This is a genomic window from Methanobrevibacter acididurans (genome assembly GCF_046197875.1).
GTDB classification, from domain to species: Archaea; Methanobacteriota; Methanobacteria; order Methanobacteriales; family Methanobacteriaceae; genus Methanobrevibacter_A; species Methanobrevibacter_A acididurans.
Window position 1 is genome coordinate 1355001 of record NZ_CP166991.1, and the last position, 57671, is coordinate 1412671.

Consider the following 57671-nt stretch of genomic DNA (forward strand, 5'->3'; position numbering starts at 1 on the left):
AAATAAAAAATTAAGAGAATTTACATCTTAGCGATTACTTCTCCTAATAATTTAATAGATTCTTCTTTGTTTTTACCTAATGGGGATCCTGCAACATATTGAGTTACTCCCATTTCACCTAAAGCTTCTATCTTAGGAACGAATTCATCAGGGGTTCCGCATACAGAGAATGCATCTAATGCAGCATCGTCTATTAAACCAATTGCTCCACCGAAGTCTCCTTTTGCTAAGCAGTCACCACATTTATCATTGAATCCTTCAGGTAATCCGTGTCTTGCAATAACCATTGGAGGTGCTCCAGCTGCAATAAATGCAACAACAATTTTTGCTGCTTTTTTAGCTGCTTCAGAGTCAGTTCCAATAGAAGTAGAAGTATAAGCTGCTACATCAAAGTCTGCAATGTTTTTACCTGCAGCATCAATACCTTTTTTGATCATTGGAATAGCTGCTTCGAAATCTTTAGGATTAGAAGCGTTGATTAAACAACCGTCTGCTATTTCTCCAGAAGTTTCGAGCATTTTTGGTCCTTGAGCACCCATATACATAGGGATTGCTTCTTGAACCGCTTTTGCACCTTGTAAAGCTGCTCCACTAGGAGTAGATCCACCAGATGTTAATGTTTTAATTTCTTCAATAGCGTTTTTAACTGTAGTTACAGGTTTTGTCCATTCAATACCTAATGTATCAAATGTAGCTTTATCTCCAGGTCCGATACCAAAGGTAGCTCTTCCGTCAGAGATTTCATCTATAGTTGCAATAGCACTTGCAGATATAGCTGGTCCACGTACATATGGATTAGTTACACCAGGTCCTAACTTAATAGTAGATGTTTCTTTAGCGATTAATGCTAAAGTTTCATATACATTTTTATTGTTGTAATGGTCTGTTACCCATACATATTCGAATCCTGCGTCTTCAGCTAATTTTACGTCTTTTACAATTTCGTCTAATGGTTCATTCGGAACAAATTCTATACCAAATTTCATTTATTATCACCATGTTAAATTATATGCAAGAGCTTATAAAGTATTTGTTATTAGAAAAATATCGAAACATTTATATATAAAAAATTATGTTTCATCTTTTTATATTATTAATTAAAAACATAAAGAATAATTATAATAATAACAATTAAACAAAATGGATTTTAAAACTATGGAAATAAGAGAATTAACAAAAGAAATACGGGATAATGCTATTGAAAGAACAAAACCTAAGGATTTAGAATATCTAGCCACAAGTTGGTACCAAGAAGACTTATTATACTCAGGTAAAGGAAAATCTATATTTTTAATATTACCTACACCTGGTTGTAGTTGGGCGTTAGGTCCAAGTGGTGGATGCACAATGTGTAGTTATATTCATGATTGTTATTTAAAACCTATAGAAACTGATAAAATTATAGAATTGTTCCAAAATCAATTAAATAGACATTTAGAAGAAATTAAAGAAGATTTTGATAATGGTGAAAAGATTGCTATAAAATTATTTGCATCTGGAAGTTTTTTTAATCCTGAAGAACTACCAATAAAAGCACGAGATCAAATTTTAAAAATAATTAGTAATATTGATGAAATAAGTGAAGTTATTGTTGAATCAAGACCTGAATATATTACAAATACACGTATAAATGAAATTTGTGAAATTTTAAATGGAAAACTTTTTGAAATAAGTATAGGATTAGAAACAGTAAATGAAGAAACACGTTTAGAAAAAATAAATAAGGGATTCACTACAGAAACTTTTAAAAAAGCCATAGATTTAATCAAAGAAGCTAAAAATGAGTATAATATAAAAAGTAAAGCGTATATTTTTGTTAAACCTATTCTCGTATCCGAATCTGAAGCTATAAAAGAAGCTATTGATACTGCATATTTTGTTGAAGAAATTGGAGTTGATCGTATTAGTTGTTGTCCTGCTACTATCCATAAAGGAACTGTGATAGAAAGATTATGGAGAAGAGGATCATATCAACCTCCTTGGATTTGGAGTACTGTTAAGATTATTAACACAATAAGAGAAAATGTAAAAATTCCGGCATTAATGGATACCTCAGGATTTGGTTCTAAACGTGGCCCTTACAATTGTAAGAAATGTAATAAAGATTTAAAACATAAAATTATTAGCAGTAATCTTACACAAACACAAATTCATCATGATTGTGCTTGTAAAAAGGAATGGGAAGCAGAAATAAAATTTAATAATTTAAGTCAATCTAAAACAAATAAAAAACATTTACCTTTATATTAAAGAAAAGTTTTTTTAATAATTAATTAAAAATATTATATTAATAACAATTATAAAGGGAGGTTTATTATATTGAAAAAGGAATCAATTAGTATTATTGCCATAATTTTAGGTGTTATAATCATTGCATTTCCTATGCTGGGCGTAATTGGAGCAAGTAGTATTCTTGGATTATCCATATTATTAATGAGTATATTTTTACTTGTTACTGGTGTATCTGAAATTGATTATAGTAAAACTAAATGTATTTTATACCTTATAATAGGTATTGTAATGTTAGTACTTTCATTAGGATTAATTTTCAATCCAAGTTTATTCGCATTCTTAGCAGCATTAACTATTTACCTTGCAGGACTATTCTTAATCGTCATAGGTTTAATAATTCTTATAACAAGTAGAGAAACACGTTACGGATTTTGGATTGGTATAATAGGTATTATTTTAGGTGTAATATATATTATAGTAGGAACTTACATACAAGATCCTACAGTTCTAGGAGCTTTAATCGGAATATGGTTAATTTTAGCAGGTATATTGAATTTATTAGACAGATAAAGTATAATCTGTCTTTAACAAATTTTTTTTAAAATTAAAATTTTTATTTTATTAATGAATAAGCAAACTTTTTTTAAATGAATAATATTTTTTTAAGGAATATATGAAAATGATTGGAATCAGTGCAGATTTTGACCCTGTACATTTAGGGCATGAACAATTAATCCAAAGTGGAAAAAAAATAGCAAATAAAACTGGAGATAAAGTAGTTGTATACTTAAATAAAGGTTACAGTGCAAATCATGCACCTTTTTTCTGTAATTTTAATGCTAGGGCTGAAATGGCTAAAGCATGTGGTGCAGATGTTATTGTACCTGTAGAAGGATTACATCATAGATTAACTTTATCTTATAGTGTACCTATACGTGCATCACAAATGATTGAGGATGGTATAACTGATTATATTAGTGCTGCAGAAGTTAGTCCTGAAAAGATTAAAAAGATGGGTGATCGTTTTGTGCGTGAAAAAAACTTTTTAGGAATGCCTCGTGAAATACCAAATAGGAATGTTGTTAGATGGTATGCAGTTAATGAGTTTTTGAAAACCAAATTTGAACATAATATGAAAGTTCATATTATACCTGAGTTAGAAAAGGATGGGAAGATTAGTGGACGTTTTATTAGGAAATCTATAATTGAGAATGATATGGAAATTACAGATGAAGTGGAAAATTTACTTCCAAAATCAAGTATTAAGATTATTAAAAGGGAAATTGATAATGGAACTATTAATAATCAAAGAAATTATAGAAGTATCACTCATAAAATGAATACTTATTCCCGTGGAGATTTGACTAATATTGCATATTTAAATGCAGATGCTGTAAATGCAATAATTGAAGCTCGCCAATATCAAGATCCTGAAAGTATTTGGGCTGTTTTTAGAAGAGTTGGTTATGGTCCTGTTCTTACAAGATTAGCAACTAGTGCTATTGAAAAAGAGGTTAGTAAAAATGAAGTTGTTAAACTTATGAGGACTTATGAAGCTAAAGGTGTTATTCCTCCAGAACAAATTGTTGATAAAGTTATTCAACGAGCTTTTTATGTTGCTAGTGAAGTTGAAAATGGGGAACTAACACAAGATGCTAATGAACGTTTCAGAAGTGAGAATATTGAGGTAAATAATGTTCCTTTAAGTTTTGAGGGTGGTTTGAATATTACAAAGTTTGAAACTAAAAAGCTTAAAAGAGGGTTAAAGGAACATAGAATCCCTGCTAAAATTTATGTTGATAAGGATAATATGTTATCTTGTGAGATTAAAGAGGGTAAATTTAAGATTAAAACTATATTAAAATTACCTGCATTGCATGTTACTTATTTACGTTATATTATTGATTCACAATTCATACCTGTTAGGGGAGAGGTAGTGGAAAGGGATCGTGGATTGAGAGTTAAAATTTATATTCATGACAATTAAAGTTTTTCGAATTTATTTTTTGTAGCTTCAGTCATGATTAAATTATTTGTAGAAGAGTTTTGGTTTTTTAAGAAATTTAATATTTCATTTAACTCTTCATTTTTACGTTTTTTATTTTTTTTACTATTTTTTATACGGGATGTGCTTGATGATTTGAAATCTGTATTTTCTGTAATTTCTAATATGTCCCATAATTGTGAGCTTAAGTTATTTGCATTTTCAAATGTTTCGATTAATAGGGCACTTACTCCTTTTGTGTAGATACTTCTTAACATTTTTAATTTAGATGCATCTCCAATTTTGTCACTTATGATGTTTGTTTTAATATTGCAGTTTTTGAAAATTGATAATTTTTTTGATTTTGGACCTGATAATATTAAAAGTTTTAAATTTTCAACTTTACCTATTATTGCACCATCAATGAAATTGTTTGAAAATATTTGTTCTATTTTTAGGGTGGTTGTTGGGTTTATATTGTTTAAATCTAGGTATAATCCTTCATAGTTTGAAAATTGTTTTGCTACGTTTAGTGCGTTTTTTGGACTGTTTGCACTTATTATTATGTCACATTTTTCCATTAGTTGTTTATTTGAATCTAATTTTATTGTTTCTGTTTGTTTTATGCGTTTTATTGTTTCTTCGCTTCTGTTTTCTATTGAGACATATGTTTTATATTGTTTTGTTAATTTATTTGCTAATGTTTGATTAACTTTGCCAAAACCTATAAACCCTATATCCATTGTCTCACCATTTTTATAATAAAATTCCATATTGAGCAAGTAGCATGTATACTCCCACTATTAAAATGATTAATCCACAAATTCTATTAATTATATTGGACCATTCATTGATTTTCTTGAAGTTTATTTCTGATACGATAAACCCTATTAAATAAATTGTAAAAGCAAAACCTAAAGTATATGATAATAAGTTCAAACCAGTATAAACAACATTACCTTTAGATATAGTAACACTCATCAAACTTAAAAGATATGAGCCATAACAAGGAGCCCAAGCTAAAGAAGTTACTAAACCCATTAAAAAAGATTTTAACAATCCAGTTTTATTATTTTTAACTCTTAAATTAAAATTGAATAGATTTAAATTAAATAATAGAACTAAACCTAAAAATATTAAAATTAAAGATGCTAAAATTCTTATCCAATGTAAATAATGAGTAATAGCTGCAGTAAAAATCATAGACAAAATGATAATTACAAAGAAAACTGAAAATAATCCCAAAGTAAAAACTAATGTTTCAATTTTATCTCTTTCTAAAAAAGAATATGCAATAATTATAGGAATTACAGGTAATACACAAGGTGAAAGTACTGAAGTTATACCTACTAAAAATGAAATAATAAACATGAAATCCATAAACCAATACCTACACTACTAACTAAATTTTACTTAATAAATCATTTACAGATTGGAATCCTATAATTGTTTTATTCACATCACCATTTGAATTTAAAATTACAAATGTTGGATAACTTACAACTTGGTATTTACTACATAATTCAGGATGATTATCCCCATCAATAATTACTGGAATATAATTACTATTAAGTTTATCTTGAACATTAACATCTGTATATGTTTCAGAATTCATTTGTTGACAATACTGACAAGTGGAAGATTGAAACGCTAAAAATAATGGTTTTTGATCCTTTTGAGCAACACTAAGTGCTGAATCTAAATCAGTATACCATTCAATATTATTACTAATTACAGTTACATTTGAACTATTTTCAACATGATAATTGCTTGAATCACTTACAGAATTGGAATCAGCAGAGGTAGAAACCTCATTAGTTTGAGGATTAATATTAAAATAATTATTAGTTATTGCAAAAGCGGATACCACTATTAAAATAAAAACAATAATTAATATTATCCATGAAGTTTTTTCTTTCATAATTTTATATAATAAATTTTATTGTTTATAAAGATTACCAATTTGTTCATAAATATACGAATAATAAATTTTATTAAAAAAAATTAATTCTTAAATTTTAACAAAACCATATCACCATTAGCAACATCTAAAGATAAAGCATTAGCTTTACATTTAGAACATAATAAATAAAAAACATCCTGAGTTGGAAAATCTAATTCACTTAAACCTTCATAATTACCCATACCTTTAGAAATAATAAAATCTGATTTATCAAAGAAATCCCTAAAATCATCAGATAAACTATTATATACTACACCTACAGTATTAGTCCCAATTGTAATTAAATCTGCAAATTCATCTAAACCAACTTCTAATGCATCTTCCATACATGCATCATTTAAAATTGGATTATCTTTTACTGCAACAGTAATATGAATATCATAATCCTCTTTTATTTTTTCAAGCAAAAGTTTATCAAAAACTATTTCCCCAGTATTATCAACCAAATATAACAATTCATCATGATTTTTCAACGCATAATCTAAACTATTTACATCATTAATAGCCAAATCTTTACCTAAATAATCATTTAATAAACTATTAATATCAGTATCAAAACCAAAAGCACCAAAATCTAAAATATTACCTACAATACTTATTTTAACATAATTTTCTAAACTATCATCTTTTTTAAGTATTTCTTTTACTTGAGGTAATAAATTTTTAGCTATTTCATTACCTAAATGTTTCTTCTCATTATAAGGATCATTACAACCTGTTTCATCCATTATCAATTTATGCATTCCAGATCCTGTTGCATTAGATGATGCTCCCTTTTTAAAATTTTTTGACAAAAACTTAATTACATCTTCCATTATTTTAAGTTTTAAATCATCATCATCACTAGCTAGATTTAATGCTTCCTTAGCTTGACGTAAATAACATGCCCCACATTCATAATATACTTTCATAAAATTAACCTCATAACGATAAAATTCAAATCTTATCCCCCATATATAATTTGAATTAATTTAATAGTATCTCCATCATTTATTTCAGCATCCTCTGATACTATTTGATCATTCTTTTTTGCAACAATAGTTTGTGGAGAAACTTCCAAATCATCTAAAACATTTAATATTGTTGTTTTACCATTTAATTCTTTATCTTCATTAATTTCATTATACTCTAATTTAAATGTCATAAAAATCATCTTATATTTATTTAAAAAAAATTTAATCCCTTAAAAATAATCTAAGTTAGGGCTATGACCTAACTCTTTTAAGAAAGTACAAGCCCGACAAACCTTATTTGATGAAGGTTCACCACAAATTTCACACCTATCAAATTCAAAAGGTTCAGTTAATTCTTCACGAATAACTGGTCGCATTTTATCAAATCCTCTAAGTGTACTATACATTATTGTAGGATGTTCTGGTGTTAAATCTTTTAAAACATTACCTACTTCCATTCTGAAAGATTGTTGAGCATAAGGACAACCATCTAAATGGATTTCTAAACCTTTAGATAAAGCATATAATCCAACTTCTCTTTCAGGAATTTCACGAAGTGGTTTGATCTTAGGAGTAAACAATTCACTTTTAGATTCTGTTATCGGACCAATTTTAACTAAATTTCCAATATTGCCTTCTAAATAATTCATTATTATAGCTTCAGCTTCATCATCCAAATTATGACCAGTTGCAATTTTAGTTGCACCCATATCCCTTGCTGCACGATTTATTAACCATCGTCTAAAAACCCCACAGTAAGTACAAGCTCCTCTATGATCTGGAACATTCATAATCTCATCAAGATCTATATCAAAAGCATCTTTAAATGATAAAATTTGATGTTCTATCCCCAAACGTTTTGCATGTCTCTTAGCTATATCTACTCCTTCTTGACGATACCCCTTAATACCCTCATCAATTGTACATGCACATAACTCAATGAAATGTCTTTCAACATAAGAATTCAAAATTTCAAGTGTAGCTACACTATCTTTACCTCCAGATAACGCAACCATAACTTTATCTCCTTTTTGTAAAAGATTTTCTTTTTTAATTGTTTTAATAACCTTTTTCTCAATACTTTCTATAAAACAATCTTGACACAAGGCTTGTCCAGATGCTTTTCTTTTAATTACAATATTGGGGTTACCACATTTACTACATATATCCATATTAATCATCTATTAAATTTTTACATTTGAACTACAAAATCAGCTAACTGATTAAGAGTGCTAACTTCAAATACTTTAGCACCAACATTTTCATATAAACTAACACAGCTATCAACTACATCCCATTTATTTTTATCCTCAGGATTAAGTATAACAACTTTTTTACTGTCCCTTACTATATCTTGTAATACTTCAACACTTGCAGGTATACCGTCAATTTTTGGACCTGCCCAATCACGACAATCAGATAATAAAACAACATAAGATTTATTATTTAATTTTGCTTGTTTCTTAAATAAATTAAATGCTGAATACATATTACTAGTTCCATGAACCATCGCATTCCTCATACGTAAAGTTCTAACATCAGCAAAAGCATTTAATAAATAATCCTGTTTAAGTGCATCCGTTGTTTCAATAACTTTATTATCAAATTCAAAAACTCTTGAATTCTTAAAAGCTGTTTGACAGGAATACATTAACATGAAAAACCAACTACTAATCCATTCACATGATCCACTTATATCATTTAAAAATAAATGTTCATTCTTATGTCTTTTAGGTTTAGCTTTAATTAACTCAACAGGAACTCCACCATATTTAATATTTTTACGTATAGTTCTTCGAATATCAACTTTATTAGTTTTAGCTAATTTATTACGTCTAGATCTTTTATTAGCAATACGACGACCCAATTGTTGACATAACTCCAACATTCTAGGATCAAATTTATTTAACTTTGTTAAATCTTTATTTAAAAGTTCACCTTCACGTTCTAAATTTTCTCTATCATCTAATACAGGTGTCCCTGAAAGTTGTTTAATTTGTTCCATTCCCATTTTATTTGGTTTTTTATGAACTTTAGCATTCTTTTTCTTAATAACATACTTATTAGATTTTCCACCAGCTTTACCTGCATTCATATTACTATTTTTTTTAACTTTCTTAGATTCATCAGTTAAAGGAGGTTTAATAAAGCATTGATCAAAAATTTCATCAAATTTAATCATATCATATTTATCTTTAACATAAACACTTCTTAGAGCTCTTTTAAGTGAAACTAAATCATTCACACCCATAATTTCACAAGTATCTAATGCAGTTTGTGTACTACGAATACTTACATTTAAACCTTTATCTCTAAGTTGATTAGACAAATATATTATTTTAGCTTTCATAAACATCAAAAAAATTAATTCATTATTTATATAATTATTATTGTTTGAAAATATCTTTCATAACTCTTTTTTTATCAGATTCACTTTTAACTGCTACACCTACACTATCTATAAGTGCTTGATCTACATTTTTAGTGTTTAAATTTTCTACACTATTAACCCAGTCTACAGTTGCTCTCACACTAGGTTTCTTAGTTAAGTTCAAATCACGAATACGATGAACTAAATTAACCACCTTACGAGATAAACCATCATCAACTTCAGGTATTTTTGATTTAACAATTTTCATTTCACGTTCTACACTTGGATATGGAATATATAAAAATAAACATCTATCCTTAGTTTCATCCAGTAACATTCTTTGTGAATTACTTGTTAATATAACAATAAGATCATTATTTAATTGAAAAGTCCCTAAATCATTTACTGTAACTTCTTTTTCACCTAATGCTTGTAATAAAAAACTTTCGACTTCTTCATCTGCTTTATCAATTTCATCTATTAACAATAATGAATCGTTTTCATTCATAAAAGCATTAAGTAATGGTCTTTTAATAAAATATTCATTATTAAAGATACTATTTTCATCTTGATTTTTTCCTTTAGATGATTCTAAGTGTAATAATTGTTTTTGATAATTCCATTCACCAATTATTTGTTCAAATGTTATTCCTTCATAACATTGTATACGGAAAAATTTCCTATTTAATGATTTAGCAATAGCTTTTGCTAATTCAGTTTTACCTACACCTGGAGGTCCTTCAATTAGTATAGGTTTATTTAAAGATAATGCTAAGAACATAGCTGTGGTTATTTCTTTATTACTAACATAACCAATTTCATTTAAATTTTTATCAATATTTTTAATTGTAATCTCATCTTTAACCAATTTAAAAACCTTTCTTATATTTTTTTTATAATTCAATTAATATTATTATTAAAATTATTTTTTTTTAATAATTATAATATTCATTTTCTTTAAATAAATAGATTTGTTTTAAACAATTAAAACTAAAAATGTTTTTTAAAACCAAAAAATAAAATACTAAAAATTATAAAAGATAATTAATAATTAATTTTACGAGCATAATGAAAATGAATAAAAAAATAATAGGATTAATAATATTGTTTATAATAGTTTTAGGCGGATTCGCAATAAGTTCATTTTATTCAACTGACAACACCCAAAACAACACAAACAACCAAGAATTAAATGGAAATAATTCCATAACCAATGAATTAAACTGCATAATACCCTTAATTAATATAGGAGAAAATTTAAACATTCCATACAATAATCCAAATATGAAAATTAATAATAATTCTTAATTTTTAAAATAAATAAATTTAAAAAGAGCATAAGATAAAAAAAAATAATAAAATTTTTTTATCTAGTATTTTTATACCTAATTCTACCTGTTAAAGCTCTTAATATTGGTATTTCATTAAATACTAACATTGTAGCCCAAGTTAATAGTAAAATAAATATTCCAGATAATGGAATCATTAACCAAAAATTATTAATCAGGAATAATGGTGTTAATAATTCATAATATAACATATGCCCTAAATAAATTCCATAAACATTACTACTTAAGGATATTATAGCAAAACTAAAAAAACCTGTTGTGAAAAAATTATTTTTATTACTTAATGTTCTGGAATCATAATTAAAGTTTTTTATAGTTAAGAAAAAACTAACAGCTTGGAAGACTATAAGTATATTATAATATAATGAATTATCACTTGTGCCTGCAGTTAATATATTATTTGAGGGTAAAGTTAACCTAATTATAGTCACAGCAATGAAAACGATTGGCCAAATCCATTTATTTTCTAAAATAAAACTTCTTTTATTGTGTAAATAGTAACCTAAGATAAAATAACCTAATGGTCCCGCAAAGTATCTTAAATCTATATTAATGTATGGAAGATGGAAAGTTGTAAAAATACATGTTATAAACCAAATAATGAGGAAAATACCTACTTCATCGAAAGAAGATTTAGTTATCCATTTATTAATAATAGGAGCAACTAAGTAAATACTTAACATAAGCCAAACAAACCAGAAATGACCTAAGTATTGTGGTTCTCCTAATAACATTTTAAAAATATAAGTTATAAAAGAAACATGATATACAGATGCAGTTCTTACATAATTTCCAGTTACTAATGCTAAAACTATGAATATAATCCACCATGAAAAAAATGGAATTAACATTCGAGGAAATCTAAGTTTTACAAAATTAATAAAATCAGATTTTCTACCTAAAATTAGAACTCCTGAAACCATCATAAAAAGAGGAATACTTACTTTACAAATAATATCATAAAAAGTTGCAACTTCTGAACCATTAATATGTCCAGGAATATAATAATAACAAACATGAGCTATAATAACAAGTAAAATTGAAATAGCTTTTAATTGATCTAAGTAAGCTATTCTATTACGTTTTTGTATCCTATTTCCTCGATAACTCATTAATTAAACCTCAAAAATAATTATAAAAATTTTATTTTTAAAATAGACTTTTTTCATTAAAATTTATATAATATAATATTTATATTATTAAATATAAAATTAACCTTAAAATATAGACTTTAAGAGATGAAAAAAAATGAAAACACTAATTACATATTATTCAAGAACAAATAATACTAAAAAAGTTGCTGAAGGAATACAAAATAAACTTTCATGCGATATTGAAGAAAAAATACCAAAAACTAATTATTCTGGAAAAATTGGTTATATGAAAGGGGCTAAAGATTCTGCAATTGGAAAAAAGATTAAAATAGAAAAAACTAATTATAATCCTGAAGATTATGATTGTATTATTTTAGCAACACCAATATGGGCAGGAACTATGTCTTCACCAATATTAGCTTACATCAATGAAAATGCAAATAAATTTAAAAATGTAATATATGTTGCAACAAGTAAATCCGATGATGGTAAAAAAACTTTTAATAAAATGAGTGAGATTATTGGAAAAGAACCTTTAGAAACTTTAATGGTTAAAGAATCTGAATTAAATAACCTTGATTCAAAAATATCCCCAATTATTGATAAAATATAAAAATAATTAAAAAGATTAATTTAATTTTAATGGATGGTTAAATAAAGGAAAATCTTGAATATAATCTTTACCAGTAATCATAGCAATTTCAGCTTTTTCTAATTCACTTCCCAAATAAGCAGCATGCTCCAATCTGGTTACTAATCCTTTTTTAACTAGTTCATCATAAATTTCTTTAGCATAAGATCCTGAAATAGAAATATCTGGCTTTGTTTTAGTAAAATGTGTTACAATAATTTTACTATCCTCAACATTTTTACCATAACTTACACGAATCTTAAAACTACCTTTAGGATCCCTTTTAAATTTTTTACATTCACTAGCTTCTTCTAAAGGAACATTATATTGTTCTGATAAATTATTATGTTTTCTTTTATCTTTAAAAACCAATAAGTCAATACCTAAATCTTTAGGTATAGAATGTCTTTTTTTAGCTAAAAACATCATTTTACTAGCAACTGCTAATTCATGAACGCTACCTGCAGTTTTAGCACTTTCTTCAGGAGTAAAAAGTATACTTGCTCCTAATTCCATGGCTAAACCTGAAAGTACTGCATTAGCTCCTACAGAATCTGTATCCATTAATTCTATAACATTCCCAATACCAAAAAACATTGGTCTTTTACATTGCTTATGGAAATCATTATAAGCAGTTATAGAATCAACAAGACTATTACTATTAATTGGATCTAAAACCATATCCGCAATAATATCCAAGCCTTCAGTCTTTTTAATAAGCTTTTTCATAGAGTCGATACGTTCTTTAGGAGTATGAGGTACAAATCCATCATTATAATTTGTTGGAAGCAATACTGCAGGAACATTATGTTCTTTTAATAAAGGTAATAATTCTTCACAATTCCCATGATCTAAGCTTAATACCATATCAATTCCACAATCAACAGCAATTTTTATTTCCTTGGGATTTAAAGTATCAATACTTAAAGGTTTATCCCCAACAATCGGCCTTAATGAATCAATTAAAGAAGGTATATCTTCAGAACGATCTTCACCAGCTAGCATACCAATATCTATCATATCTGAACCGGAAGCAATAAAGTATTCTGCTTTTTTAATTAAATCTTCTTTAGATAAAGCCGGAGCATTTGCAATTTCAGATAATACTCGCATTGGAAAGTCTTCACCTACAGGTAAATTTTTAACAAGAATATTTTCTGATTTTTTAAGTAAATTATTTACATTAATTTTATCATTTTCATAATTATTAATTAATTCAAATGCTTGTTTGCGCTTTTCTTCTTCAATCAATCTATCTGCAGCTTTAACTTCAGATAATTCTAAATCTTCCATTAAATCTAGAACCATTTGTAAATCTGCTGCATCAGTAGATCCTTTAAAAGTAGGTATGTTAAATGCTTCTTTAATTTCAGTTGTAGATTTTCTCATCAAACCTGGAGCAATAATAAAATCAACAGTATCCAATTGATTAGCAAAATTATTTTTGATTTCTTTAATAATTTTATTAGGAGTTAAAAATGCTGCTACTTGAGTATTATCTGCAATATGAACAATTGTATCAACTTTACTCTTGTCTGCTTTTTCTTTTACTAAAGGATAAGCAAGTTTTCCTGTAATTATAAGAACTTTCAATTTAGTTACTTCCTAAAAATTTAATTAAATTTATTCATTAAATAAACGAGTTGTAGCATGTCTATGAGCCCAACATTGGATAACTACCCCAATAGGTAATCCTGCTGTATGTGTACTTGCAGTTAATATTTTAACATCCAAAGCAGTTGTGCGTCCACCCATTCCCATTGGTCCTTTACCTTTTTTATTAATTTCACTTAAAATTTCTGATTCAATTTTAGCTATTTCTTCATTAGGATTATGTTCACCAATATTATTTAATAAAGCTTTTTTACCTAATTTCATAGCCATATCACTAGTTCCACCAACTCCAACTCCAACAATCATTGGAGGGCAAGGTTTTCCACCTGCAGCTAAAGCAGATTCTATTACAAAATTTTTAATTCCTTCAATACCTTCAGCAGGTAATGCCATTTTTAATTTATTATTGTTTTCTGAACCAAAACCTTTAGGTAAAACTGTGAATTCCACATAGGGTTCATCTATTAAATCAATATTTATTTGAGGAATATCATCCCCAATATTAGTACCCGTATTTTCTCTAGTTAATGGGTCTACAACATTAGGTCGTAAAGGCACATCTTTAGTAGCTTTTTTAACCCCATTTTGGATAGCTTTAACTAAATTTTCACATTTGACATTTCCAAGTTTAACAAAAATTATTGGTAAGCCAGTATCTTGACACATAGGTATTTGATTCTTAGAGGCTAATTCTACATTTTTTAGAATATTATTAATGTTTAGTTTTCCTAAATCATTGTCCTCTTGTTCTAGTGCATTTTCAAGTGCATTTTTTACATCATCTCTAACTTCTATAGCTGCTTTTTTATAAAGTTGGAAAATTGTATCTTCAATAAGTTTTTCTGTAATCATAAAAATATTCCCTTAAAAAAATAAAATTTTTAATAGTTTTTCTATTAAATATTATACAAACAAATTTAAATAATTTATTAAAAAATAGTAAAAAAAATTTGAAAAAAAGAAAAAATAATCTAAAAAAATCTTAAATATAAATTTTTTATTTCATTATGCTTTGAATTTTAACTAATCCTTCAGAAACTTTTTCTTGACGTTCTTGAATAATTTCTTCTATGTCATTAGTTAATGCTTTAGTTGGACAAGAATCTACACATGCTTGAGATTCTTTATCAAAGCATAAATCACATTTTTTTGCGGTTCCAACCTCATCAATGTTTATGGCACCAATAGGACAAACAGTTGTACATGTTCCACATCCTATACATTTATCTTCATTGATAATTATAGCTCCACCTAACTCTTCAATAGCGCCCTCTGGACATGAATGAAGACAAGGAGCTCGATTAGGATCACAGTGCATACAGAATAATGGTATTCCTTCATTAACATGAATTGCATTATTTGGACAATTTCTTTCACATTTTCCACAATCTACGCATAATTCTGGAGTTAAATTCAATTCACGCATACTCATTCACTCTCCTTATCCATAGCAGCACTATTTTTAGTTGCACTTGTTACAAGAGATAAAACACCTTTACGTTTAGGTTTTTTACCTAAACTTTGAATTTTAGCAACATGTGCACTCTGTTTTTTATCTTTAAGATTTTCAATATCAACAAGAGCAATAGCTCGTTTACTACATGCTTGAATACAAGCTGGACCATCTTCACGATCTTTACAAAGATTACATTTATGAGAACTTCCATAAGCTATTGAAATACTACCGAATGGACAAACCATGGAACAAAAACCACAAGCTATACATTTAGTTGCATCAACACCTTCACTGGTCATAGCACCAGTAGGACATATAGTTTCACAAGGAGCATCTTCACATTGTTGACAACGTATTGGATAATAACTGTCACCTACATCATGAATAGTGATATTTTTAACACCATGAATACCTTCACAAGCTTTTTCACAATCTAAACAACCATCACATAATTCACTTTGTACTAATAATTTTTCCAAAAGAGTTACCTCCTTCTATTATTTATATTCCTAATTCTTCACAATTTGAATCAACATAAGATTGTATTTGATCAATTTGTTCTTGTTTAAGATGTCTGAATCTTTTTTGAGTACTTAAATAATCCATAACAGGAATTCTGTTTTGAGGTTTATAAGTTACTTTAAATTCCCCTTGATCAATCTCATATAAAGACCATGCACCAGATTCAACAGCTTTACGACCAATTTCAATAGTTTTACTTGGATCAAATCCCCAACCAGTAGTACATGGTTGATGTAAATGTATATATGACGGTCCATCTATTTCAGATGCTTTTTTAACTTTCTTCATATAATCTTCAGGATAAGCAATACTTGCTGTTGCAACATAAGGTATTCCATGAGCTGCCATAATAAGAGGCATGTTCTTCTTTGTTTCTGTTTTACCAAAACTAACATTACCTGCAGGAGAAGTAGTTGTACTTGCACCATAAGGTGTTGCTCCACTTCTTTGAATACCAGTGTTCATATAAGCTTCATTATCATAACAAATATATAACATATTATGACCTCTTTCCATTGCCCCAGATAATGCTTGGAGACCTATATCTACAGTTCCCCCATCACCACCGAAAGCTACTACATTAACATCTTCTTTACCTTGAGCTTTAAGTGCTGCTTCTACACCAGAAGCAACAGATGCGGCATTTTCAAAAGCAACATGAATAAAAGGAACTTCCCATGCAGATTCAGGGAAAGGAGTTGTCATAACTTCTAAACATCCTGTAGCAGCTATAGCTACAGTATTTCTACCTAACATTTTAAGAGCAAGTCTTACTCCAATACTAGCTCCACAACCAGCACAACCTCTGTGACCTGGTGCTAATAATTCTATTTCAGGTACTTCCATTTTAATAGTCCTCCTTAAGATCTATCCAATTAACATCTTTAACAGGATTTTTGGTTTGTTCAACAACTTTTAAAATTGTTTCACGAGTAATATCTCTTCCACCTAAACCAGCTATAAAATCATAAGCTTCTTTACCAACACGAGCTTTGATATCATTATATAATGCTCCTCCAACACCGAAACATACATTTTTATCAATTATAGCTAATTTACTTGCATTTTTAGTTGCTTCTTCAATTTCTTCATATGGGAAAGGTCTGTAAGATCTAACTCTTAATGATCCTATTTTTTCACCTTTATCACGTAAATCATCTACAACAGTCTTAATAGTACCACAAAGACTTCCCATTGAAACAATTATAATATCAGCATCTTCTGTTTTATAAGTTTCAATAAGACCATATTCTCTACCGAATTTTTCACCAAATTCTTTACCAACATCAGTAATTACATCTTTAGAATAATCTAAAGCTTTTTGAATATCATGTCTTAATTCAGTATAAGATTTAGTATCTGCAAAATTACCTAAACTCATTGGTTTTTCTGGATCTAAGAATTGATGTACCGGTTCATAAGGTGGTAAAAATTCATCTACATCACTTTGTTCTGGAATTTCTACAGGTTCTACAGTATGTGTTAAAATAAATCCATCTAAACAAACCATTACAGGTAAAGATACATTTTCGTTTTCAGCTATTTTATAAGCCATTAAAGTTGTATCTAATGCTTCTTGAGCATCTTCTACAAAGATTTGTATCCATCCAGAATCTCTTTCTGCTATTGCATCTTGATGATCATTCCAAATATTCAATGGTGCAGAAATTGCTCTATTAGCATCAGCCATAACAATAGGTGCTCTCATTCCAGCAGCCGCATATACTACTTCATGCATAAACATTAATCCTTGAGAAGATGTAGCAGTAAATACTCTTACTCCAGCTTCAGAAGCCCCTAAAGTTGCACTCATTGCACTATGTTCAGATTCAACTCTAATATATTCAGCATCAAGATCTCCATCAGCTACATATTGTGCTAATGTTTCAGATATTGTTGTTTGTGGAGTTATAGGATAAACAGGAATTACTTTAGGTTTAGCTAACTTTACAGCAGTAGCTACACTTTCATTTGATGTCATAACTTTTTTTGTCATAAATAATCTCCTTTTTATTCTTCTCTCGCTAATTCAATAGCTTTTACTGGACATTCATTTTTACAAATTCCACAGCCTTTACAATAATCGTAATCTATATCATGATCTTTATTTATACATCCTTCTGGACAGAACAGAATACAGTTATCACAATCAACACATTCATCTTTATTAAGTGTTGGTTTAAAGGTTCTCCAACTACCTGTTTTATTAATACGGGTATTTCCGGGATTGGCTATTGCTCCTCCAATAGTATCCATTTATATCACCTTTTTATAATTTTTTTGATAATACGTTAAAATAAATTTTAATTTTAATAAAAAAATTTTAAAAATTTTTTAAGCTAAGTCATATGCAATCTTACAAGCAGTTGCATTCTTTTCCCCTATTTTTCCAGGGAATGTTTCTTTAATTACTTTTATAATAGATTCAATGGTTACTTCACCAGTTCTTTTAGCAAAGCATCCTAAAATAATGGTATTTACTATGTTTCTACCTAAGTTATCTAATGCAATACCAGTTGCATCAATATCAAATACTTCCACATCTTTAGAATCTAATTCTTTAGTAGTATTTATAATTACTTCACCATCTTTGTTTATTCCAGAATAAATGTCTACAACATTGAGTAATCCATCATCTAGAACCATTACATAATCAGGATTGTATACTTGATATCTGATTTTTATAGGTTTTGAGTCAATTCTAGTAAAAGCCATGACCGGTGCCCCTCTTCTTTCTACTCCGAAGAATGGGAACGCTTGAGAAAATTTTCCATCTTCAAATGCTGCTTTTGCTAAAATTTCAGCTGCAGTTACAGCACCTTGTCCTCCACGACCATGAAAGCGAATTTCAATCATAATATTTTCCTCCATTTTGTCATAATTAATCATTTAAATTAAATAATATATATACTTTTATAGTAAATATAAAATTCTGAAAAAACAGAACTAATAAAGGAACATTAAAAGAAAAAAGTAATAAAATTAGTATTTTTATTATAAAATTTTTAAAAAATTAGTAAAAAAAATAAAAAATATTCAAAAATAGAAAAAACATCTTAAATTAAATAAAACAAGCCATAAAAAGCAAAACAAAAATAAAATAAAGAATAACAAATCAAAAATCATTTAAATAAGCAATATATAGTATAAAATGAATAAAAGAAGAAAATAAAATATAAGAACATTTAATAAAAATTGAAAAAAATAAAAACATAGTCATGATTAATCATTATAATTAAAAAAAATAATTAAAAAAAAGAAATAAAACAAGATAAAAAGTTTAAAAAATAAAATAATAAAAATTATTATTTATCTTATAAATCTTCATCATTTTCATTATCTAAAGGTTTAATATCAGGTCTTTTAAGAGTTAACATGAAAATAGTACGATTAGAAATATTAACAGCTCTATCAGCAGAACGTTCTAAAAATCTTGCAATAAAAATTAATTGAACAAAATTTTCAATACCCTCAGTACTTTCACTCATTAAATTAGTAGATCTAGTAAGTACATTATCAAAAAGTTCATCTACCTTATCATCATCAGTACTTAATTCTCTAGCTTTTTCTAAATCATGATTATGAAAGGCCTTAATAGATTTAATTAACATTAAATGAACATAATCACTCATAAAAGCTAATTCTTTAACAAGTTTCTCAGGAACTAAATCAAAATTAATTTTACTAATAGAATCTGCAATATTCAAAGATAAATGACCAACACGTTTAATATGACTAATATTACGTATTAAAGATTCAATATACATTAAATCACTAGCATAAGGTTGTTCACTAGCAATAAACCTAATACATTTACGTTCTAATTCAATAGTAAAAACATCGATTTCATCAGTTTTTCTCTTTAAATCATTAAATTTATTTTCATCATAACTTTCAAGCAAATCTATACATTCACTCTGAGAATCAATCACAAGCTGTCCTAATTTTTCAGAATCTTTATTTATATTCTTCATTTGATTTTTAAATGAAATACTAGGAAAAATTTTATTCATCATCACATCTCCACAATTATAATATTATATATATTTAGTAAATAATTCAAACTTAACTGTTTAACCAAATCTTCCAGTAATATATTCCTCAGTTTTTTCTTCACGAGGATTAATGAAAAGTTCAGAAGTTAAATTATTTTCAATAATTTCACCATTTAAGAAAAAAGAAGTATATTTACTAACACGTGTAGCTTGTTGCATATTATGTGTAACAATTAAAATAGTATACTCTTTTTTAAGACGATTAATCAAATCTTCAATTTTAATAGTTGATATTGGATCTAAAGCAGAACATGGTTCATCCATAAGAATAACTTCAGGTTTATTAGCAATTGTACGGGCAATACAAACACGTTGTTGTTGTCCACCAGATAAACTCATAGCAGAATCATAAAGTTTAGATTCAACTTCATCCCATATAGCTGCAGATTTTAAACTTTCTTCAACTCTTTGTGCAATAAAATCTTCATCTTCTATTCCATGGATTCTAAGACCATACGCTACATTATCAAATATTGATTTAGGAAATGGATTAGCTTTTTGAAAAACCATCCCTACTCTTTTTCTTAAATTCACAACATCAATATTTTTACCATAAATTTCAGTGTCATCTAAATAAATTTCACCTGTATGATTAAATGAAGGAATCAAATCATTCATACGATTTAAAGTTCTCAAAAAAGTAGATTTACCACAACCAGAAGGACCAATAAGTGCAGTGACTGTATTTTCTGGAACTTGCATATTGATATTTTTTAATATGTGATTATCTCCAAATTTTGTGTTCAAATTTTTTACTGTAATTCTATTCATTTACAAAACCTTCCTTAAATTTTAAAATTTCCCCATCATTTTTTCTTGATATCTATTAACTAAGTAATTAGTAGCAAATGTTAGTATAAGAACAATTATTACTAGAACTGCAGCTGTACCAAATGCATTATCCATTGAAATTCCTTCAGTAGCTAAAATATATAAATGAAGAGGTAAAGGACGCCCTGGATCAAATATGGATATAGGGACTGAAAGTGCTGAACCAACAGCATACATAACAGCAGCAGCTTCAGATATAGCTCTTGTCATAGCAAGTATTACACCAGTCACAATTCCCGGAATTGAAGCTGGAATAACAACATTAGCTATAGTTTGCCATTTAGTAGCACCTAAACCTAAAGATGCTTGACGATAAGTATTAGGAACAGAAGCTATAGCAACTTCAGAAACTTGGAATACAGTTGGAACCGCCATAATAGCAAGGACTAACCCTCCTGATAGAATAGACCATCCTAAATTTAGAAATACCACGAAAAATGCTAAACCAAATAAACCAAATACAATTGAAGGAATACTTGATAAGGTTTCTGCACCAAAACGAATTAAATTAACAATTTTACTTTCACCTGCATATTCAACCATATACACAGCAGCTCCAACACCCAGAGGAGTTGCAATCACAGCTGCAATTAAAGTCACATATACGGAAGATATAATCATAGGTAATATTCCACCAGATTTACCAGAATCTATAGGACTACCTAATAAAAATTCCAAATTAACTACAGGTAACCCTTTTATTAGAATATAACCTAAAATAATAAGTAGAATACCTAATGTCACTATACCAGATAAAATAAAAATTTTATTCATTATTTTATCTGAAGATTTTGAACTACAAATTTTAAATGACATTTAATATTCCTCCTTAATATAGTTTTTAATATTTTTTGAATACATTATATTATAATAATCACAAGAATCTATTTCTTCTAAAATTTTTTTTGTTCCAATAACACGACGTGGGACTCTAATATTTTTTTGAATATTGATTTTCTCATAAATCATAAATCCCCACCCCCAATGTCCATTTTATATTTACGTTGAATCCAATTAGTAAACAATAATAAAATCATTATGATTATGAATAATACTACTGCTGTTGCAAATAATGCATTATAATGTAAACCTGTTGCATAACCCATTTCTAATGCTATATTAGAAGTTAAAGTTCTAACTGGTTCAAAAATAGATCCTGGAATTTGAGTAACATTACCTGCAACCATTATAACTGCTAGGGTTTCACCTATTGCACGACCCATACCTAAAATTACTGCAGTTACAATACCTGGAAGCGCCGCAGGTAAAATAATGTGACGAATTGTTTGCCAATTTGTAGCACCCAAACCTAATGAAGCTTCTTTAAACTGTTTAGGAACACTACGAAGTGCATCTTGAGATACACTAATAATTGTAGGTAAAATCATTATCGCCAATATAATTGCAGCGGTTAAAATACTAAACCCAGTTCCCCCAAAATTATTTCTAATTATAGGCACTAAAACAATTAAACCAAAAAATCCATATACTACACTTGGAATTCCAGCTAATGTTTGAATTACTGGTTGTAAAAATTTTCTTACATTATCGCGAGCAACTTCCGCCATGAATATTGAACATAAGATTGATAATGGCACAGCCATAACCAATGCAAGCAATGTAACTTCTAATGAACCAACAATCATAGTGAAAACACCATATTGATTGGAATCAGGAGCCCAATTCATTCCAAAAATAAAATTTAAAAATCCATAATCTTGAAATGCAGGAAATCCTTGAATTAATATGAATGCTACTATTACAAGAATTATTAAAATAGAAAAACAAGCTGTTAATAACAAGCCTTTCTCTATAAACAATTCTGAAAAAGTTTTTTCTCCCATTTCATACCCCATAACTTTTTTTATTAAAATATATTAATAACATGATAATTTTTTAATTTCATCTATTTTTCTATAAAAAGTACCAATTCTTCATGATACTGGAATAATCTTATTTTCTTCAATTATTTTTGTTCCTTCAGGAGATTTAACCCATTCTAAAAATTTATTTACTTCACCAGTAGGTTTTCCTTTAATAAGGAACAAGAAAGGTCTTTGAAGTTCATAATCCCCATTAGATATAGTTTCTTCAGAGGGTTGAACACCATCAACTGAAAGAGATTTAACATCATTAGACATATGAGCAAAAGACATGTACCCTATAGCTCCTGGATCTGTTGAAACTGCTTGTTTAACTGATTCAGTAGAACTTTGAACTATAGCTGAAGACATTATATCCGATTTATCCATGATAAGACTTGTGAAAGCATCTCTTGTACCAGAGCCTTCTTCACGAGTTATAACATGAATTTCCTGATCTGGACCTCCAACTTCTTTCCAATTTGTTATATTTCCATTAAAAATACCTTTAATTTGTGAACTTGAAAGATCTGAAATGTTATTACCATTATTCACACCAATGACTATTCCTTCTTTACCTAATTCCACTTCAGTTATATTTTGTTTATCTGAAGAATCCAATTCTTTAGAACTCATCCCAATATCTGCGATTCCCTGATGAGTACTTCTTATACCCATTCCAGAACCTCCTCCTTGAACACTAATTTTAATATCAGAATGGTTTGTATCATAAGCATCTGCTAATTCTTCAGCTAAAGGTTGTACACTTGTTGAACCTACAATGTCCATCCTTTGAACATTCATACCTGGTATGACAAGTAACAAAGCAATTATTATTACTATGATTATTCCAATTATCCATTTATACTTTGATTTCATAAAAAAATCCACTTTTAGTTTTTTAAAATTTAATTAATAAGAAATAAGTATTAAACCATGTATCTTTTTTGTGAAGAAAATAATTTTATTTTAAAAAAATAAAAGGAAAAAAGAGAAGAAATTCTTTAAAATTTCATAATATTTTTTTTAGTGATATAATTCTATTAATATTAAACTTTTAAATTTATGCAGTAGATTGCACAATTTTTTCTTGTTGTAACACTTTTTTACCTTCATCACTCATGACCCAATCAAGGAACTTTTTAGTTTCTCCTGTAGGTTCACCTTTAGTTAAAAATATGAAAGGTCTTTGTAATTTATAAGATCCATCACTTATTGTACTGTCTGATGGAGATACTCCATCAACACTTACGGATTTTACATCATCACTCATATGAGCATATGATATAAATCCAATTGCATTTGGATCTTGTGCTACGGATTGTTTTACTGCTTCTGTAGAACTTTGTACTACTGCATCTTTTTTCATTGAATCATTTCCTAAGACTAATTTTTGGAATGCATCTAAGGTTCCTGATCCTTCTTCTCTAGTAATTAAATTAATTTCCCCATCATTTCCCCCAACTTGGTTCCAATTTGTAATATTACCTGAGTAAATACCTTTTAATTGGTCTGTAGTTAAGTCAGAAATACTATTTTCATTATTTACAGCAATGACTATACCATCTTTACCTAATTCATATTGTTTTAATCCACTTGCATCTGAACCTTTTACTTCTTTAGAACTAGATCCTATATCTGCAGTACCATCTTGGGCACTTTTTATCCCTACACTAGATCCTCCACCTTGGACGTTGATTTCTACTCCAGAGTGGGTTTGGTTGTATTCAGATACAAGTTTTTCAGCTACTGGTTGTACACTAGTTGAGCCCACAATATCTATTTTTTGAGCACTTGATGTTGTAACAATCAATAAAGCTGCAGCTATTATAATTATAATAGCAAGTATTGCTATTTTTTTATTTTTTTTCATATATCATTCTCACCCATTTAAAAGGTTGATTTTTATATATATAAAGGTTTCCATAATGTGAATGAAAATACACAAAATAGGAACTAAATGTAAAAAAGAAGTGATATAAAAATACACAAAATTCACAAAATAGGAATAAAAATAAGCTTAAAGCAAAAGCTTATTCACGAAAAGACCGTGGAGTAATAGGGCGAGGAATATCTTTATGAAATTCAGCTGCAGTATCCATAATTTCAACACTAATATCCCCAATACGTTCAAAAGCTTTAACAACACGAGACAAGTACAAATAATAATTAGAATGTTGAGTATCATCAAAACTAGTATCTGCCATTTGAAAAGCAATACAATTCATTGCATCTTTCTGTAAAGTATGAATCTTTTCTTCATTATCCATAAGATCACCTTTAACACTTAATTTACCATCAATAAAAGCTTCCATAGAAATATCTATAGATTTTTGAGCAGCTTTATGCATCTTTTTTAAAAATTTCAAAACATCTTCATCCACAGCTAAATCATCATTAACAGTAAATTTAGCAAGATGGGCAGAATAATCACCAATACGTTCCAAATCATAAGCAACTTCATTATAAACAGAAACTTTAGAAACTTTAGAATGAGGATCAATATTAACAATAGTTTCAACAGAATAACGAACCTTTTCAAAGAGATTATTTGTAGTATAATCCATTTCAAGAGCATCTTCAGCTATTTTCTTATCATTTTCAACAATAGAATTAAAAGCAACCTCTACTTCCTGTTTAACGTGATCGCTCATATTTTGTAACATATTTTTAATCAATAAATTACTAGAATACTCTGGGGAATTCATATTATTCCCATATAACTCTTCATATTTTTTTAAATCAATAATATAAGCCCTTTTAACAATTTCCTTTTTAACAAGAGGTTGTAATAATTGAGTAACATAACGACGAGTAATACCTAACTTATCAGCAATTTCATCTTGAGTAGATGGATTTTCATATAAAATTACGTCCAAAATATCTTTTAAAGTACTATTTCCTTTATTCACCATAAAAATCAGCAAAAATTAGATTTAACTAAAATTATTTTAATAAATTCAAATTAATAAACATTACTAAAAAAAATAAAAAATTAAAGGTTTACAATTATACTTGTATTATTAAAAGAAGAAGTATAATCAGTAGAACCATAATAAAAACATTTTACAATATAATCGCCAGAATATAAATTAATAGGCAATTGATATTCCCCTTTATCATCAGTTGTAGCCCAATAAACCTTACTTAAACCATTGTGAGGATTAGTTAAATTTAAAGCAATATGTTGACCTGCTAATTTATCCCCAGAAACTGTTTGCAATACTCCAGTTAAATTTTTCAATTCTCCATAAGTACTTACAAATTTATTAACACTTAAAAGTGTAGATACTTTATCAACATTATTTACAACAATAGAATTATTACAAGTACTAGCTAAGTAACCTTCAATATCAGAAAAAGATGCTTGAACAGTATACTGTCCAGGGAAAAGATTAATTTCTAAAAATAGTTTACCTTCAGTATCTGTTGTAGCCCAATAAACTTTACTTAAACCATTAAGAGGATTGGTTAAATTTAAAGCAACATGATAACCGATTAAAGGATTTCCATTAATATCTAATAATTTAGCAGTGTAATTTAACCCTTGACCATAATTTTCTGTTAAATTTTCACCTATTAAAACTGTTTTTAATGAAGTATTGGTGTTTAAAATAGCAGTTTTTAATATAGTATTTTGTGCTTGTGAATAATTACCTTCAATTAATGATTCACCTAATTTATTAACTGTATAATTACAGTAAACTAAACCTTCATTAACTGTTAAATTATTTATAGAAATACCGTTAACCAAAATATTAACAATTCCTGCAGTTATTTCATTACCATTATCATCAGTGAGTGAAGCTGTAATATTTACAATTTCACCTTTTTCTACTTTAATAGTTTGATTATTTAGTAAAGTGAGATAAGCATTACTTAAAATTCCGTCATTATAAATCTTGTTACCACTTTCTAAAGCTGTACAATTTTTAATAGTGTTATTTTTTAAGGTTAATACAGAATATTGATTATAACAAGCTCCCCCGTACTTAGCAGTGTTATTTGAAAACATACAATTTTCTACAGTCATTAAACTATAGTACCAGTAATTAAAAATAGCACCTCCATAGAAATTAGCTTTATTACTATCGAATATACAGTTATAAATTAAACAAGACCCAATCATACCATTAAGAGCATTTGCAGAGTATATGGCTCCTGCTTGAGAAGCAGAATTCCCTTTAAAAATACAGTTAGTTATATTAGAATAAGATCTATCGTTTAAGTACAAAGCTCCACCTATACCAATACCTGTACCTTGATTATTTATAAAAGTAGAATTGTACAAATTTAAATATCCCTTATTTTGATATATAGCTCCCCCATTTTGCTTATAAGCAATATTATCTATAAATAATGTATTATAAATATTTCCAGTACCATATAAATCATAAATAGCTGCACCCCCATCACAACCACTATTAATAATTGAATTATTAATAAATTTAGAGTTATTTACTGTTAATTCCCCTATAAGATTATATATAGCTCCTCCATATTGAGCGGAATTATTTTCAAAAATACAATTATTAATAGTTAAAGTACCTGTATTTTTTTGAATGGCTCCACCAACTTCTTGAGATGAAATCGTATTTCCATTAATAAAGGTTAAATTATTTAAATTAATTGTAACTTGATTATTTATAATGAAAATATGAGTAGCATTATCTCCACTAATTACAGTATTTGAATAATTTTCTCCGATTAATTTCACATTTTTAGTTAATTCATAATTACTTATATTATACATTCCTTTAGAAACATAAATTGATTGACCTCCAGTATTAGCATTTAATGCTTCTTGAACTGTTTTAAATGGATTAGATTTTGATCCATTACCTGAGGTATTGACATCAGAAGAAACATACAAATCATAATTAGAACTTAAATAATTACTATTAGAATCAATAGCAATATTATTATTATTATTAAAACTTGAATTATTATTTTCTACATTTTCAGCAGCAACAAATGGTATTACACAAAATACCATTAAGAACAACATTAATAATAGAATAATTTTATGAAAAAATTTTGTCATAAAATTTATCCTCCCATAATTAATTTTTTTTAAATATTAAATAAAAAAAACAGATAATTAAATTAATAATATTTATTTAAATCGAATAATGATATAATAATTAAATTAATAATTAAATGTTTTACATTAAATAGTTTAAATTATATTAAATATAAAATTTTTCAATGTGAATAAAATTTAATATCGGTAATAAAATTATATATAAATAAAATTGTGATGAAAATGGTAGATTATGAAAGCAAAGAATATAAAAAAGCAGAACAACGTGTAGAGAGCAAAATTAGATTTTACAAGCATCTTTCAATATATATCATAGTAAATATTTTATTATTAGCAATAAATTATTTTACAAGCCCCGGAACTTGGTGGTTCTATTGGGTAAGTATAATTTGGGGAATTTTTGTAGTAATTGAATTTATAAAAGTTATTTTATTCCCTAAAAAAGGTAGTGAATGGAAAGAAAAAGAAATTGAAAAAGAATTAAAAAAATAAAATTTAAAATTTTTATCTTTTTTTATCATTGAATTTATTATTAAAAAATTTTTTAGTTTTATCAGAAGCATTCATAGACTTATTTGAATAATTTGAAGATGAATTTTTAGGATTATGATAATTTTGATAATCCTCTTCATTTACCACTCGTTTATTAGGAATATACTCCCGATTATAATCATTCTCATAATTTCTGTTTCTTCTAGATTTTTGAATTCTTGACATTTCTAATTCATCAAAATCTAATGGGTCATAATCTCTTGGATTTCTTGAAGACCTATACTGATTTCGGTATTCATTATCATAAACATTATCTTTATTTTCATTACGTGCATTAAATATACTGCTTATTACACCAACTATAATGATTAATAGTAATAATAATATTATTAATGTAGCGAAAAAATCAAATTTATCAAATACTTTACCCACTAAAGAGAAGAAGACATTGTTAACATCTACTAATCCTCTAAGTAGTATAATTCCACCAGTGAAAAATACTAACACTCCATTTTTTTTCGGAATGTTATTAGAACGGAAGAATGGGTAGAAACTTAAAACTATCATACCTAAACCCATAACACGGAAAAGATTTTGATTTGTTGCGGTTTCAAGTAAATTGAAGATTTCAACAAAATTATAATGGAATGTAGTTAATAAATAGACTAATTCAATTAATGTTATAACAACTATAGGGAGTAAATAAACAACTTCTCCACCAATATTTGTTTCTAACTTCTTAACTTTTATACCATCTCTTGAATATGTGTCAATTTTTTCTTCAGAATAAGTTGATAGTAATTGATAAATTATTGAACTTAATACAGATCCTATGACAGTCCCAGTTAGTCCTAAAGTTGCGGTGGTTATTGCGACTATACCAGAAATTACTCCTGCCATTAAAATATTAAAATGTTTTGTTTTTTTAGACATTTTACCCTCCAATAAAGTCTATTATACTTTTTTTAATAAAATAATCATAATTCTCTTATGATTTTTTTGGTGTTTAAATGTAAAATTTTATATTCTTTTATATATTTGTTTTATAAATTAATAAAATTATCTATTTTTAAAATAAATTAAGAAATTATTTGATTAATATAAAATTAGTACTGTAAAAAATAGTTATTAAAATATGAAATAAGTAAATTCTCCAAAAATTAAGAGCCTTAGGGGGGATTCGAACCCCCGACTTCCACCTTACCAAGGTGGCGCTCTACCGGCTGAGCCACTAAGGCAATAAATTGGTACATGTGTTAAAAATAGAATAAATCATCCTTTTAGTAATAAACTTGATAAAAAAATGATTTTGATTAATATAAAAGTGCAGGGGAAGGGATTCGAACCCTCGAAGGCCTATACCAGAGGATCTTAAGTCCTCCCCCTTTGGCCACTCGGGCACCCCTGCATACTACAACATACTAATTTAAGATTTATCTCATATATAAAGGTAACGTTTTTTAAAAAATTTTAAAAACTAAATCAATTCTAAACTTATTTATTAATTAAAAATAAAATAGTATCAATAATTAAAATAATTTGGTGACACAATTTGATAATAGATAATGAAGCTTGTGGTATTTGTGAAAAATGTATAGACTTATGCCCATTAAATATAATAAAAAGAAATGTATTTTCAGTAGTTATCTTAGAAGGATGTAACAACTGTGGGAAATGCTTAGAAATATGTCCTTGTGGTGCCATTCATGAAGAAGTATAATATATAACTAAAAGGTTTTGAAAAAAATGAAATTACCTGGATTTTTAAAAAAATTAACTATTATTGATTGGATTATAATCCTATGTATTATTTTAGCAGTTTGTTTTGCATTTATTTACATAGCAACAGATGATAATGGAACTGAATCTACATCAATTGATAGTACAACAATGAGTAAAGTTGGACAAAAATATTCTGAATATTATTTAGAAGGAGACATTATAACTACTACTATTGAAGGATATAATGCAAGTAATGGGAAAAATATTAATATAAATGGTACTGTACTGTGGGAAGATGATGATTCCGGAGCAAATACAAAATTGTTAATTGACTCTGGAGGACACAAATATTTAGCTGCAGTATATAATGATGTTAAAAATGCAGATATTTATATTGATGAATTAACACTTGAAAAAAATGGTTCAAAGTATAATAATACTGTAGAATGCACAATAAGTCCAATGAATATTAATACTTTAAATGAATTGATAAAAGGAATACCTAATGGTACAAATTATGAGATTTCAACAACAGTTGCATCTTCAACTAAAGATACTCAAACTTACCAAGAAATTACAAATCAATTATATGAAAATCATTGCAGAATATGTATTAAACCTGAAAATGCTGCATTACAAGACCAAATAGAAATTATTAGAGCAACAGGAAAAGAAATTAACATTGCAAGCAATATTCTAAACCAACTTGATGGTAAAACTGACTCAATAAAGTTACGTATTTATAATTGTAATAACACTACTTTAGAAAATATTGAAAGTAATTATAACGTGACAAATGTTGGATATATTTCATAAGAATTTCTAAAAATATGTGAAAAATATGAGCACCATTTATAATATATTAACCCATATTACAGAAAGTATTACAAGTAAAGTAAAAGAATCATTCTTATTCATTACTATATTTAATATTTTAAAATATTTTGAAGATGCATGGATCAACAGTTTTTTTAAAAGTTTTTATCCTAAAGAAAACTTTTTATCTTTCTTTAAAAAAAGTAAAATATTGAATAAATATCTATTTAGTCCATTGATTGTAATCGTTGTATTTACCATATTTTTACTTCTTTCTTTTACCCCTGTAAGTTGGAGTTTAGAAATAAATCTTTTAATAGCATTTTTAACCTTTTTTATAGGTGCAAAATTAATACCAAAATACTTGTTAAACAAAGATATTGAATTATTTAATTTTAAAAGAAAAGAAATATATTCAATAGGATTCTGCCTGATATTACTCGGATTAATATTCTTTATTCTTTGTATAGGTAAAGCTGGAGGATTACCTATAATCCATTCAAGTTTAAGATATAAACTTTCTCCTGCATTAACAATGCCTATATTTTTAATGATACCTGGAATTGGAATGATAGCAAGCTGTTATTTAATGGATTATAAAAAAAATATTATTTCAAGAACTCAAGTTAGATTCAGATTTTTAATTCTGTTTATGATTAGTGCAGTCATATTTTTAACTTTAGCTTATAGAACCCCACTACTTGCAGTTTTATTACTCCTTATAATCATGGGATATTATGGAGAAATACTTTCTCTATGGGAAGTTGTAATAGCTGCATTAATTGGTATAGGTGCAATTGTAGGAATTGGTTATTATCGTGTAATTGAAGAAGGAACTATAACAAAAGGAGCAAGCCCAATATCAACATTACAATCAAGAGCAGATTTCACATTACATGTATTAAATCTAATAAATAGTGTATCCGGAGATTATGGATTATTACATGGAAAACTAATAGCTAGCTCACTACCAGGTAGTGCTCTTGGACCCAGAATGATGATTGGAAAACTAATAGCTTGGAGAAGTGAAGTTACAGTAACACCTACAATAATAGGACCAATGATTGTAGATTTTGGAAGAATAGGTGTTGCAATCGGAATGGGATTAATAGGTTTTATATTAGGAATAGGATTTAAAATAGTGGAAAAAACTAAAAATTCATTTTACTTATTCATATATGCATTATTATTAACTTACACAATACTTGGAGTAGAAACAGGAATATTAGACATCCAAGTTATATTATATTTCATAATAGGATTATTCATATACTTAGTAATTTTAATAAAAAATAGAAAGTTTAAGATATGAAAAAATATTTAAACTACTTTTCTAAGTAATACACTTGTATTGTTAGTATTTCCTATAGGTAAAAGCATAACCTCTTTATGAAATCCTCTTATATCTTTATCAGTTAATGGAGCATAAAGAATAGCTCGCATACCACTATAAGTTCTAACAAGAACTGGAGTATTTATATCAACAGTTTCCCAAACATTAGCAAAAACTTTATCTTTAGGAATAGCAAATGCTGCAACCATCACAATATCATAATCAAGATCTTTTAATTTAGTCTCATCACCAACAACAATTTTAATACCATCAGATAATCCTAATTTAGCTATAACCTCACGAGATAATTCAGCAACATCTTCTTGAATTTCAATACCAATGCAATTACAACCAAATGCTTGTCTAAATAATATTAATGTAAGAGGTAATGGCCCACTACCAATAAACACAAAGGTTTTATCTTTACTAAACTTAGCTAATTTAGATTCATTAATTAATAAACCTTCATATCTTTCATAAAAATGAAAAGTATCTAAAGTTTGATTAGGGTCTTTAGATTGAATAATATCCATAGCATTTTCAGTTTCTAATCTTGCACCAATATATAAATAAAATTTTCTGATAAGTTTTAATGCTTTATTCATCCGAACATTATCTAATATATGTTTTGCTGAATCAAAATCAATTTCTTCATCATGAGCAATAACTTCAATTTCATCCAATAAAAGGGTGATTTCATTTAAATTCACATCATCTAAAGTATTTAAATCATTTAAAGAATCAACACCATATTCTTCAAGTTTTTCAGCAATTTCCTCAATTTTTGGCCAATATTTCCAACAACTCATATAATAACAACTCCATAAAAATTTAATTAATGATTGCTTAATTTAGCTTTAATAATTTCATCACAGGCTTCTTGAGTAGTTAATTTATTAGGTTGGACATTTAACCCCTCTTTTTGCAACTTATGTAATATTTCACTAGCTTTTGGAGGTCTTAAATGTGCTTTTTTTAAAATTTCATGATTAGAAAATACATCATTAGTAGATCCTTCATTAATAATTTCACCATCATGAACAATAAAAATTTTATTTGCAAATTCTGTTATAAGTTCAACATTATGAGAAGAAACAAGCAAAGTCATGCCCTTTTCATTTAAGTGATTAAGGATTGTTAAAACTTGATCAACACCCTGAGGATCTAAACCTGCTGTTGGTTCATCAATAATCATTAATTCAGGATCCATTGCAATAATTCCTGCAATAGACACTCTTTTTTGTTGACCTCCACTTAAATGATGAGGAGGTTTTTCCTCAAAACCTTCCATTCCTACCATTTTTAAAGATTTTTCAACTCTTTTATCCACTTCATTTAAGTCTAAACCTAAATTCATTGGACCAAATGCTACATCTTCTTGAACTGTAGGGGCAAACAATTGGTCATCAGGGTTTTGAAATACTACCCCTACTTTTTGCCTAATTTTAAGCAAACTCTTTTTATCATATTTCATTTCTTCCCCATTAATTTTAACAATCCCACTTGTTGGTTGGGATAATCCATTAAAATGGGAGAATAAAGTTGATTTACCTGCACCATTAGCTCCCATAACTGCTACTTTCTCTCCCTTATTAATACTCATATTTATATTTTTTAATGCCCGTGTACCATCAGGGTATGTGAATGTTAAATCTTGAGTTTCTAAAATAGGTTCTGACATAATAATTTCCTCCCAATAATTATTTCTTTATGTTGCTGTAAAATGTAAACCAAAATATCCTAATTGTGGTGCATAAAATATAACTAAAATTTCTATAAATAAAATTAATAATACAATAGATATTATGAAAACATAATTTGATTTTGTCATTTTTTTTCTACTTACATAAAATTGAGAATCATTAGAAAATCCTCTACTTACCATACTTGAATATGTTGTTTCTCCTTTTTCATAAGATTTTAAAAACATCATGGCTACTGTATAACCTACTTGTTTTATTCTCCATTTATAAGGAGTTAATTTACTATGAATATCAAAGTTTCTAGATTTTTGTGATTTTCTTATTTGTGCTAATTCATCAATAAACATAAATAAAAAACGTACCATAATACTTAAAATCATGGCTAAATCTCGAGGCATTCCTAATTTTCTAAATGATTCAACAACTTCTTGCATTGGACTTGTAGATGATAATATGACTATTGCAGTTAAACAAACAATTAATCTAGACATTAAAATAATTCCCCAGTTAAGTCCAGCATCGGTAATATGAATCCATGAAATAGAACTAACCCATATTATATTTCCAGGATGAATAAATGGTTGAAATAGTATAATTGCCCCACCAAATGGGATCAATAATAAAATACGTGTAAATGAAGCTTTAAATGATAATTTTGCAAGACCCATTACAATTAACAAGAATATTTCTAAAATTATAGGGACAAATAATTGATTAGAAAAAACTGAATATATTATTATAAAAAGTACAGATATTAATTTTACTCTTCCGTCCAAATTATGAATAACACTATTTTGTGCACTTACAACATCCAAATCGAGTGCATCATTTATATTCACCATTAACTTACCCCATTTCATATTACAAATAATCAATTTATTACTTAAGTTAATAAATTCATTATTTATTAATAATTATTTATTAAAAATAAGTTTTCAATATTATTTTTTTAATTTTATTTAAGAATTAAAAGAATATTAAATTTTTTAAAAAATAAATATAAATTAGTTAAAACTAATTAATAACTAACTTATTATCTATTTTATTTAAGTTCTTCCTATTTAAATTTAATTCCGTCTTTTAACAATTTCCCCAACACCATATCCTAGTGCTAAAACTATTAATGTACCAATTATTAAAACACCAATTTCACCTAATTTTCCTAATGGTTCAAAAGTATAATCTGGAAATGGTGATTGTAAAAATGCACTTGCTTCACCAACACCAGAATCTTCTGCGGATTTTTCTAATCCATCAGGATTTCCAGATGCAATGAAAGGAGAAAGACATGCTAAGACAACACAAACTATAATAGCAATTACAATTAAAATTTTGTCTTTTTGTTTCATTTAATTAACCTCCACATTTTTACTTGTGGATTTATCATTCCAAGCTAATAGGTCAGGTCTGTATTTTTCAAGAGCAGCAATAACAATAATTGTTAAAATAGCTTCTATTACTCCTATGAATGCATGGTAAAGACCCATAGAAGCTAAACCTATATTTAAAGGGAAAGTTCCAGCAAGTGCCATTTCTACCGCACAAGCTTCTGCAGCTATAAAAGTCGCAAGCCATGCTCCCACTCCAATTGCAGGATATTTTCCAATAAATTTACGTAAACCTTTAAAAGTAAATAAACCAACTGCACCCCCTATAATACCCATATTAAGTACATTAGCTCCCAAAGTAGTGATACCCCCATCACCAAAGAATAAAGCTTGTACAAGTAAAACCACTGTAAATACAAGTACTGTTGCTTCTGGAGCCATAAATACTAATGCTACTAATGTTCCACCTACCATATGTCCACTTGTACCAAATGGAATAGGCATGTTCATTGACATTATAGCAAATATACCTGCTGCTAATACAGCCAATAAAGGAATACGTTTCTCATTAAGGTTATTACGCGCCCACTTAGATGCAAAGTAAAGTGCAATTATTAAAATTACATAGTAAATAGCACATTGCCAAAGTGGAATAAAACCGTCAGGTATATGCATATTTTTAATCCTCCCAAATTATTTTTTTCCGTTTTAAAATACAAGTAATACTTTTTATAATTTTATTTATATATGGAGTATTACAAATATTTTATTTAAATGATTAATATTAAAAATCAAGCCCATAAATAAATTTTTAAGTTAAAAATTACTTGACAATTAAGTTATTTATTAAAATATCATTTATAAAGATTTTGTTAGTAATAACTTAAATATAAATTTAGATAAAATAGTAATACTTCAAATTTAGATAATAATTATTTAAAAGATTTTAATAATCGGTTATATTTTTTAAAAATTAATAAAATAATAATAAAAAAATAAAATAAAACTAAAATAAGAATATTTTATCATTCAATAATAAATCAATGAAAATTTAATAAATTAAAAGAATATTCTCTTATAACAAAGCTAAAATAATAATAAAAAACTTAAAATTTAAAATAATTAATCCAAAAATGATATCTACTAAATTAAATAGTACAAAATTAAATTTTAAATAAAAAAAGAAAAAATCATGAATATTTAATGATAATATTAATAAAATAAATTATTTAGCTTGAATTGAAGTTAATGAGATATCATAAAGTTTTAAAGGCACCCTATAAATATTTTTAGACATATGCACAGTATCTAACTTATCATTTACTCTAAATATGATATTGAAATTCATTTTATTCCAAAAAAACAAAGCCCCATCAACAATATTTTGAGTATGTAAATATATTTCATTATATCCCTGATTATAACAAAATTTTTCTGCTTTTTTAACTAAAGCAGAAGCTATTCCATTTCTTCGATATTTTTCATCAACAAAAACTTTATAAAAACTAGCAGTTGATTTTCTTGAAAAATTATTTTCAAAACATTCAGATTTTCGATCATATTCTCTTATACCAATGGAACCAATAATTTCATTAGTTTTTGTATTTATAGCTAAAAAGAATGTATTTCTTACAGGAGTAATATAAAAATTTTTTAACAATCCAATATCTTTATGAAACTTAGGAATATAATTTAAGCCATACTCTTTTTTAATTAAATTTAATAAAAATTTTGGCTTTGTAGAAACCCTATTTTTTTGGTAGTTGTGTTGATCTGTGGATGTTGTAGATTAGGTTTTTGAGTTTTGTTTCTTTGTTTGATAGTTTTAGTGTTCGGCTTCGGTTTGTTCCGTTAAATAGTCTTTTGATTACGCTGAATACTCCTTCTACATTGCTTCTTAGACTGTATATTTTGGGTCTGAAGATGGATATGCTGTTAAGTCTGTAGTGTCCTTTTTTGGCTCTAGTTTTAATTGGTATTATGGTTGAAAGCTCCTGTGTATTCGTTTATACATTTTCTTATGGGGTTCTGTGTCGTATGCTCATGTCTGCTAATATGTAATGAGGGGGTGATATTTTTTTGTTTGTCTTATGGAATTGATTGCGAACTTGGTGTCACTTCTAGGTCCTCTTTGAGTTGCATAATTGAGGATTAAACGAGTTTTTATGTCTATTGCGATATGGTTTTTAACATAGCTTTTTCGTTTCTTTGGCTCGTATTATTGCATAATATTTGTCAGCATAATCGTTGGTGAATCCTGATCCATCTAGGGCTATTATTTCTCCACTTATATCATGTTGGGATAATATTAATTTGGTTGATTTTTCTTAAAGTACCAGATGGTAGTTTTTGGAAGAATTTTTGGATTGTGGTGTAGTGTGGGACCTTTTTTATCCGTAAATATTTAATTATATTGGTCATGATAATTGTAAAAATTGAGTTATATTCACGATATGTGCTTTTTGTATAAATTTTAAGTGCTAAAATAGTGAATAAAACATGGTTGTGTGTATAAAATGATTGCTAAAATAATTAGAATAAGTATTTAAACTTATTTTTGCATAGTATAAATGTGGTTTCAATGATATTTTAACAGTTGATTATTTGTTAAATCTTCATTATGATTTTTTAAATGTCTTTTTATAAAATTTTTTGCAGGTTTTTCAAAGTTAAAATCCGAAAGATTTAATTGCTTAGAAAACAAATAATTACTTGGAGAATGGATGTTTTTATTTGTCATATTAATATTTATTCTCCATTTTAATATTAATACTTATTCTTTACTTATTTTAAATATCATAGGTACTATTTCAAGTGTAAAGACTTGAAACCTTCTTAAAACTTCTTAAAACTAAATTAAAAGAAATCGAAAAAACAAAAACATCAAGGTACAATTTCAATTGAAAAAAAATTAGAAAAAAAATAAAGGGTTTCTACAAAACCAAAATTTTTGAACTTTATATAATGAAAATTTTAGTTCAGATAATTCAATAATTTTATAATTAATCAAGTTCATCACTCCTAATCTTAATACCGTACTACATAATTTATTTATAAATCTCCATTTTCATGAAAATTTTAATATTAAAAAAACATTTATTATAAATAAGTAATAATAATATTCAAAATATTATTAATTATGTATGATAAAAAAATAAATACCTTGAAAAATTTATGAAAAAATTTTTTAATTTATTTTAAGTTTTTAATATAATCCCATGGAACACCAGGATCTATCACTTCAATAGGAATACCAATTGAAGATATTAAATCTGCTAAAGCATATAATCCAGGTATTTCACTATAATAATGAGATAAATCAATTAATGTTAAGTTTAATTTTTCAGCTAAAATACTTGATTGATGATTTAAATCTCCAGATATAAAAACATCAACATTTCTTTCTTTTGCTAACTTTATGTAATTTAAGTTGCTTAATCCATTTCCTGCTAAAATAGCAATTTTTTTTACAATTTTATTAGGATTTCTACCATTAATCACTCTTGTATTTTCTTCATTAAATCTTTGAGAAACTGTGTTTAAAATTTCTTCAAGTGTCCGGTAACATGAGCATATACGTCCTAAACCTGTTGTAATATCAAATGTTGACATTACCTTTAAGTTTAAGCTTTTAGCTAATGCATCACTAGATCCTCCTTTATAAACATCCCAGTTTGTGTGGACTGTATATGTTGGTGTTCTTGGTGTGAAAATTGGAGGATGATGTGTTATAACTAAATCTCCTTTATTGAAAGAGTCATCATTTTTGGGTAATATATCCATCATGATTTTGATGTTTTTTATTTCGGAATTTTGGTAATTTATTCCAAAATATCCTATTTTATCTTCTTTTAAAGCTAATTCTTTAGGAATCATTTCATCAATAGCTTTGAAAATATTTATAGTTAACATAATATTTTTCACTTTTTTCTTATTATTAATAAGGATTATATTTTTATTATTTAAATAGTTTTTATAAAAATAAAAAGTAAATAATACTATTTTTAAAAAATGATTAAAAAAGTATTACAAATTAGTAAAAAAGTATTTATACACAAGATCAGAATATAAAAATGTTTAAAAGAAAATAACTTTTTAAAAAATTATAGGAGTAAAAAAATGAATATTAAAACATTGTACCATGAAAGTTACAAAAGAGGAAGAAAAAAAGCAAAAATGTGGCAATGGTACGATAATTTATTTTTAGGTGCTTTAATAATAATATTTTTAATAAGCTTAATAATAAATGATTGGAATGTTGCATTCTTATCTATTGTATTAACATTAATCATTTTATTAAATTATTGGAAAATGATACTAATAAAAATAGCAGAAAACAACTGCAAAAAAGAAAATTATGATAATGCACATAAATATACTAATTATATTTTAAAAAAAGATAAAAATAATTTATCAGCAATAATTAAAGAAGCAGAAATTTATAAAAAACAAGAGAAATTTCAAGAAGCATTAAATACCTGCAATAAAGGATTAAAAGTTAATCCAAATAATCTAGAAATTTTAACTTTAAAAGTAAAAATTTTAAATGAAATGAAAGATTATGCAAAATCATTGAATATATGTGAAATTATTTTAAATATAAATCCATATAACCCTAAAATTGAAGAAATTAAGAATTTAATAAAAAGTAAAACTTAACTTTTTTCATGATTAAGTTTATTTTTCATTTAACATTTTTAAAATATCATCATTTTGTTTTTTTAAAATTTCAATTTGCTTAACTAAAATTTGATTTTGATAATTTAAATTATCTAATTCTTTTTTAATTTGTTTAATTGAAATATCTTCATTTTCAATATTATGTTCTTCAACATTTTGATTTTCAATCTTTTCTAATACTGCTTTTTTAATATAAAAATTTAAAAGATCCTCTACCTGATTTTCAGGTAAACCATTATTAACATCTTGTTTTAGCAATAATTGAATTTTAGGACCATATTCCACATCTAAACCATTTGACTCTAATTTATTTTTAAAGTCTTGACTTAATGAAAATCCTCCAGTCAATTCTTTAACTTTTTCTTTTGCAGAGTCTTTATTAAATAATGACATAATATAATATTTAATTAATTATCTATAAAAAAAGCTATGTTAATTTTTATACTAAAATAGTATAATAAAAAATTTAAAAAAAGTTAAGTTTAACGTAAAAACTATAAAATTTTTACATTAATCTTCTAACATCAGTTACTTGAATACTTTCAACATCTTTAAGATTACTTAAAGCTGCTTCAGTAGATTCAGATCCACCTTCACCATCATCAACAACAACCATAGTATTTAAAGCTACTAAACCAAAAGCTATAGGTTCTTCTTCAATTTGGTAAAATTCTGCATCATCAGGTATGTTAGATTTAATATCTGATTTTAATTGTTCTAAATCAGTTTCTGGGCTTACAGGCATTACTTTAATAGTTGCTACAACATCTCCCATAATCATTCCTCCAATTAAATAGTAAAAAATAAGATTAAAAATTAAATTTTAATCTTATGGTCCTTCAAATCCACAGTCACATTTATAAGAGTGACCGAAAGTTCGACATTTTTCACATCTAGCGATGAGTTTACCACATTGTGGACATTTAAATTGAACATAAGGTTCAATTTGTGGTATTTCTTGTTTACAAGATTGGCAAATTATTTTTTCCATTTTTTATCACCTTTAATATATGTATATGGGAACGCATTAAAGTTCCCTTGATTTGTAATTATTGATAAAACTCTCTTAGGAAAGTTTCCATTAACAATGTAACAATCAGACTCGAATCGTATTAAAGTAGAGGGCAACATTAAGTCAATTGATGATTCTTCAAAAGTTAGTAGTTTTTTTACATCAATTTCTTTAATAAATTTGGACCCCTCTAGTGTAGGTTGTCGAGTATATATACCATTTACATTTGTTGCTATTAAAAGTTTTGCATTTATGAGGTGTGAAATATATGCTGCAATAGAATCCGAAGTCACATCCCAAGTATGTTCAAAAGGATCTTCAATCAGTAATAACTCAGAACATAACAAAATGGGTATTTGACCATCATTTGATATTTTTACTGCTTGATTAATTGTTTTAGCTAATTTTGTAAAATTAAATTTATCATTTAATAGTTTAGCCAATATATCCATTGAATTTATAGCAGTTTCATGAGTAACATCATTAGAAAATCCTATTTCCATATCATATTTTCTTATTAAGTTTGCAAAATCTCCCCCACCAATAACAAGTAATGTATTAGTTCCTTCTAATTCATTTATAAGAGATATTGCACTTTCTGGAAATAAACTTCCTCCAATTTTTATAACCCAATCAATAATTTTTATCACCAAAACTAATTTTTCAAAAACAATATTCTTAATAAAAATTAAGTATCATTTAAATAAAGAAGTTTATAATTAAATTGATAGTTAACTCATAACAACTTTAAATCTTGAGTGACCTTATCAATAATTTCATCTTCATCAGGCCCAATACCCAAACATGTAATAGTTGATGTAGGTAACTGGGTTCTTCCAGCATCAGTTACTAAAAAATTAGGAATATTATTTTTCTTAGCCATTTCTTTAATAACAAAAAGATCATCTAAAGAAGAAACCTTAAGAACAACCTTAGCTGAACCCTCAGACTCCCATCGACGAATCACACTAGAATTAACTTTTTCATAAGATCCAAGACAAGCATGACAACATTGAGCAGCTAATTTACCTTTACCCATCTTAAGATCATTACGAACAACAATAACTTGTTTCATTTAAAAATCATCTCAAATTTAATTAACATATACAAATATTTAAACATAATCTTTAATAAATATATAACTCATAATACTAAAAATTAATAAAAAATTATTTTTTTCAAAATAACAATAAAATCACAAAAATATAAAGGGAAAAGAGATTAAAAATGAGTAGAATTTCTATATTAGACCAAGATAGATGCCAACCCAAAAAATGTAACTATGTTTGTATAGAGTACTGTCCAGGAGTCCGAATGGATGAAGACACAATAGTAATAAATGAAAGCAATAAAAAACCATTAATATCCGAAGAGCTATGTTCTGGATGTGGAATCTGCACAAATAGATGCCCATTTGAAGCAATAAAAGTAATAAATTTACCAGAAGCATTAGAAGACCCAATACACCGATTTGGACAAAATCAATTTGAATTATTCGGATTACCAACACTAAAACAAGGAAAAGTAGTTGGTTTACTGGGGCAAAATGGAATAGGAAAATCCACAATAATGAACATACTTTCCGGAGAAATAATACCAAATTTAGGAAACTTTGAAAAACCAGGAAATTGGGACGAAGTAATAGAATATTACAAAGGTTCTTCATTACAAAATTACTTCAAAAGTTTACAAAAAGGAGAAATAAAAACAATACACAAACCACAAATGGTAGATCAACTACCTAAAGTAGTTAAAGGTAATGTAAAAACATTACTAACCAATGTAGATGAAAGAAACCAATTTGATTACATAGTGGAAAATTTAGACTTAGAAAGTGTGTTAGAAAGAGATATGAAAAACCTTAGTGGAGGAGAACTTCAAAAAGTGGCCATAGCAGCAACTGTACTACGAGAAGGTGATTTTTATTACTTTGATGAACCCACATCATGGTTAGATGTAAGACAAAGAATTAATGCAACTAAAGTAATAAGATCACTAGCAGAAGATAATAAAACAGTACTAATCATAGAACACGATCTTGCAACATTAGATGCATTAAGTGATAACATTCATGTATTATACGGTCAACCTGGAGCATACGGTGTAGTTTCAAGTATGAAAGGAGTAAGAGTAGGAATAAATGCTTACATTAATGGATTCCTAAAAGAAGAAAATGTAAGAATACGAAATAAACCAATAGAATTCGATATAAGACCACCAACCCCAGAAGATGAAGGAAATATATTAACCAACTATTCTGATATTAATAAAAAATTTAAAGGATTTGAATTAAATGCAGAAGCTGGAGAAATTTATCATGATGAAATAGTAACCGCATTTGGATCCAATGGAATGGGAAAAACAACATTTGCAAAAATATTAGCTGGTGAAGAAGAAGCAAACAAAGGTAGAGTAGAACAAAAAGTTAAAATAGCTTACAAACCTCAATATATTGTTTCAGACTTTGAAGGCACAGTAGAAAGCTTTTTATATATGAATGCACCAACTTATGGTTCAAATATATTTAAAAGTGAAATAGGAAAACCATTTGCACTTGATGAATTATTAGATAAAAATATTAAAGATTTAAGTGGTGGGGAACTACAAAGAGTTGCAGTAGCAACAACTTTAGCAAAAGATGCTGATATATACCTATTTGATGAACCAACAGCATTTTTAGATGTAGAACAAAGATTAACCGCTGGAAGAACAATAAGCAAAATTGTAGAAAGTAAAAATGCTGCTTCATTAATTATAGATCATGATATAGTATTTATTGATTATGTATCCGACAGAGCAATGGTATTCCAAGGTGAACCCGGATTAAATGGTAATGCAACAGCACCCTCAGATCTTAGAACTTCCATGAATATATTTTTAAAAGATTTAAACATAACATTTAGACGAGATAAAGAAACAAAACGTCCAAGAGTTAATAAATTAGATAGTTACCTTGATAGAGAACAAAAAGAACAAGGTGAATATTACTATTTAAAAGTAGAATAAAATAACATACTTTATAAATAATACAATAAAATTTTAAAAAAAAGTATTTATTAAAAAAATTTGGGTTTTTAAAAAACCCAAAAAATTCTTCATTAAATTAAAAAAAATATAAAAAATTATTTTCGTAAAACTTTTACTGCTTTTTTAAATTCATCAGCAAAAACCTTTACATCTTCAGGTGGAACAGAAAAACTAACACGTAAATATTTATCACCAAATTTTTTACTAGTATACTGTCCTTCACGAGTAAATACATTACGTTCTAATAAGTATTTTGACATATCTTTAGGATTAATATTCGCACCTGAAAGGTCAATAGCCAACATATTAGCATCAGATGGATATCTAACTATAAAGACACCATCACACTCATCCACTGCATCTTTAATAATTTTTTGATTATTAAATGTTGTATCTTTCACATAATCTATCCAATCTGGTTTAGATTTAAGTGCTTCAATAGCACCATATTGTGCTATAACATTTGTTCCTAAATCATCAATTAAAACTTGTCTAACTGAATTCATAACTTCATGAGTTGAAACTAAAGCACCTACTCTAATTCCAGCCATACCAAAAATTTTAGAAAAACTATAAACAGTTATGGTGTTTTCTGGGGCATAATTTGCCGCAAGATAATGTTTTCTAGAAAAATCTCTATAAGTAATATCATGTAATAAAAATAAATCATTATCTTTAGCGATTTTTGCAAATTCTTTAATTTCATCCTCAGTATATGCACCACCTAATGGGTTTAAAGGATCAATTAAAATAATAAGACCAGTATTCTCATCCATATTTTCTTTTACTAAATCAGGAGTTAATTTATAACCACATTCTTCATTATAAATAGGTATAGATTTAACTTCTTTAGCAAAACGACTAGCAAAATTATCAATAATCAAATAACCTGGATCTGGAGAAATAACATTATCATTTGGACTTAATAAATCACTCATACAATAATAAAGAGCGGTTGTTGCTCCTGCAGTAATAACTAAATCCATATCTTCAAGATCCAAATCTTTTAAGACTAATTCTTTTAATTCACTGAGACCTTCGGGTGGAGGATATTTACAATAATCTTTACTTTCCACAGCTTTAATCATAGCATCTCTTACAAAGTTTTCATCATGTAAGTGGTTAGTATTTTGACCCATCCATATTAAATCTTTATCAAGGAAAAGTTCTTCAAAGAAATCATTAGCTGTTTTAAATCCTTTAGGAGCTTTTCTTAGTTTTTTCCCATGTTCTTTTTTTGGAATCATAACTATCACTAAATATATAAAAACATTTTCATTAAAAATAATAAAAAATTTTTTATAAATTAAATATTCATAGAAGTATATCTTTTAACTTGTTAATAAAATTTTTTATAAAAACAAAGAAAATTTAACAAAAAATAAAAAAATGGTTAAAATTAATCTATACCATCATCAGTAATTTTAAATTCTATAGTTTTACCCTCAACAGAAGTTTTACTACGTCTAAGTATTGCAATACGTTTACCTATAACTAATGAACGTTTTAATTCAATAATAGCTTTACTCCAGTATTGAAGTATAGTTCCACCAACAGGTACAACATTATTTGAATCATCATCATCAAAAGAAGCATATATTTGATTTGTAACAACTACAGCCACATTAAATTTACGAGATAAACGTGAAAGTTGCCCCATTTGTCTCCCTAAATCTTTATTAGATTTTGAATTTTTAACTTCAATTAAACGATAAAGTGCTACTGCAGAATCAATAATTAATAAATCTACATCATCTTTATTAGAAGATATCCAAGATTCAATAATTTTTAAATCATCTTCTTGCTCTTCAAAAGTATTAGGTTCAAAAACAACAATATTTCCTGCAACTTTTTGAAAATCAGACTTAGATAATTGTTTAATACGATCTACAGACATTCCACCTTCAGTATCAACATAAGCAACTTTCTTATCATTTTTTGCAACTTGCACTGCTAAATTTAAGACAACATTAGTTTTACCTGAACCTGGAGGACCATAAAATTGAGTTATACTTCTTCTTTCAATCCCACCATCCAAAATTAAATCTAAAGGAGAATTAGTAGGTATTTTATCTTTACCCTTAACATTTGATAATACTTTCATAAGATTCACATATTTTATATATATTATTTATATTATAATAATTTTTAAATAAATAAAAAATTTTAATCTCTAATTATAACTGGATCAATTTTAGTTAAATCAATAATCTTAGAAGGCTTTGAATTATTTAAAGTTCCAACATCCAAAACTAAATCAACATCAACATTTAACTGCTTAAGAATATCCTTAGGATTATTTAAAGTTTTTAAATTAGACACATTTGCACTTGTAGTAATAATAGGGAAATTACAACTTAACATTCTAGAAATTTTAGAATCTGGAATTCTTATTCCAACAGTATATGTGTTTGGTGTGACGAAATTCGGAACTATTGGTTTTTTATTTAAAATAAAAGTATAAGGTCCTGGAAGATAATTTTTAATTAATTCTTCTTGATTTTGAGATAAGTTTGAGATTATAGATATATCTTTAATGTTAGATACACTTATAGACATAGGTTTATCATGTGGACGCTTTTTAATATTATAAATTCTTTTAACTGCAAATTTATCAAAAATATTAGCACCTAACCCATAAACTGTATCAGTTGGATATAATATAACTCCACCAATTGATAAAATATTGATAGCTTCATTAATCAAGTCCATATCTGGATTATTAGGGTTTAACTTAAACACTTTCATAAAAATCTAACCAAAAAAATAGTTTTTAATTTCCACTAAAATATATATTATTAAATCTATATAATAAAAATTATGCTTGAAAATTTAAGACCATTACTAACAAAAATATTAGAACCCTTTGCAAAAAGAATGAATATTAATCCAAATATTTTAACATTAATATCTCCTTTTATAGCATTAGCTGCAGCATATTCTTTCAGCAAACATTTATTAATATTGGCAACAATTTTTATATTACTTAGTGGTTTTTTAGATGTTGCTGATGGAGCTGTTGCAAGATATCATAATAGAGCTTCCAAATTTGGAGCTTTTTTTGATTCTACAATGGATAGAATTTCAGATGCTATTCTTATTATAGGTATAATATTTGGAGGTTATTGTAATTGGTTACTTGGAATATTACTTATACACTCCGCAATTATGGTTAGTTATGTTAAAGCACGTTCAGAATCACAAGGCATCGAATGTAATACTGGAATAGCTGAAAGAGCTGTTAGATTAATAATAATAATGATTGGTTCAATTGTAAGTGCAATATGCAATAATCCTATAATATTCAATTATTTCTTAATTGTATTAATGATATTATCTTATTTCACAGTTGCACAAAGATTTTACCACAGTTATAAACAATTTAAAATAGAAGGAAACAATAAAAATGGAAACTGAAGAAAAGATAGCTATTGATATTGAAAAATTAGAAAATAGTTTAAAACAAGTCGAAAAAATTAAAGTTAACACTAAAGAAGAAGAAGTTATTGCACGAGCAATTGATTATAAAAATGATTCAAAATATTATTTAGATAAAAAAGATATGAGAACATCTTTTGGATGTATTGAATATAGTCATGGTCTTTTAGATGCTATAAGAATGATACATGATTTAATTTAATTTTTTAAAAACCATGCCTAAAATTTTAGAAAGTATCATTCCAAAAAATTTTTTAAAAGGATTTAGCGGAATATTTGGTGCAAAATAATAATTTTTTAAATTTGTTAAGTTCCAATAATCTTTATCTAATTTTGTGCTCATATCATGAATCGCCATATTTTTCCATAAGTTATAATAAAAAATCGCTTTAAATGAAGGATTATTGAGTTTATGAACTTGTAAATCATTAAACCAATTATTAGATATTTTATGAACTTTATTTAGATCTTTTTCATTTAATTTTTGATTATGAATCTTAAGATTTAATTTATAAGTTTTATTAAATCCATAATTTCTTAATGTTTCAGATAAGTAATTAGTAACTTTTTTTAAACCATCACCTGCAGTTGTTACAACAACCAATGCAGTTTTATCAAAAAATAGGGTCTATGGTAAAAGTAGGAGGTATGATCTATGAAGTTTTTCATTAATGCTGAAACATTTAAAGCATATACTGGACTAGTTAAAATCAAACCGTCACATGATTTAATTTTATCAACAATTCAGCATATTCTCTGAAATGAGGGCAGTAATTTTCTCCTTTCTCAAAACAATTATAACATCCTTTACAAAAAGGGAGATTATTATCTTTTAAATGTATTTCTTCAAATTGAATAGAAGATTCTTTAGTATTTAGAAAGGATTTTATTTCTTTTACAACTTCCCAAGTATTGCCTTTTCTAGGGCTTCCATTAATAATTAAAATATTAATTAAAAAAACCTTCTTTTATAAAATTTTAAAAAAAAGAATATATTTGGATGATAAAATATATTTATTCATCCATTTTTGTGAATCTTGGTTCTAATTTTTTCATTACACCAGGTAATGAGGTATATTCCATTTCTTCACTAGGTAATCGGTGTGGTTCGAAAGGACCATGTCTTCTGATATAATTTGCAACTTGTGAAGATTGTTTTCTTGCTTCATCAAATGCAGGGTCATCAAATAAGTCTACTGGACCAATTAATTGTGCATCAGCTACTTGGAAACCTAAACCAATTATCCGTGGAGGTCCATCAAATCTGATAGGATTTGCATTTTCTTGACTAACAGGCATAATAGGTCCATTATGAGAACCTCTCATCCATCCACTAACCATATGAGGGAATGAAAATGGTTCTACTACTTCACCATTAGCTGGGAATCCGGATTGTGCTCTTACAATTGCTGCAGGATCATCTTTTCCAACATATTCTCCAGCCATAAGGTTTAATCTTTCAGTACTTATTGCTGCTGCGATTTCACCATTCTTTTTCCATACTCTTTTAATTACATATCTTCCAGTTGAACCGATTAATGCAAGTAAATCATACATTTCTTCAGGACAATCAAGAATAACTTTTGTATGTTCCATTACATCATATACTTCAAATTTGAATCCATCATGTAAACTAGGATCAATAACTAATCCTGCTGTATTGAATGGATCTGCAAACATTTTAAATATTGGTAAATTAAAAGCACCTGGTTCTGTTTTATCACAACAATAGACAATAACAGGATCACTTGGTCTTTCTTTAAATTCCATTTCTGCTACTCCTGGACCCATACCTTTAATGTTTCCAGAGAAAGTATCAGATAATAAATCTTGACCTGCACCATAAAGTTTTAATTCTCTTGCAATTTCAGTTGCTTTCATAAATGCATCATATGCAGTTCTATGAACTTCTTCATTTAATTCCCCATTTTTATGAGTCATAATAAGATCAATATCATCACCACAACGGGTTATATAGAAATCTTCTATAATTGAACTTTCCATTGCATCTGTTAAAACTTCTTCACATTTATCTATTAATGCTGGGTGAGCTACACAATGTCCTGAGACACTTCCAATATCTGCTTTAATTACACTAACTGTTGTTTTCAATTTACATCACCTCAAAAATTAAGAGTATTACATAATTTAACTAAATATTTTTTAGTTAATTTATTATAATAAATTTTTATTATATTTTTTTTAAGTTATGATTGAATTCATAATTTTTTAGTCAAAAAATTTTATTAACTTAAATTATAAGTATTCAATTAACAATATTACATTTAAAAATTATCTTATTTAATCATTATTATTACAATTCAAAAAAAAAAAAGTAGAGTTTATAAAATTAAAAATCTAAAAAAATAAAAATTAAAATTTAATAGTTTTAAAAGCATTTAAAATTTCTGTTTTCTGACCCATATTTTCTCTTGCTTCATGAACTTGATTAATATTGGCATTAGTTTCAGGGTATCTAGGAACAGCTTTACAACCACCATCATCAAGTTTAGAAATATCAAATGTACCTATTTTCTCTGCAATACGAGAAATTTCAACTTTATCCATACCAATAAGTGGACTAAATATTGGAACATCAACATCTTCACGTGTAGCTAAAATATTAGGTAAAGTTTGACTTGCCACTTGCCCTAAACTATTACCATCAACAATTGCTAAAGCATGCATATCTTTAGCTAACATAGCTGCTAGTTGATACATTCCAGATTTACATAAAATACAAGTCATTCTACTAGGAGCATCATTTTGACATTTACTTAAATAATCACCATATTTAACAATACGTCTTTTAATTGGAGCACCGGAAGCATAAGTTTGTAATTGATTAATAATATCCTCATTCTTCTTTAAAGCCTTAGAACTTGTATAAGGAGCATTATCACAGTATAATGCTATAACTTGGCAACCTCTTTTCATCATTAAATAAGCCGCAACTGGAGAATCAATCCCACTAGATAGAAGAACTACAACTTTACCTTGTGTTCCCAAAGGTAAACCTCCCGGACCTGGAATTTTTTCATGATAAATATAAGTATCATTATCCCTTACTTCAATAAAGATTTCTAAATCTGGATTTGATAAATCAACAGGACAACCAAGCTTTTTCACTACAACACTTCCAGCAAATGCAGCAAATTCTTGAGAAGTAAAATCATGAGTTCCTACTCTGCGACATCTGATAGCAAACTTTGTATTCGGATTTATCAGATTATTCTTTTCAAGTTCATCAACATATTTTAATAAAGTATCTTCTACTTCATCAAATGTAGTGTGAGTAGCTACAGCTGGAGAATATGAAACTACCCCAAAAATTTTGGATAATTTATTTATAGCATCATCAAAATTTTGAGGAAATATAAAAATTCTTGCTTGATCAATATCAATTTCAGCTTCAATACTTGATTCCATATTTCTTATTAAACGTTTTTCAAATCTACTTCGAACTTTATGACTTTTAAGGCCTACTTCACCATAACGTGCTATTATCAAATCATAATTCATAAACTTTACTATCCTTTAACTCAATAAATCTAAAGCTTTATCTAAAGCTTCATTCATCTTTTCATTATTTTTTCCTGCTCCTTGTGCAAGGTTTGGACGACCACCGCCCCCACCACCAAGAATAATTGCTGATTCCCGAATTATATCATTGATTTTAATACCATTATCAATAGCTTTAGTAGAAGCAGCACCTACAATTTTACCATTATTATTACCTAAAAATACTATATCTGCTTTATTATTATCAGTGAAATCAGTTGCAATATTTTGTAATTCTTTAATATCCCCATCAATGATTTGTTTGAGTACAGATAAATCATTAACTTCTATTAAATTATCTGTTAAATTATTAATTTTTAAAGATGCAATTTCATTTTGAAGTTTTTTGATTTCATTTTTTTGAACTTTCCACTCTGTGAAAAATCTTTCACAAGTTTTAGATAACTGATCATTATTTACTTTAAAAATATTTGAACTATTTTTTAAGTAAGTTTTATCAGATTGAATAGAATCTACTGCAGCAAGACCTGCTGAAAAATCAATTCTTTCAACCCCATCTTGAACTCTTTCTGTTTTATTAATTTTTATAGGACCCACATCACCAGTTCTTAATACATGAGTACCAGCACAAGCTTGCACATCTATTCCAGGTATTTTCACTACACGTATATTTTCACCAGGGACAATACCCCCTTGATAAAGAACAAACCCATAAGTTTTTTCTGCTTCATTACGTGTCATCCAGTTAATATCAAGTTCAATATTTTCCATTACTAATTCATTAGCAATTTTTTCAATTTGGTAAAGTTCTTCTTGTGAAATACGTTTATAATGAGATAAATCTATACGGGAATGAGTTAAACCTTTTTGTGCCCCTGCTTGCCATATATGATCACCTAATACTTTTTTTGCAGCTGCAACAACTAAATGAGTAGCTGTATGATGTCTAGCTAAAGTAATACGTCTAGTCCAATCGATTTGTTCTTTAATTTCTTTTCCAATTAAATCGTTAAGAGTGTTTTCTATAACATCAAATTCTTCATCCTCACTAATATCAATTTGATGTAAAACTATATTATTCATTTTTGAAGCATAACTAACCTTAAATTCTTTATCATCAATAGAAATAATACCTTTATCTGAAGGTTGACCTCCACCTTCTGGGTAGAAAACAGTCCTATCTACTATTACATTTAATTTACCATCTTTATTAACAACATTTAATATTTTTGCAGTTGCTTCTTTTTGATGGAAATCTTTATAGAATAATAAATCTGTTTCAGGAGCATCGATTTTAAAATCTTCTTTTTCTTTAACTTCTTCAGATTCATGCATTGCTGCAACTTGAGTAAAGAAATTGTCAGGAATATTAACTTCAAAATCTTTTGTTGCAAACTCTTGCACTGTTTCAGGAGGCATTCCATGAGCATCATATAAGTCAATTAAAGTTTCAAGAGGCATGCTAGATATTCCATCTTTTTTAAGTTTTTTGATTGTTCTTTTTACAACTTTACGTCCTTTTTTAATAGTTTTTTCATATCTATCTTCTTCAAGGTTTATAATGTTCATGATATGTTCTTGAGATTCTTTGATTTCAGGATAAAAATCATTTAAGAAATCTAATTGAATTTTCATTATATCAGATAAAGATTCTTTCATGTTTAACTCTTTCATAAAACGTATTGTTCTACGTAAAACTAATCTTGCAAGGTATCCTTCTTTAACATTTGAAGGTATTATACCGTCAGTTAACATAAATGCTAAACATCTTGTATGATCTGCTATTATGTAAATTGCTTCCATTGGTAAAGCAGATTCTAAATATTCTTCCATAGATATTTCTAATTTTTTTGCTACTTTTTCACGTAGTTGACGAATATCAGCATAACTTTCTATATCCATCATTCCAGCAATTTGAGCATTTTCAGCTAAAATTTCCTCATTAACTTTAACATTGGTTAATTCTTTAAGTTTATCTATGACTGGCCCAAAACACGCATCATAAGCTGTTGGTGTACCTTGTGAAATCCATGCAAATCTTTCTAATCCATAACCAGTATCAACTACTTTTAATGGGATTTCTTCTTTTTCCCCATTTGGTAATGTTTTATATTGTATGAAAACAAGAGTAGCTAATTCTACCCCTCGAACCATTACTTCATAACATGGACCCTCGTTTCCTCCTCCTTGCCACCAAGATTCTATGAAAGTTATATCTTCTGTATTTATTCCAATTGATTTAATAAAATCATGACAATATTGAACTGTTTGATCTTTCCAATAAATATCATTTCCAGGAGAATTAAATGCATGATGTGCTCCCATTGTAAAACAAGTCATATGTCTACCTGTTCGACCCACATTATCCACATCATTTAAACGTATAGAAGGTTGTGCAATAGTTAAAGGATTTGCTGGAGGGTCAACTAAACCTGAAGTTACCCAAGGTTGGAAAAGAAATATTGTAGCTCCAACTAAAAATACATCATCTCTCCATCTTTTTGCAAGTATGGGATATCGAGATATTGGTGTGTGACCACGTTCTTCAAAGAATTCTTTGAAAGTTTTTTGAATTTCATATAAATTATAACCTTTAGTTGTAGCAGGATTTCCTATAAATTCATATTCATCACAAGGAGCATCCCCACAAGTATCCCGATTAATTTGTGACCAAAAAACTTTTCCACAAGTTTTACATTTCTGTTTTGTGTATCCTAAATCTTTTAATATATTAGACATAATTATCAGCTATTTTTTTATAAAATTAATAATTTTTAATAAAATTAAAATTGATTGGTAAAAAATCAATACTATTATAATATATAGTTTAATAATTTAAAAAGATTTTCTCTAAAAAATAGGTTTCTTGTAAAATTAGTATTAAATAATTATTTAAAATTTTTAAAGTAAAAAAAGTGAGATATAAACAAAATCCAATAAATTTGAGTTAAAAAAAGTAAAAAAAGAAAAAATAAAAAGAAATAGAAAAAATCTATCCGAAGAGAGCACCTAATCCAGCTGCTGCTTCTTCTTCAGCTTCTTCTTCTGATTCTTCTTCTTCCTCTTCCTCAGCTTCTTCTTCAGCAGGAGCTGCTGCTGCAGGAGCTGCTGCAGGAGCTGCAGCCATAGCTGCAGTTTCCATAGCTTCGTCTATGTCAACATCTTCTAAAGCTGCAATTAAAGCTTTAATTCTAGCATCATCAGCTTCTGCTCCAGCTGCTTCTATAATGTTTTTTACGTTTTCTTCATTAATTTCTTTATCAGTGGTGTGCAAAATCATTGCCGCATATATATATTCCATGTTATCACCATTTATTTTTATTATGTATAATTTTGTTTTTTTTATAAATTAGATGTGTTTTAAAACAATAAAAGTTTAAATTAAATATGATCAGCCAAACAAGGCACCTAACCCTGCCGCTGCTTCTTCTTCAGCTTCTTCTTCTGATTCTTCTTCATCTTCAGTTTCATCATCAGGAGTTTCTTCTACAACAGTTTCAACAACTGCTACAGGACGATTAGCTAATTTATCAACCAATTCATCACTAAGAGCTCCATCAACATCAGATACTTCACTAGCTAAAGCTAACATTTTAGCTTGAGCTAATCCTAATAAAATGTCAGTAGTTTCAGAAGTTAAAATTCCTGCTTCAACTGCAACATTAGTTGATTTAGTGAAAGCAGATCCTATAATTGCTGAAATAGTTTCTTTTGTAGGTATTGCTGCAAATACAGATAAATTGAAAGCTTGTTTATAAGCATTTTGAACATCTGCAAGAGTTTTTTCTTCATCAATAGCTAATACATCAGAAGGATAAACAGATTCTTCTTCATATACAGCTTGTAAATCAATTCCCACTTCCATAGGATTAATTCCTAATCGAGATAAAGTTGAAGCTGCTTGTTTAGAAACCGCTTCCCCTTCAGGGACCAATACACAATCTTTAGAAACTACGATTTTTCCCTTATCAATTTTAGCTTGAACTCCTACTTGTTGCAATTCCCCAAGGAATGGGCCTGGTTCAAAACCAGTGTCCCCAGCAGGAACAATAATATCTTCAGAAGCAATACTTCCCACTTTTGCAGGTGCAGAAGTTTTATTATCTTCCAATATTTTATATAACTTGAAAGGATTCATATCAGTTGCTACAATAGCAGGTTGACCTTCCATATATTCTGAAAGACCATTAATATTAACCTTTTCGTTGTTACAATCTTCAAAAGCTAAATTCATAAGATTTATTTTAGATAATCTAATAACAGCATGGTTGCCTAAAGATTTTCTCATTTCTTGAAGTTGTTTTGCAGGAATATTTAATAAATTAACAATTCCAATAACTTCATGAGAACTTATCATATCTTTTAGTTCTTTAACTTCTTGTTTCTTCCATTCAGCAACATGAGCCATTTAAATCACCCGCACTACTGAACCCATAGTTGTTTTAATAAACATGGATTTTATTTGGTTTCTTCCTTTCTCTAAGTTGCGGTCTAGAACTGCAAGAACAGTTTCAATATTTTCAGCTATTGCTTGGTCATTCATATCTTGTGTTCCAACTAAAACTTGAATAGAAGGTTGAGCTTTAACTCCGACTTTAATAGTACTTTGTAATCTTTCAAGTAAAGGATCAAGTTTGACACTTGCCGGTACTGGTTTAGGCATTTTCTTACGAGGCCCAAGTATAGGACCTAAGAATCTACCAACCACAGGCATCATATCAGCTTGAGCTACAAAAGAATCAGTAATATTTGCCATTTTTTTAGCAGCTTTTCTGTCTTTACCTAACTCTTCTAAGTCTTCTTTGGATAAAACAAGATCTATACCAGCGTTTTTAGCTTGAACTGCCAATTCCCCATCACCGATGACTCCGATATTAATATCTTTGCCTCGGCCATTAGGAAGAGCAACTTCCTCATCAAACCGATTTTCAGGTTTTTTGACATCCAAGTCTTTGATATTAATAATAATATCAATAGACTGTGTGAAGTTTCTCGGCTTTGACTGTTCTTTAGCCTCCTTCACCGCTTCTAATATTTCTTGTGTCATATCAAATCCTCCATGAACTTTAATAAGTTCATTGGATATATTTTTTTAATTTGGTTTCATGAGTAATCGAGAATTAGAAAACCATAAGCTATGATAATAAGAATTATTCATACTATGAGTTTTTTGTAATATAAACGATTACATGAATATAATTTAAATAAATTCTATATCAATTACAATAATTCACTACAAAAGTTTATTATTGTAACATCATATACAAAATATATTTTTTTTAACTAAATTTTTTAATTAATATGAGTATGTATAATAGAAGATTATTCTCCTAATATATCATCATACTCTCCAGCATCTACAGCTTTTTGAGCTTCTCTAGGATCTTTACCATCAACAGTAAGACCCATACTTACACAAGTACCCATAACTTCCTTAGCACCATGCTTATAATTATTAGCTAATAATGAATCATATTTCATTCTAGCAATTTTTAAAGCTTGTTCAACTGATAAATCAGCTGCAACTTCAGTACCAGGTTCATGAGAACCTTTTTCAATATTGAGCTCATCCATTATAAGAGCAGTAGTAGGAGGAGTACCAATTGCAATTTCAAAATCTTTTGTATCACTATCAATAGTGACTATAACAGGAACTTTCATTCCTTTGAAATCTGCACTTTTTTCGTTGATTTCTTCAACTACTTGCATCATATTAATACCGAAAGGGCCAATAGCAGGACCTAATGGTGGTCCCGGAGTGGCACTTCCACCTTCAATAAGGATTTCAACGGTATCTTTAGCCATTATTCAGCCTCCTTTTGAATAATTCTAATTTGATCAGCTTTGACAGTTACCGGAATCGGAACTGCTGCTTCTATTAGCTCGAGAACTACCTCTTCACGAGATTCATCTATACGAACCACTTTAGCTCTTTCACCTTTAAAAGGACCAGAAACAAGTTCAACAATACTTCCTTTTTGTATGGAAGATATAATCGGTTCTGGATTAAGGAATCTTTTTACTTCCTCAAAAGTGATACTGTGTTTTCCTTCAACAATTCCTCTCAAATGAGGAATTTTCATTACAGGATTACGCATATCAATTTTTGTGTATGATTCCACTATAATATAACCTTTTAATGATTCAGGAACAAGAATAGAAGTAATACCAATACCAGAATCTTGAGTCTTACGAGCTAACATTCTAGCAACATTTCTTTCTTGACCTGCTGAGGTTTTTAGAGCAAATATGGAATTTTGAATATCTTCCATGTAAAATTCACCTATATATAATTAACATTCTATTAATTAATAGAACAATAGATTAAATTATTTCATTATATAATCCAATTCAATTCTATTATATAATTAAAAAATAAAAGCTTAATATTGAATTAAACCACATTTAACTAATTTTCATTAATAAAGAAATATAATAAAATTAGATTTATATAATAATAATATATTTTAATAAACAAGTATTTAAACCTTTCAAATTTCAGATAAAAAAAAGAAGAAAAATTAATTTTTAAAATTTTTACTTAATAATCAAAGTAAATAGTTAATTAAAAGAGTAAACATGAAAAAGAATAACTTAGTATTAAATCAAATTACTATAAATTTAGTAATTGACCAAT

At 27.5% G+C, this 57671-nt stretch carries 69 protein-coding genes and 2 tRNA genes (1 of these 71 only partly in view); 13 read left to right on the forward strand and 58 right to left on the reverse strand.

From position 1 onward, the window contains the following. Positions 1 to 20: 20 nt before the first annotated feature. Positions 21 to 986, reverse strand: a complete 966-nt coding sequence (gene mer / locus ACA135_RS06665; RefSeq protein WP_409197975.1) for a 5,10-methylenetetrahydromethanopterin reductase — start codon at positions 984 to 986, stop codon at positions 21 to 23. Positions 987 to 1155: 169 nt separating this feature from the next. Between mer and ACA135_RS06670 the strand changes: the two genes are divergently transcribed. The 3 genes from ACA135_RS06670 (at position 1156) to ACA135_RS06680 (ending at position 4219) form a co-directional block, all read left to right on the forward strand. Further along, positions 1156 to 2250, forward strand: a complete 1095-nt coding sequence (locus ACA135_RS06670) for an archaeosine biosynthesis radical SAM protein RaSEA (RefSeq protein ID WP_409197976.1) — start codon at positions 1156 to 1158, stop codon at positions 2248 to 2250. 69 nt (positions 2251 to 2319) lie between these two features. Continuing rightward, complete coding sequence (locus ACA135_RS06675) at positions 2320 to 2802, forward strand: DUF308 domain-containing protein (protein ID WP_409197977.1); 483 nt, start codon at positions 2320 to 2322, stop codon at positions 2800 to 2802. 109 nt (positions 2803 to 2911) lie between these two features. Next, a complete protein-coding gene (locus tag ACA135_RS06680) occupies positions 2912 to 4219 on the forward strand; it encodes a cytidyltransferase (RefSeq protein WP_409197978.1) in 1308 nt (435 codons plus the stop codon). Here the strand turns inward: ACA135_RS06680 and ACA135_RS06685 are convergent. The 8 genes from ACA135_RS06685 to ACA135_RS06720 form a co-directional block, all read right to left on the reverse strand. Next, positions 4216 to 4959, reverse strand: a complete 744-nt coding sequence (locus tag ACA135_RS06685; protein ID WP_409197979.1) for an NAD(P)-binding domain-containing protein — start codon at positions 4957 to 4959, stop codon at positions 4216 to 4218. The two genes, ACA135_RS06680 and ACA135_RS06685, sit on opposite strands and share 4 nt — an antisense overlap. A gap of 13 nt (positions 4960 to 4972) precedes the next feature. Further along, positions 4973 to 5596 carry a cytochrome c biogenesis CcdA family protein gene (locus ACA135_RS06690; protein WP_409197980.1) on the reverse strand — a complete coding sequence of 208 codons (624 nt, stop codon included), beginning with the start codon at positions 5594 to 5596 and terminating at the stop codon, positions 4973 to 4975. Positions 5597 to 5618: 22 nt separating this feature from the next. Continuing rightward, positions 5619 to 6137 carry a thioredoxin family protein gene (locus ACA135_RS06695; RefSeq protein ID WP_409197981.1) on the reverse strand — a complete coding sequence of 173 codons (519 nt, stop codon included), beginning with the start codon at positions 6135 to 6137 and terminating at the stop codon, positions 5619 to 5621. 83 nt (positions 6138 to 6220) lie between these two features. Beyond that, positions 6221 to 7090 carry a damage-control phosphatase ARMT1 family protein gene (locus tag ACA135_RS06700; protein WP_409197982.1) on the reverse strand — a complete coding sequence of 290 codons (870 nt, stop codon included), beginning with the start codon at positions 7088 to 7090 and terminating at the stop codon, positions 6221 to 6223. A gap of 32 nt (positions 7091 to 7122) precedes the next feature. Beyond that, positions 7123 to 7323, reverse strand: a complete 201-nt coding sequence (locus ACA135_RS06705; RefSeq protein ID WP_409197983.1) for a MoaD/ThiS family protein — start codon at positions 7321 to 7323, stop codon at positions 7123 to 7125. 39 nt (positions 7324 to 7362) lie between these two features. Continuing rightward, a complete protein-coding gene (locus ACA135_RS06710) occupies positions 7363 to 8304 on the reverse strand; it encodes a TIGR00269 family protein (RefSeq protein ID WP_409197984.1) in 942 nt (313 codons plus the stop codon). Between the two features lie 20 nt (positions 8305 to 8324). Continuing rightward, on the reverse strand, positions 8325 to 9482 hold the full coding sequence (locus ACA135_RS06715; RefSeq protein ID WP_409197985.1) for a VWA domain-containing protein: 1158 nt from the start codon (positions 9480 to 9482) through the stop codon (positions 8325 to 8327). Between the two features lie 37 nt (positions 9483 to 9519). Then, entirely contained in the window at positions 9520 to 10371 is an 852-nt protein-coding gene (locus ACA135_RS06720; RefSeq protein WP_409197986.1) for an AAA family ATPase, read from the reverse strand. 206 nt (positions 10372 to 10577) lie between these two features. Between ACA135_RS06720 and ACA135_RS06725 the strand changes: the two genes are divergently transcribed. Next, complete coding sequence (locus tag ACA135_RS06725) at positions 10578 to 10811, forward strand: hypothetical protein (RefSeq protein WP_409197987.1); 234 nt, start codon at positions 10578 to 10580, stop codon at positions 10809 to 10811. Positions 10812 to 10869: 58 nt separating this feature from the next. On the opposite strand, the gene ACA135_RS06730 is transcribed toward ACA135_RS06725, so the two are convergent. Beyond that, positions 10870 to 11964 (reverse strand): acyltransferase, encoded by a 1095-nt coding sequence (locus tag ACA135_RS06730; protein ID WP_409197988.1) that lies wholly within the window; start codon positions 11962 to 11964, stop codon positions 10870 to 10872. Between the two features lie 136 nt (positions 11965 to 12100). Here ACA135_RS06730 and ACA135_RS06735 point away from each other — a divergent pair, with 136 nt between their 5' ends. Next, positions 12101 to 12559, forward strand: a complete 459-nt coding sequence (locus ACA135_RS06735) for a flavodoxin family protein (RefSeq protein ID WP_409197989.1) — start codon at positions 12101 to 12103, stop codon at positions 12557 to 12559. Positions 12560 to 12574: 15 nt separating this feature from the next. Here the strand turns inward: ACA135_RS06735 and ACA135_RS06740 are convergent, their stop codons facing one another. The 17 genes from ACA135_RS06740 to ACA135_RS06820 all read right to left on the reverse strand — a co-directional run bounded on the left by ACA135_RS06740 (position 12575) and on the right by ACA135_RS06820 (position 27961). Beyond that, the gene (locus tag ACA135_RS06740; RefSeq protein WP_409197990.1) at positions 12575 to 14170 is read right to left on the reverse strand and encodes a dihydropteroate synthase-like protein; all 1596 of its coding nucleotides are present in this window, start codon (positions 14168 to 14170) and stop codon (positions 12575 to 12577) included. A gap of 30 nt (positions 14171 to 14200) precedes the next feature. After that, the gene (locus ACA135_RS06745) at positions 14201 to 15043 is read right to left on the reverse strand and encodes a fumarate hydratase (RefSeq protein ID WP_409197991.1); all 843 of its coding nucleotides are present in this window, start codon (positions 15041 to 15043) and stop codon (positions 14201 to 14203) included. Between the two features lie 145 nt (positions 15044 to 15188). After that, positions 15189 to 15617 carry a 4Fe-4S dicluster domain-containing protein gene (locus tag ACA135_RS06750; RefSeq protein ID WP_409197992.1) on the reverse strand — a complete coding sequence of 143 codons (429 nt, stop codon included), beginning with the start codon at positions 15615 to 15617 and terminating at the stop codon, positions 15189 to 15191. A 2-nt stretch (positions 15618 to 15619) separates the two neighbouring features. Further along, a complete protein-coding gene (locus tag ACA135_RS06755; RefSeq protein WP_409197993.1) occupies positions 15620 to 16126 on the reverse strand; it encodes a 4Fe-4S dicluster domain-containing protein in 507 nt (168 codons plus the stop codon). Positions 16127 to 16148: 22 nt separating this feature from the next. Continuing rightward, positions 16149 to 17015: a pyruvate synthase subunit PorB gene (porB, locus tag ACA135_RS06760; protein WP_409197994.1), complete on the reverse strand. Its 867-nt coding sequence runs from the start codon at positions 17013 to 17015 to the stop codon at positions 16149 to 16151. Between the two features lies 1 nt (position 17016). Further along, positions 17017 to 18165 carry a pyruvate synthase subunit PorA gene (gene porA / locus ACA135_RS06765; protein WP_409197995.1) on the reverse strand — a complete coding sequence of 383 codons (1149 nt, stop codon included), beginning with the start codon at positions 18163 to 18165 and terminating at the stop codon, positions 17017 to 17019. 14 nt (positions 18166 to 18179) lie between these two features. Next, positions 18180 to 18425 carry a pyruvate synthase subunit PorD gene (porD, locus tag ACA135_RS06770; RefSeq protein ID WP_409197996.1) on the reverse strand — a complete coding sequence of 82 codons (246 nt, stop codon included), beginning with the start codon at positions 18423 to 18425 and terminating at the stop codon, positions 18180 to 18182. A gap of 78 nt (positions 18426 to 18503) precedes the next feature. After that, a complete protein-coding gene (porC, locus tag ACA135_RS06775) occupies positions 18504 to 19025 on the reverse strand; it encodes a pyruvate synthase subunit PorC (protein ID WP_409197997.1) in 522 nt (173 codons plus the stop codon). Between the two features lie 458 nt (positions 19026 to 19483). Beyond that, the gene (gene phoU / locus ACA135_RS06780; protein ID WP_409197998.1) at positions 19484 to 20185 is read right to left on the reverse strand and encodes a phosphate signaling complex protein PhoU; all 702 of its coding nucleotides are present in this window, start codon (positions 20183 to 20185) and stop codon (positions 19484 to 19486) included. Positions 20186 to 20242: 57 nt separating this feature from the next. Next, positions 20243 to 20995 carry a phosphate ABC transporter ATP-binding protein PstB gene (gene pstB, locus ACA135_RS06785; protein ID WP_409197999.1) on the reverse strand — a complete coding sequence of 251 codons (753 nt, stop codon included), beginning with the start codon at positions 20993 to 20995 and terminating at the stop codon, positions 20243 to 20245. A 21-nt stretch (positions 20996 to 21016) separates the two neighbouring features. Further along, a complete protein-coding gene (gene pstA, locus ACA135_RS06790) occupies positions 21017 to 21871 on the reverse strand; it encodes a phosphate ABC transporter permease PstA (protein ID WP_409198000.1) in 855 nt (284 codons plus the stop codon). Then, positions 21872 to 22024, reverse strand: a complete 153-nt coding sequence (locus ACA135_RS06795; protein ID WP_409198001.1) for a hypothetical protein — start codon at positions 22022 to 22024, stop codon at positions 21872 to 21874. It abuts the gene before it with no gap. After that, positions 22021 to 22899: a phosphate ABC transporter permease subunit PstC gene (gene pstC, locus ACA135_RS06800; RefSeq protein WP_409198002.1), complete on the reverse strand. Its 879-nt coding sequence runs from the start codon at positions 22897 to 22899 to the stop codon at positions 22021 to 22023. The genes ACA135_RS06795 and pstC overlap by 4 nt, the downstream gene beginning before the upstream one ends. Positions 22900 to 22989: 90 nt before the next feature. Further along, a complete protein-coding gene (locus ACA135_RS06805) occupies positions 22990 to 23796 on the reverse strand; it encodes a phosphate ABC transporter substrate-binding protein (RefSeq protein WP_409198003.1) in 807 nt (268 codons plus the stop codon). Between the two features lie 184 nt (positions 23797 to 23980). Further along, complete coding sequence (locus ACA135_RS06810) at positions 23981 to 24790, reverse strand: phosphate ABC transporter substrate-binding protein (RefSeq protein ID WP_409198004.1); 810 nt, start codon at positions 24788 to 24790, stop codon at positions 23981 to 23983. Positions 24791 to 24950: 160 nt separating this feature from the next. Then, on the reverse strand, positions 24951 to 25829 hold the full coding sequence (locus tag ACA135_RS06815; RefSeq protein ID WP_409199099.1) for a PhoU domain-containing protein: 879 nt from the start codon (positions 25827 to 25829) through the stop codon (positions 24951 to 24953). Positions 25830 to 25912: 83 nt separating this feature from the next. Further along, on the reverse strand, positions 25913 to 27961 hold the full coding sequence (locus tag ACA135_RS06820) for a hypothetical protein (RefSeq protein WP_409198005.1): 2049 nt from the start codon (positions 27959 to 27961) through the stop codon (positions 25913 to 25915). A gap of 222 nt (positions 27962 to 28183) precedes the next feature. On the opposite strand from ACA135_RS06820, the gene ACA135_RS06825 reads away from it, so the two are divergent. After that, a complete protein-coding gene (locus ACA135_RS06825; protein ID WP_409198006.1) occupies positions 28184 to 28453 on the forward strand; it encodes a 2TM domain-containing protein in 270 nt (89 codons plus the stop codon). A 12-nt stretch (positions 28454 to 28465) separates the two neighbouring features. On the opposite strand, the gene ACA135_RS06830 is transcribed toward ACA135_RS06825, so the two are convergent. From ACA135_RS06830 to ACA135_RS06840, 3 genes are all read right to left on the reverse strand, one after another. Continuing rightward, positions 28466 to 29386 carry a hypothetical protein gene (locus ACA135_RS06830; protein ID WP_409198007.1) on the reverse strand — a complete coding sequence of 307 codons (921 nt, stop codon included), beginning with the start codon at positions 29384 to 29386 and terminating at the stop codon, positions 28466 to 28468. A gap of 232 nt (positions 29387 to 29618) precedes the next feature. After that, positions 29619 to 29691, reverse strand: a tRNA-Thr gene (locus tag ACA135_RS06835). A gap of 87 nt (positions 29692 to 29778) precedes the next feature. After that, positions 29779 to 29861, reverse strand: a tRNA-Leu gene (locus tag ACA135_RS06840). Between the two features lie 144 nt (positions 29862 to 30005). On the opposite strand from ACA135_RS06840, the gene ACA135_RS06845 reads away from it, so the two are divergent. From ACA135_RS06845 to ACA135_RS06855, 3 genes are read left to right on the forward strand one after another with little or no spacing between them, the layout of a single operon-like run. After that, positions 30006 to 30173 (forward strand): 4Fe-4S dicluster domain-containing protein, encoded by a 168-nt coding sequence (locus ACA135_RS06845; RefSeq protein ID WP_409198008.1) that lies wholly within the window; start codon positions 30006 to 30008, stop codon positions 30171 to 30173. A 26-nt stretch (positions 30174 to 30199) separates the two neighbouring features. Beyond that, positions 30200 to 30991: an adhesin gene (locus tag ACA135_RS06850; protein ID WP_409198009.1), complete on the forward strand. Its 792-nt coding sequence runs from the start codon at positions 30200 to 30202 to the stop codon at positions 30989 to 30991. A 25-nt stretch (positions 30992 to 31016) separates the two neighbouring features. Beyond that, a complete protein-coding gene (locus tag ACA135_RS06855; RefSeq protein WP_409198010.1) occupies positions 31017 to 32303 on the forward strand; it encodes an oligosaccharide repeat unit polymerase family protein in 1287 nt (428 codons plus the stop codon). Positions 32304 to 32311: 8 nt separating this feature from the next. Here ACA135_RS06855 and ACA135_RS06860 read toward each other — a convergent pair whose 3' ends face one another. The 8 genes from ACA135_RS06860 to ACA135_RS06895 form a co-directional block, all read right to left on the reverse strand. After that, positions 32312 to 33133: a nicotianamine synthase family protein gene (locus ACA135_RS06860; RefSeq protein WP_409198011.1), complete on the reverse strand. Its 822-nt coding sequence runs from the start codon at positions 33131 to 33133 to the stop codon at positions 32312 to 32314. Between the two features lie 26 nt (positions 33134 to 33159). Beyond that, positions 33160 to 34005, reverse strand: coding sequence for an ATP-binding cassette domain-containing protein (locus ACA135_RS06865; protein ID WP_409198012.1), 846 nt, complete (start codon positions 34003 to 34005; stop codon positions 33160 to 33162). Between the two features lie 27 nt (positions 34006 to 34032). Further along, a complete protein-coding gene (gene cbiQ / locus ACA135_RS06870) occupies positions 34033 to 34869 on the reverse strand; it encodes a cobalt ECF transporter T component CbiQ (RefSeq protein ID WP_409198013.1) in 837 nt (278 codons plus the stop codon). 225 nt (positions 34870 to 35094) lie between these two features. Further along, positions 35095 to 35376 (reverse strand): PDGLE domain-containing protein, encoded by a 282-nt coding sequence (locus ACA135_RS06875; RefSeq protein ID WP_409198014.1) that lies wholly within the window; start codon positions 35374 to 35376, stop codon positions 35095 to 35097. Further along, a complete protein-coding gene (gene cbiM, locus ACA135_RS06880) occupies positions 35377 to 36030 on the reverse strand; it encodes a cobalt transporter CbiM (RefSeq protein ID WP_409198015.1) in 654 nt (217 codons plus the stop codon). Positions 36031 to 36580: 550 nt separating this feature from the next. Beyond that, positions 36581 to 37015, reverse strand: coding sequence for a GNAT family N-acetyltransferase (locus tag ACA135_RS06885; RefSeq protein WP_409198016.1), 435 nt, complete (start codon positions 37013 to 37015; stop codon positions 36581 to 36583). Between the two features lie 918 nt (positions 37016 to 37933). After that, positions 37934 to 38095 carry a hypothetical protein gene (locus ACA135_RS06890; RefSeq protein WP_409198017.1) on the reverse strand — a complete coding sequence of 54 codons (162 nt, stop codon included), beginning with the start codon at positions 38093 to 38095 and terminating at the stop codon, positions 37934 to 37936. A 452-nt stretch (positions 38096 to 38547) separates the two neighbouring features. Next, entirely contained in the window at positions 38548 to 39267 is a 720-nt protein-coding gene (locus ACA135_RS06895; RefSeq protein WP_409198018.1) for a Nif3-like dinuclear metal center hexameric protein, read from the reverse strand. Positions 39268 to 39474: 207 nt separating this feature from the next. On the opposite strand from ACA135_RS06895, the gene ACA135_RS06900 reads away from it, so the two are divergent. Further along, on the forward strand, positions 39475 to 40014 hold the full coding sequence (locus ACA135_RS06900; RefSeq protein WP_409198019.1) for a tetratricopeptide repeat protein: 540 nt from the start codon (positions 39475 to 39477) through the stop codon (positions 40012 to 40014). 18 nt (positions 40015 to 40032) lie between these two features. Here the strand turns inward: ACA135_RS06900 and ACA135_RS06905 are convergent, their stop codons facing one another. From ACA135_RS06905 to pth2, 5 genes are all read right to left on the reverse strand, one after another. Then, positions 40033 to 40428, reverse strand: a complete 396-nt coding sequence (locus ACA135_RS06905; RefSeq protein WP_409198020.1) for a hypothetical protein — start codon at positions 40426 to 40428, stop codon at positions 40033 to 40035. Positions 40429 to 40540: 112 nt separating this feature from the next. Continuing rightward, the gene (locus ACA135_RS06910; RefSeq protein ID WP_409198021.1) at positions 40541 to 40810 is read right to left on the reverse strand and encodes an elongation factor 1-beta; all 270 of its coding nucleotides are present in this window, start codon (positions 40808 to 40810) and stop codon (positions 40541 to 40543) included. Positions 40811 to 40864: 54 nt separating this feature from the next. Next, on the reverse strand, positions 40865 to 41026 hold the full coding sequence (locus ACA135_RS06915) for a zinc finger domain-containing protein (RefSeq protein WP_409198022.1): 162 nt from the start codon (positions 41024 to 41026) through the stop codon (positions 40865 to 40867). Beyond that, on the reverse strand, positions 41014 to 41697 hold the full coding sequence (locus ACA135_RS06920) for a delta 1-pyrroline-5-carboxylate synthetase (RefSeq protein ID WP_409199100.1): 684 nt from the start codon (positions 41695 to 41697) through the stop codon (positions 41014 to 41016). Before ACA135_RS06920 ends, ACA135_RS06915 begins: the two co-directional genes overlap by 13 nt. A gap of 86 nt (positions 41698 to 41783) precedes the next feature. Beyond that, a complete protein-coding gene (gene pth2 / locus ACA135_RS06925) occupies positions 41784 to 42122 on the reverse strand; it encodes a peptidyl-tRNA hydrolase Pth2 (protein WP_409198023.1) in 339 nt (112 codons plus the stop codon). 152 nt (positions 42123 to 42274) lie between these two features. On the opposite strand from pth2, the gene ACA135_RS06930 reads away from it, so the two are divergent. After that, positions 42275 to 44053, forward strand: a complete 1779-nt coding sequence (locus ACA135_RS06930; RefSeq protein WP_409198024.1) for a ribosome biogenesis/translation initiation ATPase RLI — start codon at positions 42275 to 42277, stop codon at positions 44051 to 44053. Between the two features lie 116 nt (positions 44054 to 44169). Here the strand turns inward: ACA135_RS06930 and ACA135_RS06935 are convergent, their stop codons facing one another. The 3 genes from ACA135_RS06935 to ACA135_RS06945 all read right to left on the reverse strand — a co-directional run bounded on the left by ACA135_RS06935 (position 44170) and on the right by ACA135_RS06945 (position 46822). Then, on the reverse strand, positions 44170 to 45321 hold the full coding sequence (locus tag ACA135_RS06935) for a pyridoxal phosphate-dependent aminotransferase (RefSeq protein ID WP_409198025.1): 1152 nt from the start codon (positions 45319 to 45321) through the stop codon (positions 44170 to 44172). A gap of 152 nt (positions 45322 to 45473) precedes the next feature. After that, positions 45474 to 46178: a DNA repair and recombination protein RadB gene (radB, locus tag ACA135_RS06940; protein WP_409198026.1), complete on the reverse strand. Its 705-nt coding sequence runs from the start codon at positions 46176 to 46178 to the stop codon at positions 45474 to 45476. Positions 46179 to 46240: 62 nt separating this feature from the next. Beyond that, on the reverse strand, positions 46241 to 46822 hold the full coding sequence (locus ACA135_RS06945) for an L-threonylcarbamoyladenylate synthase (protein WP_409198027.1): 582 nt from the start codon (positions 46820 to 46822) through the stop codon (positions 46241 to 46243). Between the two features lie 72 nt (positions 46823 to 46894). Here ACA135_RS06945 and pgsA point away from each other — a divergent pair, with 72 nt between their 5' ends. Continuing rightward, complete coding sequence (gene pgsA, locus ACA135_RS06950; RefSeq protein ID WP_409198028.1) at positions 46895 to 47491, forward strand: archaetidylinositol phosphate synthase; 597 nt, start codon at positions 46895 to 46897, stop codon at positions 47489 to 47491. Next, on the forward strand, positions 47481 to 47714 hold the full coding sequence (locus ACA135_RS06955) for a DUF357 domain-containing protein (protein WP_409198029.1): 234 nt from the start codon (positions 47481 to 47483) through the stop codon (positions 47712 to 47714). Before pgsA ends, ACA135_RS06955 begins: the two co-directional genes overlap by 11 nt. Here ACA135_RS06955 and ACA135_RS06960 read toward each other — a convergent pair. From ACA135_RS06960 to ACA135_RS07015, 12 genes are all read right to left on the reverse strand, one after another. Then, a complete protein-coding gene (locus ACA135_RS06960) occupies positions 47706 to 48116 on the reverse strand; it encodes a hypothetical protein (protein ID WP_409198030.1) in 411 nt (136 codons plus the stop codon). The two genes, ACA135_RS06955 and ACA135_RS06960, sit on opposite strands and share 9 nt — an antisense overlap. Next, positions 48104 to 48226 (reverse strand): NAD(P)H-dependent oxidoreductase, encoded by a 123-nt coding sequence (locus ACA135_RS06965; protein WP_409198031.1) that lies wholly within the window; start codon positions 48224 to 48226, stop codon positions 48104 to 48106. Before ACA135_RS06965 ends, ACA135_RS06960 begins: the two co-directional genes overlap by 13 nt. Continuing rightward, a complete protein-coding gene (locus ACA135_RS06970) occupies positions 48223 to 48465 on the reverse strand; it encodes an NAD(P)H-dependent oxidoreductase (protein WP_409199101.1) in 243 nt (80 codons plus the stop codon). Before ACA135_RS06970 ends, ACA135_RS06965 begins: the two co-directional genes overlap by 4 nt. A 61-nt stretch (positions 48466 to 48526) precedes the next feature. Next, the gene (fbp, locus tag ACA135_RS06975; RefSeq protein ID WP_409198032.1) at positions 48527 to 49624 is read right to left on the reverse strand and encodes a fructose-1,6-bisphosphate aldolase/phosphatase; all 1098 of its coding nucleotides are present in this window, start codon (positions 49622 to 49624) and stop codon (positions 48527 to 48529) included. Between the two features lie 261 nt (positions 49625 to 49885). Further along, positions 49886 to 51034: a tRNA uracil 4-sulfurtransferase ThiI gene (gene thiI, locus ACA135_RS06980; RefSeq protein WP_409198033.1), complete on the reverse strand. Its 1149-nt coding sequence runs from the start codon at positions 51032 to 51034 to the stop codon at positions 49886 to 49888. A gap of 15 nt (positions 51035 to 51049) precedes the next feature. Next, positions 51050 to 53773 (reverse strand): alanine--tRNA ligase, encoded by a 2724-nt coding sequence (alaS, locus tag ACA135_RS06985; RefSeq protein WP_409198034.1) that lies wholly within the window; start codon positions 53771 to 53773, stop codon positions 51050 to 51052. A 253-nt stretch (positions 53774 to 54026) separates the two neighbouring features. Continuing rightward, the gene (gene rpl12p, locus ACA135_RS06990) at positions 54027 to 54335 is read right to left on the reverse strand and encodes a 50S ribosomal protein P1 (protein WP_409198035.1); all 309 of its coding nucleotides are present in this window, start codon (positions 54333 to 54335) and stop codon (positions 54027 to 54029) included. Between the two features lie 90 nt (positions 54336 to 54425). Continuing rightward, positions 54426 to 55442 carry a 50S ribosomal protein L10 gene (locus tag ACA135_RS06995; protein ID WP_409198036.1) on the reverse strand — a complete coding sequence of 339 codons (1017 nt, stop codon included), beginning with the start codon at positions 55440 to 55442 and terminating at the stop codon, positions 54426 to 54428. Then, entirely contained in the window at positions 55443 to 56081 is a 639-nt protein-coding gene (locus ACA135_RS07000; RefSeq protein WP_409198037.1) for a 50S ribosomal protein L1, read from the reverse strand. A gap of 275 nt (positions 56082 to 56356) precedes the next feature. Then, on the reverse strand, positions 56357 to 56839 hold the full coding sequence (locus ACA135_RS07005; protein WP_409198038.1) for a 50S ribosomal protein L11: 483 nt from the start codon (positions 56837 to 56839) through the stop codon (positions 56357 to 56359). After that, entirely contained in the window at positions 56839 to 57306 is a 468-nt protein-coding gene (locus tag ACA135_RS07010) for a transcription elongation factor Spt5 (protein ID WP_409198039.1), read from the reverse strand. Before ACA135_RS07010 ends, ACA135_RS07005 begins: the two co-directional genes overlap by 1 nt. 341 nt (positions 57307 to 57647) lie before the next feature. After that, on the reverse strand, positions 57648 to 57671 hold the 3' portion of the coding sequence (locus ACA135_RS07015; protein ID WP_409198040.1) for a protein translocase SEC61 complex subunit gamma. Its footprint extends 156 nt past the window's final position; the window shows 24 of its 180 coding nt (coding positions 157-180); its start codon lies beyond the right edge, outside the window; it ends in the stop codon at positions 57648 to 57650.

Coding starts and splice junctions, on each gene's coding strand:
- ACA135_RS06690 (WP_409197980.1), bottom strand. CDS start 5,596: ATGGATTTCATGTTTATTATTTCATTTTTAGTAGGTATAACTTCAGTA.
- rpl12p (WP_409198035.1), bottom strand. CDS start 54,335: ATGGAATATATATATGCGGCAATGATTTTGCACACCACTGATAAAGAA.
- ACA135_RS06670 (WP_409197976.1), top strand. CDS start 1,156: ATGGAAATAAGAGAATTAACAAAAGAAATACGGGATAATGCTATTGAA.
- ACA135_RS06855 (WP_409198010.1), top strand. CDS start 31,017: ATGAGCACCATTTATAATATATTAACCCATATTACAGAAAGTATTACA.
- ACA135_RS06900 (WP_409198019.1), top strand. CDS start 39,475: ATGAATATTAAAACATTGTACCATGAAAGTTACAAAAGAGGAAGAAAA.
- ACA135_RS06825 (WP_409198006.1), top strand. CDS start 28,184: ATGGTAGATTATGAAAGCAAAGAATATAAAAAAGCAGAACAACGTGTA.
- ACA135_RS06860 (WP_409198011.1), bottom strand. CDS start 33,133: ATGAGTTGTTGGAAATATTGGCCAAAAATTGAGGAAATTGCTGAAAAA.
- ACA135_RS07000 (WP_409198037.1), bottom strand. CDS start 56,081: ATGACACAAGAAATATTAGAAGCGGTGAAGGAGGCTAAAGAACAGTCA.
- ACA135_RS07010 (WP_409198039.1), bottom strand. CDS start 57,306: ATGGAAGATATTCAAAATTCCATATTTGCTCTAAAAACCTCAGCAGGT.
- ACA135_RS06935 (WP_409198025.1), bottom strand. CDS start 45,321: ATGATTCCAAAAAAAGAACATGGGAAAAAACTAAGAAAAGCTCCTAAA.
- ACA135_RS06995 (WP_409198036.1), bottom strand. CDS start 55,442: ATGGCTCATGTTGCTGAATGGAAGAAACAAGAAGTTAAAGAACTAAAA.
- thiI (WP_409198033.1), bottom strand. CDS start 51,034: ATGAATTATGATTTGATAATAGCACGTTATGGTGAAGTAGGCCTTAAA.
- ACA135_RS06700 (WP_409197982.1), bottom strand. CDS start 7,090: ATGAAAGTATATTATGAATGTGGGGCATGTTATTTACGTCAAGCTAAG.
- porA (WP_409197995.1), bottom strand. CDS start 18,165: ATGACAAAAAAAGTTATGACATCAAATGAAAGTGTAGCTACTGCTGTA.
- ACA135_RS06710 (WP_409197984.1), bottom strand. CDS start 8,304: ATGGATATATGTAGTAAATGTGGTAACCCCAATATTGTAATTAAAAGA.
- pstB (WP_409197999.1), bottom strand. CDS start 20,995: ATGAATAGAATTACAGTAAAAAATTTGAACACAAAATTTGGAGATAAT.
- ACA135_RS06820 (WP_409198005.1), bottom strand. CDS start 27,961: ATGACAAAATTTTTTCATAAAATTATTCTATTATTAATGTTGTTCTTA.
- pstA (WP_409198000.1), bottom strand. CDS start 21,871: ATGTCATTTAAAATTTGTAGTTCAAAATCTTCAGATAAAATAATGAAT.
- ACA135_RS06715 (WP_409197985.1), bottom strand. CDS start 9,482: ATGAAAGCTAAAATAATATATTTGTCTAATCAACTTAGAGATAAAGGT.
- ACA135_RS06865 (WP_409198012.1), bottom strand. CDS start 34,005: ATGTCAGAACCTATTTTAGAAACTCAAGATTTAACATTCACATACCCT.
- porB (WP_409197994.1), bottom strand. CDS start 17,015: ATGGAAGTACCTGAAATAGAATTATTAGCACCAGGTCACAGAGGTTGT.
- ACA135_RS06905 (WP_409198020.1), bottom strand. CDS start 40,428: ATGTCATTATTTAATAAAGACTCTGCAAAAGAAAAAGTTAAAGAATTG.
- phoU (WP_409197998.1), bottom strand. CDS start 20,185: ATGATGAATAAAATTTTTCCTAGTATTTCATTTAAAAATCAAATGAAG.
- ACA135_RS06805 (WP_409198003.1), bottom strand. CDS start 23,796: ATGAAATCAAAGTATAAATGGATAATTGGAATAATCATAGTAATAATA.
- ACA135_RS06685 (WP_409197979.1), bottom strand. CDS start 4,959: ATGGATATAGGGTTTATAGGTTTTGGCAAAGTTAATCAAACATTAGCA.
- ACA135_RS07005 (WP_409198038.1), bottom strand. CDS start 56,839: ATGGCTAAAGATACCGTTGAAATCCTTATTGAAGGTGGAAGTGCCACT.
- porD (WP_409197996.1), bottom strand. CDS start 18,425: ATGGATACTATTGGAGGAGCAATAGCCAATCCCGGAAATACCCGTATT.
- ACA135_RS06680 (WP_409197978.1), top strand. CDS start 2,912: ATGATTGGAATCAGTGCAGATTTTGACCCTGTACATTTAGGGCATGAA.
- alaS (WP_409198034.1), bottom strand. CDS start 53,773: ATGTCTAATATATTAAAAGATTTAGGATACACAAAACAGAAATGTAAA.
- cbiM (WP_409198015.1), bottom strand. CDS start 36,030: ATGCATATACCTGACGGTTTTATTCCACTTTGGCAATGTGCTATTTAC.
- ACA135_RS06850 (WP_409198009.1), top strand. CDS start 30,200: ATGAAATTACCTGGATTTTTAAAAAAATTAACTATTATTGATTGGATT.
- ACA135_RS06810 (WP_409198004.1), bottom strand. CDS start 24,790: ATGAAAAAAAATAAAAAAATAGCAATACTTGCTATTATAATTATAATA.
- porC (WP_409197997.1), bottom strand. CDS start 19,025: ATGATTGAAATTCGCTTTCATGGTCGTGGAGGACAAGGTGCTGTAACT.
- ACA135_RS06725 (WP_409197987.1), top strand. CDS start 10,578: ATGAATAAAAAAATAATAGGATTAATAATATTGTTTATAATAGTTTTA.
- ACA135_RS06830 (WP_409198007.1), bottom strand. CDS start 29,386: ATGTCTAAAAAAACAAAACATTTTAATATTTTAATGGCAGGAGTAATT.
- ACA135_RS06745 (WP_409197991.1), bottom strand. CDS start 15,043: ATGATTACAGAAAAACTTATTGAAGATACAATTTTCCAACTTTATAAA.
- ACA135_RS06895 (WP_409198018.1), bottom strand. CDS start 39,267: ATGTTAACTATAAATATTTTCAAAGCTATTGATGAAATGATTCCTAAA.
- ACA135_RS06945 (WP_409198027.1), bottom strand. CDS start 46,822: ATGAAAGTGTTTAAGTTAAACCCTAATAATCCAGATATGGACTTGATT.
- ACA135_RS06910 (WP_409198021.1), bottom strand. CDS start 40,810: ATGGGAGATGTTGTAGCAACTATTAAAGTAATGCCTGTAAGCCCAGAA.
- ACA135_RS06875 (WP_409198014.1), bottom strand. CDS start 35,376: ATGAAACAAAAAGACAAAATTTTAATTGTAATTGCTATTATAGTTTGT.
- ACA135_RS06750 (WP_409197992.1), bottom strand. CDS start 15,617: ATGCGTGAATTGAATTTAACTCCAGAATTATGCGTAGATTGTGGAAAA.
- ACA135_RS06730 (WP_409197988.1), bottom strand. CDS start 11,964: ATGAGTTATCGAGGAAATAGGATACAAAAACGTAATAGAATAGCTTAC.
- cbiQ (WP_409198013.1), bottom strand. CDS start 34,869: ATGGTGAATATAAATGATGCACTCGATTTGGATGTTGTAAGTGCACAA.
- pgsA (WP_409198028.1), top strand. CDS start 46,895: ATGCTTGAAAATTTAAGACCATTACTAACAAAAATATTAGAACCCTTT.
- pstC (WP_409198002.1), bottom strand. CDS start 22,899: ATGGGAGAAAAAACTTTTTCAGAATTGTTTATAGAGAAAGGCTTGTTA.
- ACA135_RS06930 (WP_409198024.1), top strand. CDS start 42,275: ATGAGTAGAATTTCTATATTAGACCAAGATAGATGCCAACCCAAAAAA.
- ACA135_RS06705 (WP_409197983.1), bottom strand. CDS start 7,323: ATGACATTTAAATTAGAGTATAATGAAATTAATGAAGATAAAGAATTA.
- ACA135_RS06795 (WP_409198001.1), bottom strand. CDS start 22,024: ATGATTTATGAGAAAATCAATATTCAAAAAAATATTAGAGTCCCACGT.
- pth2 (WP_409198023.1), bottom strand. CDS start 42,122: ATGAAACAAGTTATTGTTGTTCGTAATGATCTTAAGATGGGTAAAGGT.
- ACA135_RS06915 (WP_409198022.1), bottom strand. CDS start 41,026: ATGGAAAAAATAATTTGCCAATCTTGTAAACAAGAAATACCACAAATT.
- ACA135_RS06955 (WP_409198029.1), top strand. CDS start 47,481: ATGGAAACTGAAGAAAAGATAGCTATTGATATTGAAAAATTAGAAAAT.
- radB (WP_409198026.1), bottom strand. CDS start 46,178: ATGAAAGTATTATCAAATGTTAAGGGTAAAGATAAAATACCTACTAAT.
- mer (WP_409197975.1), bottom strand. CDS start 986: ATGAAATTTGGTATAGAATTTGTTCCGAATGAACCATTAGACGAAATT.
- ACA135_RS06735 (WP_409197989.1), top strand. CDS start 12,101: ATGAAAACACTAATTACATATTATTCAAGAACAAATAATACTAAAAAA.
- ACA135_RS06890 (WP_409198017.1), bottom strand. CDS start 38,095: ATGACAAATAAAAACATCCATTCTCCAAGTAATTATTTGTTTTCTAAG.
- ACA135_RS06695 (WP_409197981.1), bottom strand. CDS start 6,137: ATGAAAGAAAAAACTTCATGGATAATATTAATTATTGTTTTTATTTTA.